Origin of the sequence: Streptomyces sp. NPDC057702, from assembly GCF_042799315.1 — a bacterium.
Lineage (GTDB): Bacteria > Actinomycetota > Actinomycetes > Streptomycetales > Streptomycetaceae > Streptomyces.
In genome coordinates, this window is record NZ_JBHVJC010000007.1 from 1 (window position 1) to 57671 (window position 57671).

Annotated in this window: 41 protein-coding genes, 3 tRNA genes and 1 CRISPR repeat array; of the genes, 23 read left to right on the forward strand and 21 right to left on the reverse strand. The window is 73.8% G+C overall.

All coding sequences use genetic code 11. The annotated features are described in order from the left end of the window. Positions 1–91 precede the first annotated feature (91 nt). Together ACFVFR_RS06760 and ACFVFR_RS06765 are read right to left on the reverse strand one after the other, a co-directional pair. Positions 92–565, reverse strand: coding sequence for a lamin tail domain-containing protein (locus ACFVFR_RS06760; protein WP_383698605.1), 474 nt, complete (start codon positions 563–565; stop codon positions 92–94). Between the two features lie 172 nt (positions 566–737). Beyond that, positions 738–1682 carry a hypothetical protein gene (locus ACFVFR_RS06765; RefSeq protein ID WP_383698606.1) on the reverse strand — a complete coding sequence of 315 codons (945 nt, stop codon included), beginning with the start codon at positions 1680–1682 and terminating at the stop codon, positions 738–740. Between the two features lie 552 nt (positions 1683–2234). On the opposite strand from ACFVFR_RS06765, the gene ACFVFR_RS06770 reads away from it, so the two are divergent. The 4 genes from ACFVFR_RS06770 (at position 2235) to ACFVFR_RS06785 (ending at position 7202) form a co-directional block, all read left to right on the forward strand. Further along, complete coding sequence (locus tag ACFVFR_RS06770) at positions 2235–2816, forward strand: D-alanyl-D-alanine carboxypeptidase (protein WP_383698779.1); 582 nt, start codon at positions 2235–2237, stop codon at positions 2814–2816. A gap of 193 nt (positions 2817–3009) precedes the next feature. After that, entirely contained in the window at positions 3010–5742 is a 2733-nt protein-coding gene (locus ACFVFR_RS06775; protein ID WP_383698607.1) for a YfhO family protein, read from the forward strand. Positions 5743–5820: 78 nt separating this feature from the next. Then, positions 5821–6771, forward strand: coding sequence for a glycosyltransferase family 2 protein (locus tag ACFVFR_RS06780; protein ID WP_383698608.1), 951 nt, complete (start codon positions 5821–5823; stop codon positions 6769–6771). After that, positions 6771–7202: a GtrA family protein gene (locus tag ACFVFR_RS06785; RefSeq protein WP_383698780.1), complete on the forward strand. Its 432-nt coding sequence runs from the start codon at positions 6771–6773 to the stop codon at positions 7200–7202. The genes ACFVFR_RS06780 and ACFVFR_RS06785 overlap by 1 nt, the downstream gene beginning before the upstream one ends. Before the next feature lie 183 nt (positions 7203–7385). On the opposite strand, the gene ACFVFR_RS06790 is transcribed toward ACFVFR_RS06785, so the two are convergent. Next, a complete protein-coding gene (locus ACFVFR_RS06790; RefSeq protein WP_383698609.1) occupies positions 7386–8021 on the reverse strand; it encodes a TetR/AcrR family transcriptional regulator in 636 nt (211 codons plus the stop codon). A gap of 88 nt (positions 8022–8109) precedes the next feature. On the opposite strand from ACFVFR_RS06790, the gene ACFVFR_RS06795 reads away from it, so the two are divergent. Beyond that, entirely contained in the window at positions 8110–9234 is a 1125-nt protein-coding gene (locus tag ACFVFR_RS06795; protein WP_383698610.1) for a Gfo/Idh/MocA family protein, read from the forward strand. A gap of 309 nt (positions 9235–9543) precedes the next feature. Here ACFVFR_RS06795 and ACFVFR_RS06800 read toward each other — a convergent pair whose 3' ends face one another. Together ACFVFR_RS06800 and ACFVFR_RS06805 are read right to left on the reverse strand one after the other, a co-directional pair. Further along, the gene (locus ACFVFR_RS06800) at positions 9544–10503 is read right to left on the reverse strand and encodes a macrolide family glycosyltransferase (protein ID WP_383698611.1); all 960 of its coding nucleotides are present in this window, start codon (positions 10501–10503) and stop codon (positions 9544–9546) included. Positions 10504–10696: 193 nt separating this feature from the next. Continuing rightward, the gene (locus ACFVFR_RS06805) at positions 10697–11593 is read right to left on the reverse strand and encodes a DUF4157 domain-containing protein (RefSeq protein WP_383698612.1); all 897 of its coding nucleotides are present in this window, start codon (positions 11591–11593) and stop codon (positions 10697–10699) included. 1016 nt (positions 11594–12609) lie between these two features. Between ACFVFR_RS06805 and ACFVFR_RS06810 the strand changes: the two genes are divergently transcribed. After that, positions 12610–12858 (forward strand): hypothetical protein, encoded by a 249-nt coding sequence (locus ACFVFR_RS06810; protein ID WP_383698613.1) that lies wholly within the window; start codon positions 12610–12612, stop codon positions 12856–12858. A 39-nt stretch (positions 12859–12897) separates the two neighbouring features. Next, positions 12898–13377 (forward strand): tyrosine-type recombinase/integrase, encoded by a 480-nt coding sequence (locus ACFVFR_RS06815; protein ID WP_383698614.1) that lies wholly within the window; start codon positions 12898–12900, stop codon positions 13375–13377. A 135-nt stretch (positions 13378–13512) separates the two neighbouring features. On the opposite strand, the gene ACFVFR_RS06820 is transcribed toward ACFVFR_RS06815, so the two are convergent. Next, a tRNA-Pro gene (locus ACFVFR_RS06820) sits at positions 13513–13586 on the reverse strand. 195 nt (positions 13587–13781) lie between these two features. Here ACFVFR_RS06820 and soxR point away from each other — a divergent pair. After that, on the forward strand, positions 13782–14357 hold the full coding sequence (gene soxR, locus ACFVFR_RS06825) for a redox-sensitive transcriptional activator SoxR (RefSeq protein WP_383698615.1): 576 nt from the start codon (positions 13782–13784) through the stop codon (positions 14355–14357). A 693-nt stretch (positions 14358–15050) separates the two neighbouring features. Here soxR and ACFVFR_RS06830 read toward each other — a convergent pair. Beyond that, the gene (locus ACFVFR_RS06830) at positions 15051–15344 is read right to left on the reverse strand and encodes a YiaA/YiaB family inner membrane protein (RefSeq protein WP_383698616.1); all 294 of its coding nucleotides are present in this window, start codon (positions 15342–15344) and stop codon (positions 15051–15053) included. A gap of 198 nt (positions 15345–15542) precedes the next feature. On the opposite strand from ACFVFR_RS06830, the gene ACFVFR_RS06835 reads away from it, so the two are divergent. After that, positions 15543–15616 (forward strand) — tRNA-Pro (locus ACFVFR_RS06835). A gap of 436 nt (positions 15617–16052) precedes the next feature. On the opposite strand, the gene ACFVFR_RS06840 is transcribed toward ACFVFR_RS06835, so the two are convergent. After that, positions 16053–16562 (reverse strand): hypothetical protein, encoded by a 510-nt coding sequence (locus ACFVFR_RS06840; protein WP_383698617.1) that lies wholly within the window; start codon positions 16560–16562, stop codon positions 16053–16055. A 23-nt stretch (positions 16563–16585) separates the two neighbouring features. Further along, entirely contained in the window at positions 16586–17638 is a 1053-nt protein-coding gene (locus ACFVFR_RS06845; RefSeq protein WP_383698781.1) for a MerR family transcriptional regulator, read from the reverse strand. A gap of 394 nt (positions 17639–18032) precedes the next feature. Here ACFVFR_RS06845 and ACFVFR_RS06850 point away from each other — a divergent pair, with 394 nt between their 5' ends. Continuing rightward, positions 18033–18575: a L,D-transpeptidase gene (locus ACFVFR_RS06850; RefSeq protein WP_383698618.1), complete on the forward strand. Its 543-nt coding sequence runs from the start codon at positions 18033–18035 to the stop codon at positions 18573–18575. A 280-nt stretch (positions 18576–18855) separates the two neighbouring features. On the opposite strand, the gene ACFVFR_RS06855 is transcribed toward ACFVFR_RS06850, so the two are convergent. Further along, positions 18856–21348, reverse strand: coding sequence for an ATP-binding protein (locus ACFVFR_RS06855; RefSeq protein ID WP_383698619.1), 2493 nt, complete (start codon positions 21346–21348; stop codon positions 18856–18858). Between the two features lie 505 nt (positions 21349–21853). On the opposite strand from ACFVFR_RS06855, the gene ACFVFR_RS06860 reads away from it, so the two are divergent. From ACFVFR_RS06860 to ACFVFR_RS06875, 4 genes are all read left to right on the forward strand, one after another. Further along, positions 21854–22348 (forward strand): hypothetical protein, encoded by a 495-nt coding sequence (locus ACFVFR_RS06860; protein ID WP_383698620.1) that lies wholly within the window; start codon positions 21854–21856, stop codon positions 22346–22348. Between the two features lie 69 nt (positions 22349–22417). After that, positions 22418–22963 (forward strand): hypothetical protein, encoded by a 546-nt coding sequence (locus tag ACFVFR_RS06865; protein WP_383698621.1) that lies wholly within the window; start codon positions 22418–22420, stop codon positions 22961–22963. Further along, entirely contained in the window at positions 22960–25791 is a 2832-nt protein-coding gene (locus ACFVFR_RS06870; RefSeq protein WP_383698622.1) for a ribosome-inactivating family protein, read from the forward strand. The genes ACFVFR_RS06865 and ACFVFR_RS06870 overlap by 4 nt, the downstream gene beginning before the upstream one ends. 200 nt (positions 25792–25991) lie before the next feature. Continuing rightward, positions 25992–26429, forward strand: coding sequence for a GNAT family N-acetyltransferase (locus ACFVFR_RS06875; protein WP_383698623.1), 438 nt, complete (start codon positions 25992–25994; stop codon positions 26427–26429). Positions 26430–26702: 273 nt separating this feature from the next. On the opposite strand, the gene ACFVFR_RS06880 is transcribed toward ACFVFR_RS06875, so the two are convergent. The 3 genes from ACFVFR_RS06880 to ACFVFR_RS06890 form a co-directional block, all read right to left on the reverse strand. Continuing rightward, positions 26703–27368 carry a nitroreductase gene (locus ACFVFR_RS06880; RefSeq protein WP_383698624.1) on the reverse strand — a complete coding sequence of 222 codons (666 nt, stop codon included), beginning with the start codon at positions 27366–27368 and terminating at the stop codon, positions 26703–26705. 99 nt (positions 27369–27467) lie between these two features. Further along, on the reverse strand, positions 27468–28127 hold the full coding sequence (locus ACFVFR_RS06885; protein WP_383698625.1) for an MSMEG_1061 family FMN-dependent PPOX-type flavoprotein: 660 nt from the start codon (positions 28125–28127) through the stop codon (positions 27468–27470). A 263-nt stretch (positions 28128–28390) separates the two neighbouring features. Beyond that, the gene (locus ACFVFR_RS06890; protein ID WP_383698626.1) at positions 28391–30241 is read right to left on the reverse strand and encodes an SIP domain-containing protein; all 1851 of its coding nucleotides are present in this window, start codon (positions 30239–30241) and stop codon (positions 28391–28393) included. Between the two features lie 239 nt (positions 30242–30480). Between ACFVFR_RS06890 and ACFVFR_RS06895 the strand changes: the two genes are divergently transcribed. Next, entirely contained in the window at positions 30481–32148 is a 1668-nt protein-coding gene (locus ACFVFR_RS06895; protein ID WP_383698627.1) for an ABC transporter ATP-binding protein, read from the forward strand. 241 nt (positions 32149–32389) lie between these two features. Further along, positions 32390–34168: an ABC transporter ATP-binding protein gene (locus ACFVFR_RS06900; RefSeq protein ID WP_383698628.1), complete on the forward strand. Its 1779-nt coding sequence runs from the start codon at positions 32390–32392 to the stop codon at positions 34166–34168. A gap of 375 nt (positions 34169–34543) precedes the next feature. Here ACFVFR_RS06900 and ACFVFR_RS06905 read toward each other — a convergent pair whose 3' ends face one another. From ACFVFR_RS06905 to ACFVFR_RS06920, 4 genes are read right to left on the reverse strand one after another with little or no spacing between them, the layout of a single operon-like run. Continuing rightward, positions 34544–35596: an ABC transporter substrate-binding protein gene (locus tag ACFVFR_RS06905; protein WP_383698629.1), complete on the reverse strand. Its 1053-nt coding sequence runs from the start codon at positions 35594–35596 to the stop codon at positions 34544–34546. Positions 35597–35604: 8 nt separating this feature from the next. Next, the gene (locus ACFVFR_RS06910; RefSeq protein ID WP_383698630.1) at positions 35605–36429 is read right to left on the reverse strand and encodes an ABC transporter ATP-binding protein; all 825 of its coding nucleotides are present in this window, start codon (positions 36427–36429) and stop codon (positions 35605–35607) included. Then, positions 36426–37571 carry a FecCD family ABC transporter permease gene (locus tag ACFVFR_RS06915; protein WP_383698631.1) on the reverse strand — a complete coding sequence of 382 codons (1146 nt, stop codon included), beginning with the start codon at positions 37569–37571 and terminating at the stop codon, positions 36426–36428. Before ACFVFR_RS06915 ends, ACFVFR_RS06910 begins: the two co-directional genes overlap by 4 nt. 5 nt (positions 37572–37576) lie before the next feature. Then, positions 37577–38623 carry a FecCD family ABC transporter permease gene (locus ACFVFR_RS06920; protein ID WP_383698632.1) on the reverse strand — a complete coding sequence of 349 codons (1047 nt, stop codon included), beginning with the start codon at positions 38621–38623 and terminating at the stop codon, positions 37577–37579. A gap of 137 nt (positions 38624–38760) precedes the next feature. Between ACFVFR_RS06920 and ACFVFR_RS06925 the strand changes: the two genes are divergently transcribed. The 3 genes from ACFVFR_RS06925 to ACFVFR_RS06935 all read left to right on the forward strand — a co-directional run bounded on the left by ACFVFR_RS06925 (position 38761) and on the right by ACFVFR_RS06935 (position 41530). Further along, the gene (locus tag ACFVFR_RS06925) at positions 38761–39546 is read left to right on the forward strand and encodes a helix-turn-helix domain-containing protein (RefSeq protein WP_383698633.1); all 786 of its coding nucleotides are present in this window, start codon (positions 38761–38763) and stop codon (positions 39544–39546) included. Positions 39547–39651: 105 nt separating this feature from the next. Further along, positions 39652–40638, forward strand: coding sequence for a DUF4232 domain-containing protein (locus ACFVFR_RS06930; RefSeq protein WP_383698634.1), 987 nt, complete (start codon positions 39652–39654; stop codon positions 40636–40638). Positions 40639–40825: 187 nt separating this feature from the next. Then, complete coding sequence (locus tag ACFVFR_RS06935; protein ID WP_383698635.1) at positions 40826–41530, forward strand: ribonuclease H; 705 nt, start codon at positions 40826–40828, stop codon at positions 41528–41530. A gap of 633 nt (positions 41531–42163) precedes the next feature. On the opposite strand, the gene ACFVFR_RS06940 is transcribed toward ACFVFR_RS06935, so the two are convergent. Further along, positions 42164–42481: a hypothetical protein gene (locus ACFVFR_RS06940; protein WP_383698636.1), complete on the reverse strand. Its 318-nt coding sequence runs from the start codon at positions 42479–42481 to the stop codon at positions 42164–42166. Positions 42482–42951: 470 nt separating this feature from the next. On the opposite strand from ACFVFR_RS06940, the gene ACFVFR_RS06945 reads away from it, so the two are divergent. Further along, complete coding sequence (locus tag ACFVFR_RS06945) at positions 42952–43119, forward strand: hypothetical protein (protein ID WP_383698637.1); 168 nt, start codon at positions 42952–42954, stop codon at positions 43117–43119. A gap of 388 nt (positions 43120–43507) precedes the next feature. Here the strand turns inward: ACFVFR_RS06945 and ACFVFR_RS06950 are convergent, their stop codons facing one another. The 3 genes from ACFVFR_RS06950 to ACFVFR_RS06960 all read right to left on the reverse strand — a co-directional run bounded on the left by ACFVFR_RS06950 (position 43508) and on the right by ACFVFR_RS06960 (position 47281). After that, entirely contained in the window at positions 43508–44041 is a 534-nt protein-coding gene (locus tag ACFVFR_RS06950) for a hypothetical protein (protein ID WP_383698638.1), read from the reverse strand. A gap of 585 nt (positions 44042–44626) precedes the next feature. Further along, positions 44627–45082: a CRISPR direct-repeat array (repeat unit 28 nt; unit sequence CTGCTCCCCGCGCACGCGGGGATGGCCC). 176 nt (positions 45083–45258) lie between these two features. Beyond that, positions 45259–45345, reverse strand: a tRNA-Ser gene (locus ACFVFR_RS06955). 121 nt (positions 45346–45466) lie between these two features. After that, positions 45467–47281 (reverse strand): S1C family serine protease, encoded by a 1815-nt coding sequence (locus ACFVFR_RS06960; protein ID WP_383698639.1) that lies wholly within the window; start codon positions 47279–47281, stop codon positions 45467–45469. A gap of 255 nt (positions 47282–47536) precedes the next feature. Here ACFVFR_RS06960 and ACFVFR_RS06965 point away from each other — a divergent pair, with 255 nt between their 5' ends. From ACFVFR_RS06965 to ACFVFR_RS06975, 3 genes are all read left to right on the forward strand, one after another. Next, positions 47537–48367 (forward strand): glycerophosphodiester phosphodiesterase, encoded by an 831-nt coding sequence (locus tag ACFVFR_RS06965; RefSeq protein ID WP_383698640.1) that lies wholly within the window; start codon positions 47537–47539, stop codon positions 48365–48367. 140 nt (positions 48368–48507) lie between these two features. Further along, the gene (locus tag ACFVFR_RS06970; RefSeq protein WP_383698641.1) at positions 48508–49131 is read left to right on the forward strand and encodes an ATP-binding protein; all 624 of its coding nucleotides are present in this window, start codon (positions 48508–48510) and stop codon (positions 49129–49131) included. A 371-nt stretch (positions 49132–49502) separates the two neighbouring features. Next, positions 49503–50492 carry a DUF5926 family protein gene (locus tag ACFVFR_RS06975; RefSeq protein WP_383698642.1) on the forward strand — a complete coding sequence of 330 codons (990 nt, stop codon included), beginning with the start codon at positions 49503–49505 and terminating at the stop codon, positions 50490–50492. Positions 50493–57671: the final 7179 nt, after the last annotated feature.

Consider the following 57671-nt stretch of genomic DNA (forward strand, 5'->3'; position numbering starts at 1 on the left):
CCGCTACGACAAGAGGGCCTACGTCTTCCACGGCACCGTCACGGTCGCGGCGATCCACCTATGGCTCCGACCGTGATCCGCCGGACAGGCCCTAGCAGTTCTTGTAGTCGTAGCGGGTGGAGTTGTACGAGCAGGTGTCCACGCGGCTACCGGAGGACTTCCGCAGCGTCGCCGTGTCCCGGTCGTTGTTCCACACGTAGGCCCGACGGTTCTGGTGCTTCGTGGACGCGCTGTCCTTGCCTCGCCCGGTGCGCACCGTGATGGTCTTGCCGGCGCCGATGGTGACCTTGCCGAAGGTGTAGGTGTGCCGGGACGCGTCGGTCAGCGTCCACCCCCGCAGGTTCACGCCACGGCTGGTCGAGTTCTTGATCTGTACGTACTCGGCGTTCAGGCTCCGAGTGGACCGGTCGTCCTTGCCGGGGCTGTCGTAGTAGATCTTCTGCAGGTGCACGGAGCCGGCCGCCTGCGCCTGGGCGGGCAGCAGCGGGACCACGACGGCCCCGGCGACGGCGGCGGCGGCACAGGCGGCGCCACGTATGGAAAGCCGAGAAGACACAGAGAACATGGAGATCCTTCACGTTCACGGCCGAGGACCCCCCTAGGTCCCCGGTGAGGAGATCACACTAAGGGCAGTTTCCGCGGAACAGGGCCACATCCGGGAAATGCGACGCGGCATGCCATCTCCGGACAATGAAGCGCCATCTCCCGACAACGCGCCGGCACAGGGAAACCCGCGCTCATCCCCGCTGGTCGGCCAGGTGCGGGCCGCGTCCGGCGCCCGGCGCGACCGGGGCGGGAACGGCCTGCCACGGGCCCCAGGGGCCGTCGGCCGAGACCTGGGTGATCTGCCAGAACAACGAGTCGGCGTTCCACTCGTGGGCCACGACCCGCAGCCGCCCGTCGTCGAGTTGGGTGACCGTGCTGGGCTGGCTGAGCCCGACGAACGGCGCCGGCACCCGGCCCATCGACTCCACCGGCCCCCACCCTCCGCTCGCGTCCTGGACCCGGGTGTTCATCGAGGAATCGGCGGCGTCGGTGGACGCGAAGGCGTGCAGGCGACCCGTCCGGTCGGCGAAGAGCGCGACCGAGCCCCAGTACGGCGGCGGGTTGAGCCCGAATTCCTCCGGCGCGCTCCAGGTACCGTCGACCGTCTCCTGCGCGGTGTGGCACTGGACGCCGTACGAGCTGAAGAAGACCTCGATCCGGCCGTCCACCCCCTCGGCCGCGCTCACCCGGGTGGGCGTCTTCGGCCCCACCGGCACGGCGCTCACCCGCCGCCACGGGCCGTACGCGCCCTCGGGCTCGGCCTGCGTGCGGTGCCAGACGAAGGGGAACGGGCTGTCCGCGGTGGCATCGGTGAAGTACTGGAACTCCTCGACCCTGCCGTCCGCGCGCTCCACCGCCAGCAGGCTGCTCGGGTGCGGGCTGCTCGGCACCCCCTGTGCCCGGGTGTCCGGCTCGCACGCCCCCGCGACCGGCGCCGGGCCACCCGCGTGCCACGCGCCCGCCGCCTGGCCGGAAGCGGTGGCCCGGGGATGACCGGCCGCCTGGCCGGGGGGAGCGGCCTGGCTCGGGCCGGCCGCCACCAGCCCGAGCCAGGCCACCAGCACGGCGAGCGCGCCGCCCCACGCCCGGTGTGCCACGCCGTGCCCTCTTCGTACGGAGTTCCGTGTGCGGATCATGATCGGGAATCCCTTCGAGTGGGTCGCCGGGCGGGAGTCCCGCCCTGGCGGTGTGCCGGGGTCGGCGCGCGCCCCGCCGGTCGCCCCGGTCGCCCGCCGGCCCCGTCAGCGCGGAGCGCGACCCGTGGGGGCGCGACCCGAGACGACGTACGCGCCAAACCGGGGACCGACGGCACGTCAGCCACGCGACGGGCGTCCCCGGCCCGCCACGCGGCCGGCCCGCCACGCGTTCGCGTGCTCCAGCCCCCACGCGTCCTGGTGCCTGGCGCGCACCCGCATCGTGCCGCCTCGGCGGCCCCGGCGGCCAGGACGCCTCTTCAGGCCACCGGCGCCGAAACCCGGCGCCCCCCTCGTGGTGCCCGCCCATCGGCCCGCCGCGCGGGATGCCGCCGTGACACTGGCCCTGTCGCGGCTGAACGCCCTGTCGGCCCGCCAACTCGTCGCCCTGCTAAGGGCCGTTCGGGACGCTCCGTGGGGTCCCCGCTGCGGCGCGAGGCGCTCCCGGTGGCCTGCGAACCCGACCGGCTGACCGGCGGCACGCCACGCTCCCGCATGTGCGGCACCCCGGCCGCCCGCCACGCCCGCGCCAAGACCGGTTCGCTGACCGGGGGGTCGGCCCTGTCCGGTTACGTCACCGACGCGGGCGGCCACGAACTGGCCCACGGCATCCCGCTCAACCACCACCTGGTCCCGTCCGTGAAGGACATCGAGGACGCCCTCGCGGTCCCCCTGGCCACCACCGACACCGGCCGCGTCACCGGCGCCCGCCCGACGCGGCGCCACCCACCGGCCGCGCCGGCCAACCCCCGGTCCGCGCCGACGACACCGCCGCCTCCCTCGGGTGCTCCTGGCGCGAACCCGTGCGCTGCTGACGGCCTCCATGCCCCGCCCCGCCGAGCGCGGCGCGCGCACGCGCCTCGCGGCGCCCCCGGCACTCGCGCCACCCCGCCCCGCGCGCCGTACGCCGTGCCCCCACGCACGCCCTCGTACTCCACGCCCCGGGAATCCAGTTCCCGAATGTCAAATGAACTCAGGTTTGAGGAGGAGTTAACTCCGAGCTCGTTTGGCAAAGGCGGGCTTTTTGTTCGAACGAGTGGGCAACCCTTCCCGTTTTTCGCTCGTCAAACCCGCTGACGAACTCGACTGCGCTGACCCGAGGGGGAACGGCATTGCACGGATTGGTGGTTCCGCGTATCCACGTGCCGCTGCCTCCGGATGATCTGTGACCGGAGTCACCGAAACGTGGCCACCTCGGTCGGACAGTAATGAGTAATGGCGCGCAATTCTCGTGCCAGGTCAGAATTCCTTTCACATTCCGAAAGAAAACATGCCTTCTCTCACCATGCCCAAAGCGGACGGAATTCCGCGACAGGACGAGGCGAAGTCCGAGTCTTTCCGGGGCATTCGTGCACGAGCCGCCGGTCTCGCGGCGCTGCTCACCCTGATCTCCCTGTGCGGTGGCGATCTCATCGCCCGCAGCTTTCCTCTGGGGTGGCGCACGCGCAGCGTCAACGACCTGGGCAACCAGTTCGTCCCCTACCACGCCCACCTCTGGGACGTGCTGCACGGCGAGGCCGACGGCGGGCTGTACGTCAACTGGCAGTCCGGCTACGGCTCCAGTTTCCTGCCCGACCTGGGTACGTACCTCTCCAGCCCGTTCGCCCTGCTCGTCGGCGTGTTCCCACGGGACGAGATCGATCTGGCCGTCTACGTCATCACCCTGCTCAAGATCGCCACGGCCGGCGCCGTCATGGCCTGGCTGCTGCGCACCGTACGCACCGGGCCTTGGTGGGCCGCCGGGGCGCTGGGCGCCTCGTACGCGCTGTGCGGCTGGACCCTGGCCAACGCGGTGTACAACCCGATGTGGCTCGACGGTCTGATCGCCCTGCCGCTGCTGTGCCTGGTCGGTGAGTGGACGCTGGCCCGCCGGCGCATGACCGTCGGCGCCCTGCTGGTCGCCCTGGTGTGGATCGCCAACTTCTACACCGCCTATATGGCCACCATCGGGGCAGCGCTGATCCTCGTCACCCGGCTGCTCATCGACCGCGCCCCGCTGCCCGTCGAGCCCACCGCCCCGCGAACCCCGGCCCCCGCCGCCGCGTCAGCGGACGACCCACCCCCCGCCGGGACCGCCGCGCGGCCCCCCACCCTGCCCCGGCTGCTCGGCGAACTCTGGCGCCCGCTGGTGACCGTCCTGCTCGGGATGGGCCTGGCCGCGCCGCTGGTCAGCGTCATCTACGCCGGCACCGGAGAGGCGTACCCGGGACGCGAGACGCAGTTCGTGGCCGAGCCGTGGACGGACGTGTTCGCCCGCCTGCTGCCCGCCGGCTACGGCTTCAACTCGCCCGCGATCTACGTCGACACCGTCGCGCTCCTGCTGGCCTTCACCCTCCCCTTCCACACCGCCGTGCCCCGCCGCGTGCGCCTGGGGTGGACCGCGCTGACCGTCGGCGTCCTGCTCTCCTTCCAGTGGAAGCCCACCCACCTGGCCTGGCACGCCTTCACCACCCCCAACGGCAGCCAGTTCCGGCAGACGTTCGTCCTGTGCGCGCTGCTCGTCATCGCGGCCTGGCTCACCCTCGCCCACGGCAGGCCCGCCTGGCGCGCCCTGCTGGGCGGCGGCGCGGTGCTGGCGGCCGTGATGCTCGCCGCGCGAAACAGCGCCCTGCTGTTCGACTGGTCCCTGCCCATCGCGCTGTTCGGCGCCGTCGCCGTCGGACTCGCCTGGCTGCTGTGGCGCGCGGCCGAGACCCACCGCAAGCCGCTGCTCGCCACCCTGGCCGTCGTGCTGCTGCTCGGCACCCAGGTCGGCCAGTCCACGGCCACCATGGCCGTCAGCGACCGCAAGCGCCTGGCCCACATGGACGACTACTCCACCTGGGGCGCGCGCCAGCGCGAGCAGCACGCCGCCATCGAGGCGGCCGACGACTGGCCCACGTACCGCACCGAACCGGGCCGCAACCAGACCACGGGCAACGACCCGCTGCTGCTGGGCGGCCAGGGCGTGGCGTACTACAGCAGCCTGACCGCCGACGTCCTCAGCCGCACCATGACGGCGCTGGGCGGCGGCTGGACCTCCGGCGGCCGGTCGGTGCAGAGCCTGGACAACCCGGTGACCGACGTCATCTTCTCCGTCGGCGCCCGGCTGCGCTCGCCGCTCGACCCGCACCAGCGGTGGAACCCGCGCCACCCCGGCCCGGTGCGCACGGTGCGCCAACAGGTGCCCCCGCTGGTGACCGTGCGCCCGCCCGCCGCGCGGCCCACGTACGGCACCTCGGCGTACCGCAACCAGGAACTGCTCCTGGGAGCCCGCGTCTACACCGTGCCGCGCCTCACGCTGCGCCTGACCGACCAGCCGCAGCTCCCGCGCACCCGCGAGGGCGGCTACCGGCTCCCCGCGCGTCACCGCGCGGCCGACCCGACGGCCCAGCTGCGCACCACCTGTCGGGCCGGCAGCTCGGTGTACCTGTGGGCGCCGCGCTACTGGGGCACGGCCGAGCTGCGGGACGGAGGCGCTCCGAAGGCCGACTTCCGGGGCGACTACCCGCCCAAGCGCAACGCGGCCATGCAGGCCCTCGGCCGCACCCCGGCCAGCGGCCAGGTGCGCGTCACACTGACCGCCGCGCGCGGCGGCTCGGTACCCCCGGGCGCGATCGGCTGCCTGGACACGGGCAGGCTGCGGGCCGCCGCCGACCGGCTGGCCGCGCGCGGGGCCACCGACGTCAGCGTCGAGGGCGCCAGCGTCCGAGCCAGCCTGCCGGCCGGCAGCCGTGGTACCGCCGTTCTCGCCATGCCGGACATCAAGGGGTGGCAGTGCGCGGCCGGCGACGGCTCCCCGCGCCCCGCCGACTCCTACCTGGGCCTGGTGTCCGTGCCGCTGGACGGCGAGGCCACCACCGTGAGCTGCACCTTCGAACCGCCCGGCCTGCGAGCCGGCGCGGCCGTGGGGGGCGCCGCCCTGCTCGTCCTCGTCTCGCTCGCCGCCTGGCGCGCCTGGCGGTCCCGACACCCCGGCCGCCCGCGCACCGGCCCCACGCCCAAGGCGGCCAGCCATGACTGACCGACCCACGCACCCCATCCCACGATCGGTTCACACCCCGAGCCGATCCACCCACCGTGAACCCGTACGGGGAGAAGCATGCTGATCTCGATAGTCGTCCCGTGCTACAACGAGGAAGCCGTCATCGAACGCTTCCACGAGCACCTGGCCCTCGAACTGCTCACCATTCGGCACGAGTTCGAGTTCGTCTACGTCAACGACGGCAGCAAGGACACCACGCTGTCGCTGCTGAAGCGACTGGCCGAAACGGACGCGCGCGTACGGTACGTCTCCTTCAGCCGGAACTTCGGCAAGGAGGCCGCGATGTTCGCCGGCCTGCGTTACGCCACCGGCGACGCCGTCATCATCATGGACGCGGACCTCCAGCACCCGCCGGAGCTGGTGGGGCGCATGGTCCAACTCCGCGAGGACGGCCACGACCAGGTCATCGCCAAGCGCACCCGGGACGGCGACCGCGTCACCCGCACCTGGCTGGCCCGTGGCTACTACCGGCTGGTCAACCGCCTGGTCGACGTGGAGCTCGTCGACGGCGTCGGCGATTTCCGGCTGCTTTCCCGACGCGCGGTGGACGCCGTACTCCAGCTCACCGAGTACAACCGCTTTTCCAAGGGACTGTTCGCCTGGGTGGGATTCCCGAGCGTCACCTTCGAATACCGTAACGCGGTCCGGGAGGAGGGTCGCAGCAAATGGACGTTCAGCCAGTTGCTCAACTACGGTGCCGATGGTGTCATCTCCTTCAACAACAAGCCGCTGCGGGCGGCGGTGTATCTGGGCCTGACGCTGCTGTCCATTGCCGTGCTCTACGCCGCGTGGATCGTCGGCACCGTGCTGATCGACGGCGTGGACACCCCCGGATATGTCACGCTGCTCGTGGTCATTACCGCGCTGGCGGGTGTTCAGATGGTCATGGTGGGGGTCATCGGCGAATACATCGGGCGGATCTACTACGAGGTCAAGCGCCGCCCGCACTACCTCGTGGAGAGCACGAACGTCACCCAGGCGGCCGACCTCAAGGACCTGGTGCGGTGATCGCCGGACAGTTCCTGCGGTTCGGCCTGGTGGGCGTCGTCAACACCGGCACCTACTACCTCAGCTACCTCGCCCTGCTGCACTGGTTGCCCTACCTCGCGGCCCACGTCGTGGCCTTCGCGCTGAGCACCGTCGGCTCGTACTTCCTGAACGTCTACGTCACCTACCGCACCCGCCCAGCCTGGCGTACCTTCCTGCTCTTCCCCCTGACCACCGTCGCCAACTTCGTGATCACCACCGGCGGTGTCTACGTCCTGGTCGACCTCGCCGGGCTGAACAGCAAGGCCGCCCCCCTGATCGCCGCGGCGGCGGCCGTCCCGATCACCTTCGTCGTCTCCCGCACCATCATGCTCGGCCCCACCCTCGGCACCCCCACGTCTCCCGAACCCGCCCCGGGCAAGGAGGAACCCCCCACCCTCCTACGCCACTGACCCCGCCAACCACCCCCGAACCGACCGACGGTCAGCCGGCCACGGGACGACAACGAGACGCGTCGACCCCGCACCGCCACCCGCCGGCGGGCGCCGGCGACGGGGGCCGGCTCGGCCGGTCGCGCGCGTCCGGGGCGGGGGCGCGCCGTGGCCCGTCCGCCGGGGTGGGTGTCAGGTCGGGGTTCAGGCCGGCGGGGTGCCCGGCAGCGGGCCCGGCTGGCGCGGGCCCAGCCCGTCGAGAACGACGCGCAGATTGCGCTCCCACTGCTGGTCGCCCGCTCGCATGCCCAGGGTCCGCTCACCCGTCGCCGCCGCCGCGAGCAGGAACGGCACGTCCTGCCAGGCGACGTCCGTGCGCAGGGCGCCGGCCGCCTGGGCGCGTTCCACCAGACGACGGACCTGGTCCCGCAGGTCCGCCAGGCGCTGGGCGAGCGGGTCGCCACACGCCCCGCCGAGCGCCTCGCTGACGCCGCAACTCTCCGCGCGCAGACGCACGTAGGTCACGGCGAACACGCGGAACCCGTTCCCGGCGTCCGGGTCCTCCAGCGCCCGATCGGCCAGGTCCGAGATCTCGTCGAGGATCTCGTCGAGCACCAGCCGCAGGAGCGCCTCAAGGGAGGGGATGCGCCGGTAGAAGGTGCCGACCCCCACCCCGGCCCGCCGGGCGATCTCGTGCGCGGAGACGCCGACTCCCGTCTCGGCGACCGCGATCCGGGCGGCCTCCACCAGACGTTCGACGTTACGCCGCGCGTCGGCGCGGGGGCGCCGACCGGAGTCGTCGACGAGCAAGCGGTCCACGGTGTCGCGCGGTTGGGTCATCTGCCGCCCCCTTCAATAACTGGACCATACCTGTCCGGTTGGCTAAGGTCGTAACCGGACAAGAGCTGTCCGGTTGAGATGGGGGGCTGTGGTGGAAGCGAAGAGGATTCGTGTCGGCGTCATCGGGGCGAGCCCCGATCGTGGTTGGGCCGCGCGCGCCCACGTCCCCGCCCTGCTGGCCCTGCCCGCGTACGACATCACCGCCGTCGGCACGAGCCGCCCCGAGAGCGCGCGGGCCGCGGCACGGGAGTTCGGCGCCGCCCACGCCTTCACCGACGCCCGTCGCCTGGCGGAACACCCCGACGTGGACCTGGTCGTCGTCACCGTGAAGGTGCCCGCGCACGCCGAACTGGTCGGGGCGGCCCTGGCGGCCGGCAAGCACGTGTACTGCGAGTGGCCGCTGGCCCGCACCACCCGGGAGGCCGAGGCCCTCGCCCGGTCGGCCCGCGACGCGGGCGCGCACCACGTGATCGGGCTACAGGCGCGGTATGCACCGGCGATCGCCTACGCCCGCGATCTGCTCGCCGACGGCCGGATAGGACGGGTGACCTCGGCGACCGTCTACGCCGCCCGGGGCAAGGGCGCGGGGGAGCGGATTCCCGCCTGGGCGGCGTACACCCTCGATCGCGACAACGGTGCCGGGACGCTTGAGGTCGCCGGTGGGCACACGCTCGACGCGGTGCGGTACGTACTCGGTGACATCGCCGACCTGTCGGCCACCCTCTCCATCCAGAGCCCGGTCCACACCATCACGGAGACCGGCGAGACGGTGGCGGTGACAAGCCCCGACCACCTCCTTCTCCACGCGACCCTGACCAGCGGTGCCGTGGTCTCCGCCCACATCCACGACGCCAAGGCCACCGACGCCCGCACCCGGCTGGAGATCTCCGGGACCCGAGGAGACCTGGCCATCACCTCCGCCGGGCCCGCCGGCCCGGCCGGCCTCCAGATCGGCGAACTGCGCCTGCATGGTCCGGACGCCGCGGGCGGCGCCTACCAGGAGCTGCCCGTGCCCGACCGGTACCGCTGGGCCCAGGGAGTCGACCCGGCGGCGGAGGGCTTCAACGTCGCCCAGATGTACGCCCGGTTGGCCCGCGACCTCCACACCGGCTCGCGCGACCTCCCCGACTTCGACACCGGCCTGGCGCTGCACCGCCTGCTCGACACGATCAGGCTCTCCGCCGCCACCGGCACCCGACAGACCCCCGGCTGACCGACCCGAGGTCGGCGTGGGCGACCTCCAGACGGCGTGGGTCGGCGGTTCGCGCGGCCGACCGAGGGCCCACGCCCGGGCCGCGCCGCATCGCGGGTAGGCGGCTGGCTGGACGACCAGATGGACCGGCTCCGCGCCGGAGACCGCTCCAGCGTCACCGTGCTCGACGACGACGGCGAGGCCGTCTGATGACCCACAGTGCGGCAGCCGGTGCGGGGACGTGTTCGTCGGGTTCAGCAGGGCGCCGAGGTGTTCGAGCACGTAGGCGCGTACGTCATCGCGGACCGCGTGCGACGCAAGAGCTCAGAGTCACACGACGTACTCACGGAGGTACTGCTCGATGACGTCGGCGCCGCGTGTGACTCCACCACTTCGCAGGATGGCTTCGCGCATTGCCGCAAGGTTGACGCGTACGGCCGAGTCTGAGGTAACCCTGCTGATCGCCGCCCGCAGTGCTTCGGCGTTCACCGCCTCGGCGTCCAAACGTTCGCCGAGTCCGAGCTCCCCCAGGCGCCGGGCACTGGCCGCCTGCTCGGGTGTTCGGGGGACGGCGACGAGGCCGACCCCGTAATACAGGGCCTCCATGACGGAGTTCATTCCGGCGTGCGATACGAAGGCGGAGGCGTGGCGGAGTACCGCCAGTTGCGGAAACCCCGATCGGACGTCCATCCGGCTGGGGACGGCGCCAAGTACGGCGGCATCCGTATCGCCCACGGTCATCGCCACCTGCCACGGCCCCTCGGCGACGGCGTCGACGCAGGCGCGGTAGAACTCCGGGTGACCACCGAAGACGGCGCCCAGCGAGGCATACAGCAGGGGCACGTCGGGGTCGGGCGGTGACCACTGCTCGGTCTGCTCGCGCCTGCCCATCGAGGGGGCGACGAAGTGAAAACGTCCGTCGAAGCTGTCAGCGGCCGGCTGGAACTCTCGGGGGACGAACACGAGGTTGAGCCCGTCCGCCATCGTCATGGTGTCGGCGACACCGAGCGGGACGCCGTACCCGGTGGAGAAGGCCTCACAGTCAGCGGTGAGCGAGGCCGTCGCCGGACTGTCGGCGTCGAGCCCTGCGGTCAACTGCCGGTCCAGTGAGTACGCCTCGTTCGAGGCGAGGTGAGGGAAGCACCGCACGGCGGGGGTCCCCAGCCTCCTGGCGATGATCCGGGCAGGCCAGTTCGTCGTGTCGTAACAGATCGCGTCTACCGGCTCCGAGGCGCAGTGTTTCCGCAGCACCGGGTAGGTCGCACTCCTTGCCGCGAAGTAGTGGCGCAACCAGCTGGCTACGGCCTCTGGGCCGATCTTTGCCGGTGGTGTGAACGACTCCAGTGGTAGGCCCGGGTGAACCTGGTCGAGCCCGCGCGGAGATGCCGTACGCGCCGGACGACGCGCACACAGGGCTCCGCGTCGACCCGCAACTCGAAGAGGCCCTGAACCACGGGCCCGGTCCGCTTCGCCTCGTCGAGGTTCAGAAGGGCGAAAGCCCTGCGGCCTTCAGCGCGCCCCGCGCCTTCTCCAGACGGCTTTTCTGATGTGGATCCGGAGCCGTCGGCACATCAAGTTTACTCCCGCCGCCGTCGCCCATGCTGGGGCCGCGGAACAAATTGGCGGGCCAGTCGGCTATGTTGACGATTTTCTCGTCCACCCAGGTGTCGAAGCTCATCCGGCTTCGCCACAGTGCTTGATCGGAGACGAATTCGTTGGGCAGAACGGGGTCGACGCTCCCCAAGCTCTTTGACACGGCGTTGAGACGATCCACGACCACATTGCGCGGCTTGAACTGGAGCCCGGTCGTCAGGGCGCCGGCGATCGCGCTGTGCGGGACGTGGTGGTTGTACACGCCCTGCTTCGAGCCGTCGTTGTAACTGTCGTGCCGGGCCTTCACCCGCGGGCTGATGCCCTCGCGCGAGTGCGTGACCGATTTGATGACCTCCTGCTGGAACGCGAGATCATTGGCCCGATCACGGTCGGCCTCGTCCGCCGTGTAGATCCGTGTCACCCGCTGGACGGCCACATCCGTGCCCGGCCCCGCGGGGGCGCCCGCACGCTGCACCGGCTCCCTCAGTTCCGGCGTCGTGGCCATGACGCGCGTGGCGTTGGCCTCCGCCTCCCGCTCGAACCGGTCGGAGGGGTCGGATATCCGCAGCCCGGACCCGTTGTCGATGCCGACGACGGGTCCCTGACGCTGCTGGATGACGTGGGTGAGTTCATGGGCGAGGGTATGCCGGTCTGCGCCGCCGTCACCGATGACCACGTGGTTGCCGCTGGTGTAGGCACGTGCGCCCACTTCAGCGGCGGACGCGCGGGCGGCGGCGTCCGTGTGAAGCCGGACGTCGGAGAAGTCCGCGCCGAGCCGGGCTTCCATCTCGGCGCGTGTGTCGTCGTCGAGGGGGCGGCCGTCGGTGCGTAGGACGTCATGGACGGCGGAGCGCTGTACGGGGCGCTGGGTCTGCCGGTGGTTGCGGTCAGCGCCATGCTGGGGTCGTTCCTGGGCCCGTGGGGCTCCGGCCCGGCGGAGCATCTGGACGACTGTCGCGTTGCCGACAGTGCTCTGCCACGCGAGGGGGCCCGGGAGCGGCGTCCGGCCCGCGGCCTGGGGTTGGCGGGCCGGTGCCCTGTCCTTCCGTGCCCTGGTCGACCTGGCCTGGTCCTCGGCATGCATGCGACCTCTCCCTCCGCGGGCAGATGACTCCCTCCCCTGCATATCTGGGGCGTGGGCGGTCGGGCCAGGCTCCCGAGGGCAGAGTGAGGGGCAACGTGCTGGGGAACATGGGCCGTTGGCGCGGGGGCTATGGCGCGCCGGGCGTGCCTCGGCCTGATGGTCACGGCGCCGCCGTCAGCCCCGCGCTGACCCGGGCTCCCCCGTGTCGATCATGTGACTTCACGGTGAGCGCCGTCACGGCAGAAGAAGCACGAGGAAGCGACGGGGCTCGGTGGCGTTCCTGACCGACGAACAGCGCCGCGACTACGGCACGTTCGCCGCCGTGCCGGACGACGGGCAGTTGGCCGGCCAAGCTCGACGCCGCTGGCTGGGGCCTGGCCACTAAACCCCGCACCGTTGGCGCTCTGCTCAGCCTCCGCAGGGGCCGCCGTGCGTCGCGGTCTCGGAAAATGGCTCCAGGGCATCATCGAGGCGGCACAGGCCGGGCCGAGTCCATCGCTGGCCACCATGAGCCCGCCGCGTACGGCGAAGAGAACAGGGCCTCGCCCTGCGCGGTCTGGAGCAGCAAACGTGGGGCCTGGCGGGATGGCGGACGCGTGTTGTCCCCGCCCTGGGCCACCCCGCCGTGCGGATGATCACCAGTGGGGTCGTCGATCGCACCGTGCGGAACCGGATCGCCGACGAGCACAGCCGCTCCACGATGAAGAACCATCGCCGTCGTGGTCCGCGTCATGGAGCAGGCGGTTCGTGACGGCATCATCAAGGTCAACCCCACCCGGGTGACCGGCTGGCAGAAGCTGTACCAGCAGACCGAGGGCCAGCTCCTCGACCCACGCGCGCTGGCCCTGCCCGGCTGGGAGGCCCTCCCCGCGCTGGCCGACGCGCTCCGGAGCCGCCTCCCGCGACCAGTGCCGTGGCTGGGGAGACGTGGTCATCTTCGCCGCCTGTACGGCCGCACGCGTCGGTGACGTGTCAGGTTGTCGCGTCGGGGACACCGACACCACCCAGTGGATCTGGACCGTGCGACGCCGGACCACACCGGCAGCCGGCGGGCTGGCCGACAGGGAAGCCAAGGGCGAACGGGCCCGCAAGATACCCGTCGTCCAGGAGATCCGCCCCTTATCGCCCAGTGCGTCCTGTCCGCCGGTTCCCATCCCGACGCCCGCCTGTTCGCCGGCCCACGGGGTGGACGCATCTCCACCGCCGTCCTCAGCGACGCGACGCACTGGGACGACGTCACCAGCCTCGGCCACGAGCACCCGCGCCGCCACGACCTCCGACACACCGGACCAACCCGGTTCGCCGACGCCGGAGTTCAACCGCACGCCCTCCCCGGTCTCGCCGGCCATGGATCGCTGACCGCCACCCAGCGCTACCCGCGCCCGGAGGCGCACAAGATCACGGCCGTCGGGGTGGCACTCTCCACACGCTTCAACGTGCTCCGCGCACCGCGCCCACCGTCAAGCCCGCTCACCAGGGCTCGCTGACCCCGGCCAAGGACGCTGGCCCCCGACCGGCCCCCAGGAATGATCGAGGGCCGCTTTCGGAGTCCTCCGAAAGCGGCCCTGACCTGCGACTCCCACGAGCCCTGCGACTCCCACGAGCCCTGCGACTCTTACGAGTCGGGACGACAGGATTTGAACCTGCGACCCCTTGACCCCCAGTCAAGTGCGCTACCAAGCTGCGCCACGTCCCGATGCTTCCCACGCCGGCCTCGCTCGCGCATTGCCGTCGTCTTCGCAGGTCAAGAGCGTACAGCATCGTCGCGCCGATCACGGCCAGGGGCGGGGGCGCGGCCCGGGTGGACAGCGTTCGGCGGCGGGGGCGTGGGAAGCGGCCCGCCATGCGGCACACTGCTCGCGGCGTGGGGCGGCGACTACGCTCGCGGGTCATGACGTCGAAGTACGACCGCCTGACGATCGGCGAACTCGCGGCCCGCAGCGGTCTGGCCACCTCCGCGCTGCGCTACTACGAGGAGCTCGGGCTCATCCACTCCGAGCGCACCGTCGGCGGCCAGCGACGCTTCGCCCGCGCCACGCTCCGCCGAGTCGCCTTCATCCGCGCCGCCCAGCAGGTCGGCCTCTCGCTGGAGGAGGCGGGGGCCGCACTCGCCCGGCTGCCGGAGGAGCGCGCTCCCAACGCCAGTCAGTGGAACTCGGTGGCCAGGGTGTGGAGTCGGCGTATCGACGCGCAGATAGCCGACCTGGAACGGCTCAAGCTGCGCCTGTCGGGGTGTATCGGCTGCGGTTGCCTGTCCCTGCGTAAGTGCGCCCTGTACAACCCGCGCGACACCGTGGCCGGTCTGGGCCCCGGCGCCCGCTACCTACTGGGCGACGCCCCCACGTCACCCGACGACTCGGCGGGTGTCCCGGGCTCCTCCGGGGCACCCGGCACCTCCGGGACAGCCGCCCGCGCGCCGCGCGCCCCCCGACCGGACACGCGACCGCCAAGCCACCCCCGCCCGTAGCCCCACCTCACCCCACCGACACCGTCCCCCACCCGGCCCGTCTCGGCCGAGCCCCCCCCGACCGACCGGCCGCGCCGCGCTCACGTGCTGCCGTCACGCTGAACCGCGCCGTCGGAGCCGTTGCCGCCGGGCCCGCCCGGTGTCATGCCCCAGCCCGCATCGCGGGCGCGCCGTGGGCCTACCCGCCGTCGCCGCACCCCCTCGGCCACGGCCCATGGCCGTCAGCCGGGGTGTGGCCACCCGCGTAGCCGACCCCGCCGCTGGTCACACCGAGCCGCACCCCGCACCCGCCGCCCGCGACTCTCGCCCCCGCCGCCTGCCCCATCCGGGCTCGCCCCCGGTCGCGCCCTGCTCCACCGGCCGTCGTGGCGCCCCGTTCGGGACCACATCAGCCACCCCCGGCTCCGCTCGCTCACCCTCGCGACACCCCACCCTCGGACCTCACCCCCGCCGCCTTCCGCGATACCCACCGAGCCCACCCCCACCCGCCAGGGCCCGCCCGCGCCGGCCCCCGCACGCCGCGCCGGCCCCCGCACCAGGCTCGGCCCCCGCACGGCGGAGCGCCGCTCCCGGTGGGGGAGCGGCGCTCTGTGGTCGGGCTCGACTCGTGGCGTCGGGCGGGGCGTCTCTTCCGCGCGGGCCGCCTGTCGGGTGAGCCACGCCACACGGCCGGTGCGGTGTGTGGCGGGGGCGTCACACATGGCCGGGCTTGTACACGTCCTGCTCGATGAGCAGCTTGTCGATGCGGGCCTTGTCGACCCGGTTGGTCACCTCCTCGACCTCCTGGCGGTCCCGCACGCACTTGGCCAGGGTGAACGCCGAGGTGACCACGAAGACGAGGCCGAGTCCGAGGAAGCCGCGTTCCCACGCGCCGACGGGCAGCTTGGTGATCCCGTAGGCGACGGCGGCGAGCGACAGGGCGAAGGAGAGTGCGGCCTGGACGAAGAACGCGGTGGTCGTGGGCCGCTGGATGGAAGGTGTCGTCATGCACGTAGCGTCGCCGGGCCGTGACCCCCGCACATGAGTAGTCCTACTCAGCCTTCCTCTGAGTGTGGCCACGGAGGGTTGCTCGCCGTGCTCTCAGGCGAAGATCAACGGCCGGGAAGGTGGCAGCGACCACTCGATGAAGTGCGGTATTGTTCTCGTACGCGCTCGGCCGGGGCCCAGCCCCAGACGAGAGAGCATCGGGACGTGGCGCAGCTTGGTAGCGCACTTGACTGGGGGTCAAGGGGTCGCAGGTTCAAATCCTGTCGTCCCGACTGGAGACAGTCGCAGATCAGGGCCGGTTTCGGAATCTTCCGAAACCGGCCCTTGATCGTTCCTGAGGACCAGCCCCCCGACCGATTCAGCGAGCCCTTACAGCCCTGACGATCGGGCTTGGCAGTGGGCGCGGTGCGCGCGGCACGCTGAAGCCCGCGGATCCGCCGCACCGGCGGCCGTGATCGTGTGCACGTCCGGGTGCGGGTAGCGCCGGGCGGCGGTCAGCGATCGGTAGCCGGCGATCCCGCGGAGGACGTGCCGTGGGACTCCGGCCTCGCACGCCAGGTTGCCCGCGAGCTCCTTTTGACGCCGCCGCGACGCGCCAAGGCAGCGCGGCCCCCGTCTCGCACCCGCTACGACGGCCCGTACGGGAACCAACACGACCGTCGGTGTGGAGGCGTCGCGCGGGGGCCATCGCGCCTCGTTCGCCGTGCGTCACGCGGGGGAACCAGGCGCGGAAGCGCGCCGTGACCGATCCCGTCTGACGATGGCCTCGGCGACCTCCTGGATGGCGCCACGCACCAGGTCACCGTAGGGGTTTCGAGGCAGGCCGGGGGCGTGCGCCGTGGCCGCGTCGATGTGCTCGGTGGCTGCTTCGAAGGAGCCGAGTCGACGGTAGTTGTCGGCGAGGTTGAGGTGCAGGGAGGGGTAGAAGCCTGCGATGTGGAGTCCGGCGTGGTGTTCCTGGAGGCGCCGCTCCGTCACGGCGTCGGCGGCGTCCAGGGCCCGGATGTCCCAGGCGAGGGCCTGGGCGGCGTCGTCGTTGAGATCGGCCAGGTGGTGCGCGAGGGAACAGCGGTGCAGCGGGTCGCCGGTGACGCCGATCGTGGACCACAGGTCCAGCAGTCTCCGGCGGGCAAAGGCGGTGTTTCCGGCTCGTCCCTCGGCGACGGCGTGGCCGATGGCTTCCATGGTCGGGTCGGGGCTGGCGGGTGTGGTGGTCACGGAGTGTTTCCTCGTTGTCCTTCTCAGGCGGCGTGGTCGGACGCGACGGGCATGGCCAGGGTGGTGAGGTCGCCACGGTCGGCGGAGCGGATCGTGACGGGCTGGTCGTGCCCTCGTAGGTCGAGCAGTACGTCAGGGCCGATCGCGGTGCTCACGGCCGGATAGAGCGTGGTCAGCTCGAACCGGATCCGCAGGGCCCGGCCCTCGGTGGTGGCCGCGAGTGTGATGTCAGGGTGGTCGTCGTCCGCTGACACGACGTTCACCGTCTGGTCGGCGACGCGCAGCCCGACGTGCGCGCCGGGGTGTTCTTCCAGGGCGCGCAGGAGCAGGTTCTTCGAGACTGTCGCACGCGTGGTGACCGTGCCCAGGGACGCGAGCGTCAGCCGGTGGTCGGGGAACGCCTCGGGCAGCAACCGACAGTGCCGGTCCTCCCGGTCGGCCACGCGGAACCAGATCCCGTTCGGGACGGCTTCCAGCCGCACCAGCGGGCTGCGACGGATCTCGGTGGCCACGGCTCGGAGCTCGTCACCGTCCACCGTGCCGGCCCACGCCTGGCTCGCCGCCTCGGCCGGCACCAGTGTTCTCATGGAGAGCCGGTATCGGTCCGTCGCCGTCAAAGTGACCGCCCCGTGACACGCCTCGACGCGCAGACCGGCGAGTACCGGCATCCCGCGCTCACGCGCGGTCGCGGTCAGGACCTGCTCGACCGCTTCCGCCAGCACCGGCCCCTTCACCGCCCCGATCGCGAGAGCCGGCACGTTACCGAGCGCGGACCTGAGGACAGCGGCCTTCTCCCGCACGGCCGCGGCGTCCGAGACGACCTTCTCGACGTGCTCGTCGAGCAGCCGGGACGCCTCGTCGGCTCCGGAACCCAGCACGGCCTCGACAGCGGCCAGGGGCATGGCGAGCTCGCGCAGCCGCCGCAGCGCGGTCGCCCGAGCCACCTGGGCACCGCTGTAGTAGCGGTAGCCGGAGACCGGGTCGACCTCGGCGGGGGGCAGCAGCCCGGAGTCGGCGTAGAAGCGCAACGCGCTGGCGGTCAGACCACTGCGATGGGCGAAGGCCCCGATCGGCATCAACTCGTCATCTGGCACCACGTCATCATCGAGCTTCGACCAACGTGAAGGTCAACACCGACCAGGACCAGCACCCACGTCACGGCCAGGCACCCGGGCCCTGGGTCCCGGTCCTGGGTACGCCGCCCCGGGCGGCCCGCGAGGGCTCACGCGCCGATGTCGTGATGACGCGAGGACCGCTACGGCGAGCACGGGAGCTTAGCCAACCCGGCGGCGCACCTTTGATCCGCACCGCGAGGCCGGGCGACACGATTGTTTGGTCACCGGAACCCTCCTGCTGAAAAACGCGCCAACCGGTGAAATCGGTACCGCACCACTTCACAGGCCCTCACGGTCAACGGGGGCCGCGTCGCCACGGGCCCGCGGGCGCACGTGGCCGAAGGAGAGGCACAGCGTGAAAGCGCGTACACGAAACCTGTCACTCGCCGTCGGGATCGCGGTGGCGGCCGGGCTCACCGCCGCCACCGGAACTCCCGCCCAGGCCGCCGGCAGTTACGACTACCTGGTCTTCGAGAAGAACTCCGGCGACCAGACCCACTCCAAGCTCACCCTGTACCGCCACGAGCAGAACGGCCGGACGGTCACGCTCGACTCGTGGCGAGCGGGCTCCGGCACCACGACGAACTCCTGCACCCGCAACGCGGGCTGGCTGCCCAACGGGACCTACCAGATCCCGTGGAGGGACGAGGACTACGACGGCAGCAAGATCAAGGGGTACGTGGTGCGGCTGTCCGACAAGAAGTGCGCCAACGGCACCCAGCGCGACGATCTCTTCATCCACAGCGAGATGACGCGCACCGGCGGCCAGGGATCCGCCGAGCCGTGGCGCTGGGACGGCGACTCGGACTACAAGTCGAACGGGTGCGTCAAGCTGCGCCCCGCCGACATCAAGGATCTCTTCCGCTACCCCAAGCCCGTCAAGCTGATCGTCAAGTGATCCCTCCGGTGTGACGTCGGGGGCCGACCTCGGCTCCGTCGGCCGGCTGTGCGGAGCGCGGGCGTTCCCCGCAGCCGGCCGACGCGCGGCGCCACGGCCAGGCGCTGTCGGCCATCGCGGGCCGCGCCGGCGAGGCGTCGCCGGCGAAACCGCGGTGGCTGATCGGCCATCAGCGCCGGCGCGCGGTAGCCGTACGCCGCCACCCGCGCCTCGCGCCGTTCACACCCCGCACCGCCTTCCCACCCGTTCCGCCTCCGCCACCCGGACAGGCGTCGCGTGGTCAGTTCGGCAGCAGGGTGTCGAGCACCCGGAGCTCCGCCCTGGCCTCGGCCTGGCGGGGGCTGCGGTGGGCGGTGAGGGTGGCCAGCGCGGCGCGTACGGCCGTGCGGGCCTCCGCGAGCTTGCCGACGTGGCGCAGCACGGTGCCCAGTTCGAGGGAGACGGGCCCGCTCCAGGCCGGCATGTCGGAGCTCTCGAAGGCGGCGAGGGCGCTGCGTAGCGGCCCCTCGGCACGCTGCCACTGGCCCAGTGCCGCGTGGTCGTTGCCGACGTGTTGCGCGGTGGCCGCCTGGTAGAGCGCGAGCAGGTCGGGGCAGAGCCCGGGGATGCCGGCGCGGCAGATCTCCGCGCCGCGCAGATGGATGTCCAGGGCCTGCTGGGCGTGCCCCTGTTCGCGTAGGACCTCCCCGAGGAAGTTGAGGGTGGTCAGCTCCGCGAGCCTGCCCTCGGGCGTCGCGTTGCGCTGGTGACAGGCCACCGCCTCGCGCAGGCCGGCCACCGCCTCGTCCAGCAGGCCCAGCCGGCGCAGAGCCCCCGCCTGGTAACCCAGCGCCCACCCCGTCTGGAGCTGGTCACCGCTGTCCCGGGCGGTGTCGTACGCGGCCCGGGCGGTGGCCAACGCGGCGTGGTGGTCGTAGACGCACAGGTTGTACGCCCAGGCCAGGTAGTTGAGGTGGGTGGCCTCCTCACGGCCGGAGCCCAGCGCGCGGGCCGCGTTCGCGGCGTGCCGGAAGACCTCCACCCACAGCTCCCAGTGTTGGGTGAGGTCGGAGAACCAGTGCATCGCCTCGGCCGCGTCCACCACCGACCGGTGCCAGCCCGCCTCGGCCGCGTGCCGCAGGGCCGCGAGCCACTGGGCCCGCTCGGCCTCCAGCCAGCGCCGTGCCGCGCCCCGGGTGGCGGGCGTGGTGGCCGGGTCGGGGTCGCCGGTGGTCGGCTCGCCCGGATCGGCGCTCGGGCCGCCGTGCGAGGCGTCGGCGGTCTCGTCAGGTGCGGCGGGCCGCTGGGCGTCGAAGCGGAGTCCGGCCGCCGTCGCGCGCGCCAGCATCCAGCGCGCGGTCCGGTCCCGGGCGGCGCGTTCCGTGGCGGGGCCGTCCTCGGTGGCCACCAGCTCGGTGGCGAACAGCCGTAGCAGGTCGTGGAACCGGTAGCGCTCGGCCACGGCGTCGGCCTGGAGCAGTCCGCGGTCGGCCAGCTCGTCCAACCCCAGCTCCGCCTCGGGCACGGACACGCCGGCCAGCAGCGCGGCGGTCTCGGGGCTCACATCCGGTCCCGAGGCCAGCGCGGAGCGGCGCAACAGGGTCTGGGAGGCCGGGGAGAGCTGCTCGTAGGACAGCCCGAAGGCGGCTCGTACGCGCAGGTCGCCGGCGTTCAGCAGATCCAGCCTGCGCTCCTCGCTGGCCAGTTGGGCCGCGAGCTTGGCCAGCCGCTCCCGTGGGCGGCCCGCCAGCCGCTGGCCGACGATGCGGATGGCCAGCGGAAGGTGTCCGCACAGGTCCGTCAGATCGCGTGCCGCCTGCGCCTCCTGGCCCACCCGCGTGGGGCCGACGACACGGGTCAGCAGCTCCACGGACTCCTCGCGGCGCAGCAGGGGCAGGGCGATCCGGTGCACTCCCTCCAACCCGGTCAGGCCGTTCCGGCTGGTGATCACCGTCAGCGAGCCACCGAGGGCCGGCAGCAGGGGGCGTACCTGGGCCTCGTGGGCGGCGTTGTCGAGCACCAGGAGCAGCCGCCGGGGGGCGAGCAGCGAGCGCAGCAACCCCGAGCGCCCCGCCAGGTCGTGCGGGATGGCGTGCTCGGCCACCTCCAGCGCCCGCAACAGGGTGGCCAGCGCATCCCGTGGGTCGGTCGGTTCCTCGTCCATGCCCCGCAGGTTGACGAAGAGTTGCCCGTCGGTGAAGCGGGGCGCCAGGGTGTGGGCGACGCGGACACCGAACGCCGTCTTGCCGAGCCCCGGTTGACCCGTGACGACGAGGACGGGCGGGTGGTCCGCGTCCGCGCGCTCGACCAGCGCGCGCACCTCGTCCAGGGCCTGCTCGCGCGCGGTGAAGTCCCGGGTGTCCCGGGGCAGTGACAACGCCAGGGCGGCGTGTGGCGGGCTCGCGGGACGGTCCGCGCCGCTCGTCGCGCCCGCGCCCTCCGTCGCGCTCAGTTCGTCCGCCGTGCTCGGGCCGCCCGACGGGCTCGGGCCGGGCGCCGGACCTACGTCGTCTGCCGTGTTCGCGCCGGCGGGGTCGACCGGGGTGCGCAGGCGCCCGGGAGCCGCGGCGGCCTCCAGGGCGCGAGCCTCGCCGGCATCGAGGGCCAGCCCGCTGGCCAGGGCTTCGACGGTGCGGCGCTGGGGCCCCCGGGTACGGCCCCGCTCCAGGTCGGCCAGGGCCCGTACGCTCACGTCCGCCGCGTGGGCGAGCTGCTCCTGGCTGAGCCCCGCGCGCCGGCGCAGCTCGCGTAGGAGTGGCCCGAACGCGCGCGACGGGGGTGTGGTGCTGCTCACGGGGCCGACCTTCCTCTGTGGTGCCACGATCGGCACTTCCGGCAGAAGTATCCCTGAACCGCACTTTTGCCGGTGATTCCGCCTGGTGTCGGGCGCCCCGCCTTGCTGGGATGGGCACCGGGAGATCGTCGGCCCACAGGCCCAACGGACCCGTACGCCAGTACGTCCGCACGCCGAACACACCGTCACATCGGCACGCCGCACACACCGGCACGTCCGCACACCGGTGCATCCGTGCGTCGCCAGGCCCACGGGCCCGCGCGCGCGGGTCCGCACCCGTCCGGGCCCGGTACGGGTGGCTGACGCGTACGGCCGGGCGCCGACGCACTCCCGTCACAGCTCCGACGGCCGACAGGTCCGCTCGGTCCGGCACGTTCACGCGGTCCACAGGGGCCGGAGAAAGGCAGGAACGCCATGGGTGGGGGGTCGCGCTATGCGCTTCTCTAGGCGTGGAACAGGCCACGCGCGGGACACCGAGAGGCGGCGGGGGCGTTTCCTTCCCGCGGTGTTGGCGGTCGTCTGCTCGGTGGCGGTGGCCCTGGGCGCACACACCCTGGGCTCGCGTGTGGGCGAGAGTGAGGGCCCGGTGCGGCTGGAGAACGCCGGCCCGGCGGGTCAGGGCACGCGGGAGGGGGAGTTCGTGTTGTACGAACCCGTCTGGACCACCGCGCACATCTTCCAGAAGGGCCTCAACGACCCGCCCTACGACACGGGACTGGTGGTCTCGTACGTCACGCCGCTCGGCCGCAACCCCGGCAAGCAGGGTGACTGGGTCGGCATCTACGAGAAGGGCCAGCTCGACAAGGCTCACCGCAAGGACTGGGACTGGGTGTGCCCCAACGAGCACGAGCGTTGCAAGTCGTTCGGCTCCGCCATCGTGCCCGCCGGAAACGACGGCCTGGAGTCGGGCAAGACGTACACCGTGGCGTACTGGACCGACGACGCCAGCGAGTCCAGCGGCAGGCCCGCCGTGACCATCGACTACGTCGTGCCCTGGTAGCACGCGCCACCGTCGGCCGCACGGCCCGACGGTTCACCGCATCCGACTCTCCTCAAGGGGGCTTTTCACATGCGTCCGAGCACGCGCGGAGACGGTAGGCGACGTCGCTTCCTGCCCGCCGCCATCACCGTCCTCTGCTCCGCCCTGGCCGTCGCGGGGACCCAGTTCCTGCTGCCGGACCGGGCCAGCGGCACCAGCTTCCAGCAGTCCCAGCGGGTCGGCCTCGCCGCGGACTCGCACGGCTCCACCCACTTCGACATCCTGGACGCGACCTGGACCACCGCCCACATCAACCAGAAGGGCATCCACCTCAACCCCAAGGACACCGGCCTGGTGGTGACCTACCTGGCTCCGGTCGGCCGCAACCCGGGCGAGCGGGGTGACTGGGTCGGCATCTACGAGAAGGGGCGGATCGACAAGGCCCACCGCAAGGACTGGGACTGGGTGTGTCCCAACGAGCACGCGCGCTGCATGGACTACGGCGCGGCCGTGATCCCGGCCGGCGACGACGGTCTGTTGTCGGCCGCGACCTACACCGTGGCGTACTGGGCCGGTGGCACCAGCGAGTCCAACGGAACCCCCGCCGCGACCATCGACTACGTGGTGCCGTGGTGAACCGATCCCCCGTCGGCGCGCACGGCCGACGCCTCCGCGAGACCACCCTGTCCGGTTGCCTCGCCTTCCTCCTCGCCCTCGTCTCCACCCTCACGGTCCTCGGCACCCCGGCCGCGGCCCAGCCGGCGGAGCAGAACCGCGACGTGGCCACCAACTACCTGCACATCGTCCAGCAGATCGTGGAAGCGGCCAGGAACGCGGAGCGGCCGGTCGCCGGGCCGTCCACCGGACACCGCCGGGGACACCGGGCCACCACCGGAGCCGGCCCGGCCCGCGCCAACCCCACCGACCTGGCCCGCCCGATCGGTGGCCACCCGCGTGAGGGCTTCGCCCTCATCCCCCTCGACTCCCTGAACTGGCGCACCGACATGCCCTCCATCAGCCTGGTGATCCGCCTGGACACCATGTACGTGATGGGCTTCTACCAGCGGACCCTCAGCCGCACCTTCTTCCGCTTCAACGAGGCGAGCCTGGGCCAGGCGCCGCCCGAGCTCTTCCCGGGCGAGGGCCCGCTGAACACCGTGACCCTGCCCTTCACCAGCCGCTACGGCGAGGGCGGCATGGGTGGGCCGGACGTGTGGACCCGGACCGTCACGGGCGACAACCTGCGGGACGCGGTCCGCGACCTGGGTCGGGTCACCGTCCAGAACATGAACGAGGCATGGGTGGGGCCCTCCCTCGCCCGCCTGGTCATGACCCTGGTGGAGGGCGCGCGGTTCAACAACGTCCGGGACGCCGTGCACACCGCGCTGAGCGGTGAGCAAAGCTGGCCGGCGGCCGAGTACCAGCCGTACATCACCAACTGGGCCACCCTCTCCCAGGCCGCCCGCAACGGCGACTACACCACCACGCTGAGCGCCGGAGCCCTCATCCTGTTCATCACCTGGGTACGCGCCAACGTCAACATCCTCCAGATGCCCCAGGGCAGCAAGCCCCCTCGGCTGTGCTCGGGCACCGGGGCCGACACGACACCCTGCGCGTCGGCCCTGACCTCCGAGGACCGGCTCGAACCCGTCGACGGCCTGCCGGACTGGAGCGAGGCCGGCTACCGGGGCGGCGAGGCCCTGCCCGACCACCAGCAGTACAGCGTCGAGCCCGCCTGCCGGATCACGCCGACCAAGCTGGCCGACACCTACGGCGTCAAGGCGGACGACGGCAAGGACGACTCGGCGGGTCTGCAACGCGCCATCGACGACATCCGCACCCGATGCGCCGGCGACGCCAACTTCGACCAGCTCTCGCTGATCACGCTGCCCAGCGGCCAGGTCGACATCTCGCGCCAGATCTCCGTGGACGCCGACTACCTGGTCATCCGAGGCCAGGGCAGCGACCCGGGCGACGAGCGGCGCACCCGCGTCGTCTTCCGCCCGGACGCCGACACGCGGTACGACACCCTCAGCAAGGACGGCAGCCGCTGGGACCCGGACTCGATGACGTACGAGGCCGGCGCCGACACCGCCAAGGGGGGTTGGATCTGGCCGGGTCGCGGGCTGTTCCGGGTGCAGACCCGGGAGGTCGCCACCCGCTACGCCGACGAGTGGGCCGCCGCCCCGGCCAACCGCAAGGACCTCTACGAGGGCTCGGTCAACCAGCACTGGGCCTCGGGCGTCAAGCTGCGCGCGGCGGCCGACGCGCCCGGCTACGCGGCCCGGGAGGGCGGTCGGGTCATCCACCTCGACGCCAAGGCGAACATGTCCCGCTTCCGGCCCGGCGGACACCTGTGGGTGGGCGCCGCCAACAGCCGTAAGTTCTACGAGCTACAGGGAGCCACGGACGAGACGCGCTTCGACGACCTGCACATGCGTCAGCAGGTCTTCCGGATCGCCGCCGTGGACGCCGACGGTCGCACCGTGACCATCGACAAGCCACTGGAGTTCGACGTGCCCGTCGACTCCTCCTCGGACGGCTCCACACCGATCGGCACCACCGCGTACGCCAGCAAGGTGACCCCGCTGAAGATGGTGGTGGGTGTCGGGTTCGAGAACTTCGCCTTCACCCAGGACATGCCGAAGCTGGACGCGAAGCAGGCGAAGAACAACTACGGCAACCTGGCACCCGAGTCCGCGATGCACGGCCTGGTCTTCAAGTGGGCCGCCGACTCCTGGGCCCGTGGCGTACGCGCCGAGATGACCGGCTCCCACCCGATCGTCACCGAGGTCGCCAAGAACCTCCAGTTCGAGAGCAACCACCTGGAGGGCGCCTGGAACAAGGGCAAGGGCGGCAACGGCTACCTCCGAGGCAGCCGTGTCTGGGACTCCCTGTACGCCTACAACACCACCCGCGACCTGCGGCACTTCACCCTCCAGTGGTCCGCGTCGGGCAACGTCGTCTACGCCAACGACTTCGACTCCGACCTGAACCTGCACGGTGGTTGGGAGCGCCGCAACCTGTTCGAGAACAACACCGTACGCGTGCCGTACGAGCACTACTCGGGCAACTGCACCGCCCGCTGTGGCGGCGAGGGCGGCGACGTGGAGGCCGGCACCTGGTACCCGATCTGGTGGGCGGCCGGTGAGAAGGCCGTGAAGTGGGCCGGGTCCTCCGGACCGCAGAACGTCTTCCACAACAACGTCCTCACCAAGCAGCTCACCAAGGGCGGCCCCTACGTGGAGTTCCGGCCGTACAGCAGGTCGGGAGCGGACAAGCAGCCGATCCACCAGTTCGGTTCGGCCGCCGACGACCCCGCCCGCTTCCAGCACCTGACCAAGGACGGTGCGCCGATCCCGGACTGGAACGGACACGAGAGCGCGGACTACGGCGGCGGCGGGGGCGTACACAGCTCCCGCACCGCCCCGGGCGCCTCGCTCTTCCTCCAGTCCCCCCGCTAGCGACACCCCCACAGACCCCGACGCCCAGGCGTCGGGGTCTGTGACGTCCCCCCGCGCACGGCCCCCCGTCACCTCCGCTCGTCGTACCGGGCACCGTCCCCGGTCAGGCACCCTTCTCCCACCCCCAGCGATGAGGTCCCGGGGGCCGGGGGGGGGAGGGGCCGTTCCCGCCGTCCGGGTGGGCGAGGCAGGATGAGGCGGTGATCACGCAGATATCGCGGGACAACCTGCCGCTGCTGGAGAGCGCGGTCCGCCGCTTCCGGGGAGCCGGGGACGTCGAGGACGCGCGGGCGTTCGCTGGCGCGCCTGCCGCGCTCGCCTTTGTGGCGAGTGAGGGGGCGGCGGTCCTCGGGTGGTGCTGGGGTCACCACCTCGCGCGCCCGGACTCGGCTCCGATGCTCTACCTCCACCACCTGGAGGTGGCCGAAGCCCATCGCCGGCGAGGCGTGGGGCGGGAGCTTGTCCGTGCCTTCATGGCGGCCGGCGCCAAGGGCGGGGCCACCAAGATGTTCCTGACCACCGGGGTGGCGAACGCAGCGGCCCGCGCGCTCTACGAGTCCCTCGGCGGCGGGCTCGCTGAGCAGGGACGCACGGAGAACTACTGGTTTCTCCTCGATCCCTGGCAGGGCCGCGCGTAGCCGTCTGCCACCGCCGGCCCCCCGCCGAGGGGCGTGTGTGGGCGTAGTGGTGACCAGGATGCGTGCCGCACGGCTGAGTGCCGGCAGGCGCGGAGCGGGGCGATACGGGCCGGCCCCGGGCCGAGGGCTCGGCGCGCCGCGCACGCGCGCCTTGGCGGCGGCCGGGGCGCGGTGCGTGGTGGTATGCCGGAGGGGGCTCCGCCGCGCCAGCGGCGCACCCACGGGAGTGGCGGGTCGTGACGAGCGGGGCGCACGACCGGTCGACGTGGACGGTCACGTTCCGATGAAACTGACGGTCTCCGTCACGTCGGCCCGCCCGGTGCGCAGCCGTGGCACACCCTCCTGCTCGAATCCCACCGCCATGCCGCAGAACAGCACGAGCCCGTCACCGGCTCCGACGATCTGGCTGACGGTCTCGCGGTACACCGTCCACATCACCTGGGGGCAGCTGTGCAACCCTTCCGCCCTCAGGAGCAGCATGACCGTCTGCAGGTGCATCCCCGCGTCCGCCCACTGACCGGGCCCCATCGTCTGGTCGAGGTAGCAGAACAGAACGGCCGGGGCCCCGAACGCCGCCGCGTTCAGGGCGGCGATGCGCACGGGCCGGTCGGGGTCGTCGCGTTCGATTCCCAGCGCCGCGTACCGTTGGGTCGCGGCGGCGACGAAGCGGTCCACGTACGGCGAGGCCAGCTCGGCCGGGTACATCGGGTACTCCCGCTCGTCACCCGGGTCTCCCGCCAGCGCCCTGGCCGTCGCGCGCCGCTTCAGCTCGGCCAGGGGTTCGCCGGTCACGACGTACACGTGCCACGGCTGGAGGTTGCCGCTCGACGGGGCCCGCGCCGCCGCGGTCAGCACGCGTTCGAGTACCTCCCTCGGCACCGGCTCGTCGCTGAACGCCCGCACGGCCCGACGGCTTTCCACGGCCTCGTACACGTCCACGGCTGCTCTTCCTCTCGTACGCGGGCCGCCCGGGTGCGCTCGCGGGGCGGGCCGACAGGGTGTGGTGGGAGGGTGGTTCGGCGCTCGCGGGTTGGCCGGTCACTCGTACCGGTACGTGAGCGAGTCCGCCTCCGCCTGCTCGATGTCGGCGATCGTCAGCTCCGGCATCCGCAGTTGAGCCAGCGTCACCTCGGCCGAGGTCGGCTGCGCGTCCGCCGGCAGCCACTGCTCCGGCTTCCAGGCGCCGCTGCGCAGCAGCGACTTGGGGCAGTGCGGGTAGACCTCCTCGATTCCCACCACCAGGGCGCTGGCGGGCGGCTTGCCCACGGCGGTCAGCTGCGAGAGCAGCTCCGGGCGGGTGGAGACGCAGGCCCGGCCGTTGACCCTGAGGGTCGTGGTGCGCCCGGGGACGACGAACAGCAGCCCGGCCCGGCCGGTGGCGATGACGTTGCGCAGGGTGTCCAGACGCCTGTTGCCGGTCGCGTCCGGTATCGCTACCGTCCGTGAGTCCAGGACGGCGACGAATCCGGCGGGGCCGCCGCGCGGGGAGACGTCACAGTTGCCCTCGGCGTCCGCGCTGGCCACCAGGACCAGTGCCGAGCATCCGATCAACCGCCGTGTCTGGTCCGTGAGTTCGGTCATCTGCTTGCGTACGGCCGCGTCGCTGGGGAGTGCGTAGGCCTGGCGCAGCGCCTCCTGGTCGGACACGGCGTCGAGGCGGAGCGAGTCGAAGGCACTGCCGGTGAGGAGTGGTGTCATGCCCCCGACCCTAATCCGGCCGCTCGCGAGCGAGACCGCCAGGTCGCCCGCCGTGGCGGGCCACCGCCGAGCCGCCCGGCCGAGTGGTGGTGCGTGGTAAGGGGGTTGGCCGTATCGGGTGGGCTGTCGGCATGGCGCCGGGTCAGTCAACCCGCATCCCGGCACGACAGGCTTCCAGGAAGCGCCCGCTGACAACTCCCAGGCGTGCGGCGGTGGCGCGAAGGTGTGCGGCCAACTCCGGGTGGGGCGAGACCGCGGGGCTGTTACCGGGTCGGTGACAGGGCCCACAGGCGGTGGTCCCAGCCGATGTCGTGGCAGGCTGTCGTCCGGAGGCCCGCGTGGGTGGCCAGGGTGGTCAGCTCCCGCTCGGTGCGTACTCCGGAGCCGAAGGACGCGGTCAGGCGCAGATGGTGCAGCGCGTCGTCCAGGTCGTCGGGGTCGGCCGCCACCACTCGCTCGATCAGCACCAGACGTCCGCCGTCCGCGAGCCCGGTCGCGGCCTCCCGCAGGGTGAGCACGGCATCCTCGGCGGGCAGCCGCTCCAGGTGACGGCAGAGCAGCAGCGTCCGCGCGCCCGGCGGTACGGCGGCCGTGTGCGCGACCAGTTCCACGCGCGGCAGCACGTCCGCGTCCAGGACGCGCTCGGCGAGCACGGCCAGCTCCGAGGGGAGCGCGCCGATGCGTACGCGTAGCGTGGGGAACGCCTTGACCAGGGCGTTCACCACCGTGCCCGCGCCCGGCCCGGCGGCGGTCAGCGGCTCCGCCGACGACCAGTCGTACGCCCCGACCGCGCCCGAGGCGATCCACCGGGCCTCCTCCTCCACCGCCCGACGCGCCGTGCCGCCGACTGCGACGTCCGTGCGCAGCGCATCGGCCAGCGGCTCGCCCCCGGGGGTGCGCGCCACGGGCGCGCCGCCGCGCACCGCGTGCGCGAGTCCCGCGAGCGAGAGGTCGAACGCCGCCTGCGCGCCCCGCAGGTCGTACTCCTGGAGGGAGTGGTCGTCCTCGACGAGTTCCTCGCCCACGGCGGCCAGCCGGTAGCCGTCGGCCTCCCGCGCGCACACGTCCAGGGCGGTGAGGTAGTCGAGGAGGGCGGTGAGTGTGCGCGGGCTCGCGCCGGTGCGGCGCGCCAACTCCGCGACCTCGCCCACGCCCTGGTAGAGGAGGTCGACCAGGCCCAGGGTGACGGCGGCGCGGATGGCCAGGCCCGGTGCCAGGTCGGTCAGCTCGTGCAGCCGCGCGTGGGCGTCCTCCTCCTCGGTCGCGGGCTGGCCGTCCGAGCGGGGGGCGGCGTCGGGGGTGGGCTCGGCGCGGCGCCAGTAGCCGGTGATGTGGGTGTGTTCGCGGGGAACCTGGCGGTCCACGGCCAGGTGACGGCGGATGCCCTTGAGGGTCGTGGCCTCGCCGGCCGCCCAGACGAAGACCGAACCGGCCGGCCACTCCATCGCGCGCACGGCCCGCTCCAACAGGTCCGTACCGCCCGCCGGGGCCCCGTCCCGCACCAGCCAGGTGATCTCGGCCTCCGCCGAGGTCGGCAGCTCCTGGCGGTGGCTCGCCTCGCCGACCTCGACGAACACCCGGGCGCGGGTGCCGGCCGGCATCTCGGCGAGCCAGCGCGCGATCGCCGGCAGCGCCGTCTCGTCGCCGATGACCAACAGCCAGTCAGTGCCCTCGGGCGCGCTGTGCGACATCTTCGGCCCGGCGATCCAGGTGACGTCGCCGGGCGCGACGCGCCGCGACCACGCCGAGGCGACGCCGCCGGCATGGCGTACGAAGTCGAAGTCGATCTCGCCGGCCACCGGGTCGAACCGCACCGGCGTGTAGTCCTTGGCCAGCGGTCGGGCATCGGTCGGCCAGTCGAGGCTGCTCACGTTCTGCCGGGGCAGCACCGGGGCGAGGCCGTCCCGCTCGGCGAAGAAGAACTTGACATGGTCGTCGAAGCCCTCGGTACGCAGCGGCGGCAGGTCCAGCCCGTCCCGGTGGAAGGCCCGTAGCTGCGGGCCGCCGAGGGTCACCCGCCGCATGCCCGGCGTGACGTCCGCGACGCGCAAGACGGTCAGTTCCCGCAAGACGATGGGGAAGGTGACGACGGAGCGGGGGCTGCGGACGGACATCTTCGGGTCTCCTTCGGTCGGCCGGGCCCCGCCAGGCTAGGGACGAACGTCGCCACCGCATCCAACCGACGGACCAGGTAGGCCACACTGCGCGCCCCGGCCCCCCTGCACCGGTCCCGCCACGTCGCGGGCGCCGACGCGCGCCGTGGGACCCGGGCCGCGCGATCCGGCCGCCGGGTTCGACGATCCCGCCCGCCCGCTTCGACACCGGCGTGCCCGGCGGGCCTACGGTCACCACGGTGTCCACCCGATCTCCCGCCGCCGCGCGGCTGCTGCGCCAGTGCCTGACCACCGCGCGCCCCGAGCTCACGCGCTCCGTGAGCTGGGCGACGCTGCGCCAACTCGCCTTCCTCTCCCTGCCCTGGCTGCTGGGCCGCGCCGTCGACCACGGCGTACGACACGGGGACACCGCCACCGCCACTGCGTACGCCGTGGTGTTCCTGCTCGCCGCGACGGCCGAGTACGCCGGCATGCGCGGGTGGCAGCGGTGGAGCAACCTCGCCGAGGCGCGCGCCGGGGCCCGGCTGCGGACCGGGCTGTCGCGCGCCGTGCTGGCCGTCGACGCCGACACCCTGGAGCGCGGCGGCGACCTGGCGGTGCGCGCCACCCGCGACGTGGACGTCATCCTGGCGTGGGTGCACGGTCTGACCACCTGGGTCGTCATCGGACTGACCGGACTCCTGCTGGGGCCCGCGCTCTTCGGGCTCAACCCGTCGCTGCTGCTCGTCGCGGCCGGCACGGTGCCCGTCCTGCTCGTCGTCAACCGCGTCTTCCCCCCACGGTTCGCCCGCCGCGCCGAGCGGCTCGCCCGCGCCCACGGCCGGCGCGGGGGCACCGTCGAGGAGCTGCTGGCCGCGCTGCTGCCGCTGCGCGGCGTGGGCGCCGAGCACCTGCTGGTCGAGCGTCACCACCGGCACAGCGCCCAGATCACCCGCCGCACCCTGCGACTGGCCGCGATCGGCGCGACGTGGGAGGCCATCGCGTTCGTGGTGCCGCTGCTGGCGGTGGTGGCGGGACTGCTGGTGGGAGGGCACGCCGCCGTCGAGGGCCGGATCACCGTCGGCCAGCTCACCACGTTCGCGCTGTGGATGGGCACCGTCTCCGTCGCCGTGAACGTCGCCGTCGACCGGCTCGGCGACCGGGCCGAGGCCCTGGTCGCCGCCCACCGCGTCGCCGAGGTGCTCGACCTGCCCCGGCCCGCCGCCGACCCGGCGGCCACCCTGCCAGGCGGGGGCGAACTGGCCCTCGCCGGGCTCACCGTGCGCCGGCCCGGCCGGGCGCCGATCGGCCCGCTCGACCTGACGGCGCGCCCCGGCGAGTGGGTCGTGCTGACCGGGCCCACCGGCTGTGGCAAGAGCACCCTGTTGCGGGCCGCCGCCCGGCTCGTGTCCGCCGAGGGCACGGTGTGCCTCGGCGGGCGCGAGGTGGCCGACGTCCACCCCGACACGCGGTACGCGCGGTTGGGGTACGTCCCCGAACACCCGCTGCTCCTGGACGGCACCATCGCCGACAACCTGCTGCTCGGCGGCGACCGCGACGCCGCCGAGCTGGCCGAGGCCAGCGCGGCGGCCGGGCTCGATCTCGTCCTCGCGGGCCTGCCGGCCGGGCTGGGGACACCGGTCGGCGAGCGGGGCGTGGGCCTGTCCGGCGGCCAACGTCAACTCGTCGCGCTGGCGATGGTGTTGCTACGGGACACCCCGGTGCTGCTCCTCGATGACGTGACCTCGGCGTTGGACGCCGCGACCGAGGCGCGGGTGCTGGCCCGGCTGCGGCGGGCCACCGCCGACCGGGTGGTGGTCATCGCCTCGCATTCGCCCGCCGTCCGCGCCCTGGCCGACCACGAAGTGGCCGTCGGGGCCGGCGTGACCACCGACCGACCCCCCGCCCCGGAGGCCCGCCATGACTGACCCGTCCGACACGCGAGCCGGCCACGCCCCAGCGGCGACACCGGCATCCCCCGAGCCACTTCCCACCGGTGGCTGCGTCCCAGGTCCCGCATCCCACGCGGCAGGTCCCACACCCCACGCGGCGCCCCGCCGGGAACCGCCCTCAGGCGCGCGCTCGCCGTCCGGCGCCCCGCCGCGTGAGGCCCCGGCCGCCGCCCCGTACGTCCCCACCCTGCTGGCCGAACTGCCGGACCAGCGCGCGGTGTTCCGCCGTGCCTTGCCCTTCCTCGCGGGGCACCGGGCCGCCCTCGCGCTCACCGGCGCCCTCAACCTGGCCGCCGCCGGCCTGGTCGTCGCGGTCACCGCGTGCGTGGGGCGGACCATCGACGCGGCGGGCGCGGGGGAGCGGGGCGCCCTGTCGCGCTGGGTGCTCGTCCTGCTGGCGTGCGTGGTGCTCAGCGGTGGTACGGCGTGGGCCTCGCGCTACTGCCTGGTCCGCGTCGGCGAGCTGGTGCTGGCCCGACTGCGGGAGCGGGCCACGGCGGCGGTGGGTGCCGCGCCGCTGCGCTTCCTGGAGGCCCATCGGGACGGGGACCTGCTGCGCCGGCTGACGGGTGAGGTCGCGGGGCTGGCCTCGTTCGTCGGCGGCACGCTGCCCGACCTGGTGACGGCGGTGGCCGTACTGGGCCTGACGGGGGCCGTACTGGCCGCCTACTCCTGGCCGCTCGCGCTGCTGCTGGCGCTCGCGTTCCTGCCCGCCGCGTACGTGATCACGCGCGGCTTCCACGCGAGTGCCGGCCCCGCCTACGCGGCCGTCGCGGCGGCCGAGGCGACGGTCGCCGCCCGCTTCAGCGAGTCCCTGCCGGCGCAGGAGCAACTGCGGACCTCCGGCGCGGTGCCGCGCTGGCTGGCCCGGTTCGCGGCGGACAACGACCGGCTGCTGCGCGCCCGCGAACGGCAGGTGGACGCCGAACTGCGGCTGAACCGGCTCGCGTTGCTCCAGGCCGGATGCGTGGCCCTGCTGCTGGTGGCCAGCGCGGCGCTGGTCGGCCACGGGCTGCTGAGCGTGGGCACGGCGGTGGTGTTCGTCCTCGCCACCCGGGACGTACTGCACCGCTTCGAGGACCTGGCCGGCTCGATCGGCGACGCCCGCGAGGCACACGTACGCCTGGCACGGCTGCTCGACCTGATCGCGGCGACCGCGCCGTACGGAGCGGCCCGCCCCTGCGCGGCGTCGTCTCGGCCCGGCGACACGAACCGTGACGTGCACCAGGGCGCGCGCGGCACCGCGTACCCGCAAGCGCGTGGGGCCGCGTACGGCGGCGTACGGGATGACGGCGCCGGACCCGTGCTGCCCAGGCGGGGGGAGCTGGTCGCCAGCGGTCTGCGCTTCTCCCACCGCCCGGGGCAGCCTCTCCTGGACGGGCTCTCGGTGACCGTCCGGCGCGGGGACCGGCTGGTCATCGCGGGGGAGACGGGCTCGGGCAAGTCCACCCTGGGCAAGCTGCTGGCCGGGTTGTACGAGCCGGACGGGGGCTCGGTGCGGTACGCGGGCCACGACCTGGCCACCATCGGTGAGGCGGGGCGTCGCGCGCGGATCGTGCTGGTCCCGCAGGAGGTCGTCCTGCTGCGCGCGACCCTCGCGCGGAATCTCGCCCTGACCGGGGGCCGCCCGGACCGGGCCCGGGTCGCACACGTCCTGGAACAGCTCGGGCTCACCGCGTGGGTGGCCTCGCTGCCCGCCGGGCTCGACACGCCGGTCGGGCCGCGCGCCCTGTCGGCGGGGGAGCGCCAGCTGGTCGCGATCGCACGGGCCGCGCTCACCGACCCGGCGGTGCTGATCCTGGACGAGGCGACGGCCGGCGTGGACCGGGCCACCGCCACCCGGATCGAGGAGGCCCTGGCGGCCATGGCCCCGGACCGTGCCCTGGTGGTGATCGCGCACCGCGCGGACACCATCGGACGCGGCCACCGACTGCTGACCCTGCCCGAAGGCCGCGTCAGCCATCTCACCTCGGAGCCGGGCCCGCGCCCACGGTGACCGGCCCACGGGCTCACCGGACGGTGGGCTCGCCCGCGCGCGGACCGGACCACCCTGGTCACCCTGCCCGCGGGGCACACCCACGGCCAACCAGTCACACCCACCCGCGTACCAGCCAACCCGCCACTCGACCAACCTGCCAGCCGACCAACACGCTCGCCCGCCCATCGGTCGACAGTCTCCCACCCGTCGGCCACGCCAGCCAGCCAATCAACCAACCTGACAGCCAGCAACCCGTCAACCCGATCCCCAGTCACCCAACGCGCCACCCCCGTAGGGGGAGTCCGGTGGTGTCGGCGGGCGGTGTGGGTGTCGGCGACGACGCGTGCGGGCCCGCCTCCGGAGAGGCGGGCCCGTCACGTGGGTACCGGGAGGTCAGTGGCCCGCGACCGCCTTGGCGAGGATGGGGGCGAGCTGTTCGGTGACCCACGGGGCGCTCAGCGCGTCGGGGTACGCGATGGAGGTGGCCAGCGAGTTGCCGGAGGGGATGACGGCGAAGTGCTTGTTCCTGACGGCTCCCAGCGAGCGGAAGAGCTTGTTGGTCTCCAGCTCCTTCGGGCTCAGCACACCCTTGTCGCCGAAGGGGTAGGTGACCAGCAGGACGTCGGCGTCGAGCTGGTCGACGTTCTCCAGGCTGACACCGTTGCGGTCCGGGCCGTAGTCGCCCGCCTTGTCGGTCTTGGTGAAGCCGAACCGCTCGAAGACGCCCGGGTCCTGGTCGGCGTAGGACATGAAGCTGATCTGCTCCGGGTGCACGACCGCGTACGTGTACGTCCTGCCCTTGAACTCGGGGTGCTTGGCCGCCGCGTCCTTCGTCACCTTCTCGTTCTCGGCGATCACCTTCTCCGCCTCGGCGGTGCGCCCGAGCGCCTTGGCCGCGGTGCGCAGCCGCTCCTGCCAGGTGAGGGTGTCCGCGTGCTTCTTGTCGGTGAAGGTGACCACGGGGGCGATGGGGGTGAGCTTGGCGTAGTCGGCCTGCATGGACCAGGAGTTCATGCCGAGAATGACGTCGGGTTGCTCGGCCGCGATGTCCTCGTACGCGGTGCCGTCGGTGTCGTCGAAGGTCTTGAGCTTGCCGGCGCCGAGCTTGTCGATGGCGCGCTGCTTGAACTCGGCGACGTCGCCGCCGTCCTCCACGTCCGGCGTGATCACCGGGACGATGCCCAGCGCGAGGGCGATCGCCGTGTCGCCGTCGGAGACGGTGGCCACCTTGACGGGCTTCTTCTCGACCTTCGTGCTGCCCCACGCGTTGGGCAGCTTCACGGGGAAGCCCGGGGTGGCCGCGCCGTCGGCGGCCGTGGTGTCACCGCCCCTGGCGTCCTTCCCGGTGTCCTGGCCGCAGGCGGTGAGCAGGCCCAGGCAGGCGGCGAGCGCGGTGGCCACGGTCAGGGTGCGGGCCGGACGGTGGGCGGGAATCGGGTGGTGCATCGGTTCTCCTACGCGAGATGGCGGCGGCCCAGCGGGAAGATCTGGGGCCGGTCGGAACGGGGATGGGGGACGACCAGGCACTCCAGGCCGAAGACCTCGGCCACGGTCTCCTCGGTCAGTACGGCCTCGGGCGGGCCCTGACGCACGATCCGCCCGTCGCGCATGGCGACGATCGTCGTGGCGTAGAGCGCGGCCTGGTTGAGGTCGTGCGAGACGAGCACGATGGTCTTGCCGGTGTCCTCGTTGAGGTCGGCGAGCAGGTCCAGCACCTCGATCTGGTGCGCGATGTCGAGGTAGGTGGTCGGCTCGTCCAGGAGCAGTACGGGGGTGTCCTGGGCCAGCGCGAGGGCGATCCACACCCGTTGCCGTTGGCCGCCCGAGAGCTGGTCGACCGGCCGGTCGACCAGGTCGGCCGTGCCGGTGGACAGCAGCGCCGCCGCGACGACCTCGTCGTCGGCCTCGGTGCGGCGCTGCCCGAACTGGCGATGCGGGTGGCGCCCGCGCCACACCAGGTCGCCGACGGTGATGCCCTCGGGCGCGACCGGCGACTGCGGCAGGATGCCCAGGCGGCGGGCCACCTCACGGGTGGGCAGCGCGTGGATGTCCCGGCCCGCCAGCAGCACCGACCCGGCCGCGAGCGGCAGCAGCCGGGCGATCGACTTGAGCAGGGTCGACTTGCCACAGGCGTTGGGCCCCACCAGGGCGGTGATCCGGCCCGGCTCGATGGCCAGCGACAGCCCCCGGACGACCGGCGTGGTGCCGTATCCGGCGCTGATCTCCAGGGCCTCCAGCCGGTCCTGGTCGGTGGCCGGGTCGGTGGGCGAGGTCTTCACGAGGGGGCTCCTGGGGTTCCCTGGGGTCCGCGCGGGCGGCGGAGGATGAGCCAGACGAAGTAGGGCGCGCCGATGAGGGCGGTGAGCACGCCGGTGGGCACCGGGCTGATCAGCGGCGCGTGTTGGGCCAGCACGTCAGCGCCGAGCACGATGACCGCGCCCGTGGGGACGGCCACCGCGACGGCCCGGTCGGCGCCCACCAGCCGCACCGCGAGGGGCCCGCTGATCAGGGACACGAATCCGATCGGCCCGGTGACGCTGGTGGCCAGCGCGGCGGCGGCAGCGCCCAGCAGCAGGGTCGCCGTGCGGGTGGCCGCCACGCGCGTGCCGAGCCCGGCGGCCAACTGGTCGCCCAGCGCCAGGCCGTTCAGCGGGCGGCCGAGCAGCGCGGCGCACAGGCCGCAGGCGGCGAGCGCGTAACCCAGGGTGTGCACACCCTCCCAGGTGGCGTCGTTGGTGCTGCCGACGAGCCAGCGCATCACCTGCGCGATGCTCTGCTGGCCGGCGACGGTGAACAGGTAGTTGACGTACGCCACGCACACCGCGCTCATGCCGATGCCGACCAGCACCAGCCGGTAGGTGTCGACGGCGCCGCCGCTGCGGCTGAGCAGGAGTACGAGCGTCACCAGGGCGAAGGCTCCGCCGACGGCGGCGGCCTGCACGCCGTAGGCGAAGGCCGGGGCGAACAGCAGGACCGTGGCGGCCCCGGCGCCGGCGCCCGCGGAGATGCCGACGATGTCGGGGGTGGCGAGCGGGTTGCGGATCAGGCGCTGGTAGAGGGCGCCGGACAGCCCGAACAGGCCGCCGGCCAGCAGCGCGGTGAGCGCCCGGGGCACGCGGACGCGGTGGATGACGTAGTCGGCGAGCCCCTCGCGCAGACCGAACGCGGCGGGCAGGACCTGCGCGGGCGCGACGCGGCCACCCAGGTCCAGCAGGAGCGAGGCCGCCAGCAGCGCGGCGAGCAGCGCGACCAGGACGACGGTGACCAGCAGGCCGCGCCGGCCACCGGCCCGGCGGGTGGCGCGCAGCCGGGCGGCGACGGCCCGCCGGGCGTCGGCCACCTCGGCCGAGACGCCGGTGGGCGGTGTGGCGCGCGGCGCGGTACGGGAGGCGGCGCGGGGCAGGGTCGGGTGCGGGGCCATGGGACTCACACCCGCACCAGGTCGCGGCGGCGGGCCAGCCAGACGAAGAACGGCGTACCCACCACGGCGGTCATCACCGACACCTGGATCTCGCCGTGGTCGATGACCAGCCGGCCCGCGGTGTCCGCGCCGACGAGCAGCACCGCCCCGCACACCATGGCCAGCGGCAGTGACCAGCGGTGGTCGGCTCCGACCAGCAGCCGCGCGCAGTGCGCGGCGACCAGGCCGACGAAGGCCACCGGACCGACGGCCGCGGTCGCCGCCGCGCACAGCAACACGGCGACGGCCGCGCACCGCAACCGGGCCCGGGTGACCCGCACCCCGAGACCCAGGGCCGCCTCCTCACCGAGGCCGAGCACGTTCAGCGTGCGGCCCAACGGCAGCGCGAGCAGCAGCCCGACGACCGCGAACGGGGCCGCCTCACCCAACACCCCGGCTCGGCCGGTGAGTTGACCCACCGACCAGAAGCGCAGATGGGCGTAGACGGCCTCGTCGCGGACGACGAGCAGGGTGATGACCGACGACATCACCGCGGCCACCGCGACGCCGGCCAGTACGAGTCCGATGGTGGAGCCGCCCGCGCCGCCGCGGGTGCCGACGAGGTAGACCAGCGCGGCGGTCACCGCGGCCCCCACCAGCGCCAGCCAGAAGTAGCCGCCGACGCCCGAGACGTCGAGGAAGAGGATGCCGAGGACGACGAAGAGGGCCGCGCCCTGCTCGATGCCGAGGATGCCCGGGTCGGAGAGCGGGTTCATCGTCAGCGCCTGCATGATGAGGCCGGACGCGCCGAGGGAGGCGCCGACGGCGAGGCCGAGGACGGTGCGTGGGATGCGCTCGGTCCACAGGACGTCGCTGTCGTAACCACCCCCGCCGGGGTGCAGCAGGATCCTGAGCACCTCGGGCGGTGCGATGTCGCGGGCACCGAGACCGATGCTCGCGATCACCAGGGCGATCAGTGTGACGCCGGCCAGCACCGCGATCGACAGGCCGCGCGAGGACGTCGTCCTGGCGGGTGTCGAGGGCGGCGGGGCGGGGCGGGCGGTCTGCGTCATGGGTGTCTCTGGGCTCCTCACCTGGGCAAGCGCAAAAGTTAGGCTAGCCTTACCTGTGTGGGTTCGGTCCAAGGTGGGAGGCGAACCGTTCACAACCAGGGGTCAGATGTCCAGGCTGGCCCGAGCGGAGGACAGCTGTGACCGAGGTGGCGTCGCACCGGGTGCGCGAGGACGAGACGGCGGTACGCGTCGTGCCCCTCGCCGACGACGACTACATCGCCGCGGGCGGCCACCCGCCGCACGTCCACGACTTCCACCAGTTCCTCTACGCGCCGGTGGGCCGCATCGTCGTCGCGGCCCAGGGCCACGAGCACGAACTGTCGGCGTCGGTCGCGCTGTGGATACCGGCGGGCGTGTGGCACAGCGCCCGCTTCGACGGCGACTCGCTCGTGGTCACCGAGTCCTTCGACGCGGACCGCTTCGCCCTGCCCCACACCGGCGCCGCCACGCTGAACGTCACCGACGCCCAACGCCGACTCCTGCTGGCCCGGATGCGCGCCACCCAGGCCCCGCAGGACGACGCGCGGGTCTTCGCCGCCCTGCGCGCCGGACACCCGGCCACCCTCCCGCTGCCCCAGCCGACCAGCCCCGCCGCGGCCACGGTGGCCAGGGAGCTGGCCCGGACGCCCAGCGACGCGCGCACCGCCGTCCAGTGGGCCGCCGACCTCTACACCAGCTCCACCAGCCTGCGGCGCGCCTTCCGCGCGGAGACCGGCATGGCCTTCTCGGAGTGGCGCACCCGGCTGCGGCTCAACCACTCACTGGAACTGCTGGCCCAGGGCCAACTCGTCGGCGCCGTCGCCGCCCGGGTCGGCTTCGTCAGCGCCAACGGCTACATCCTGGCCTTCCGCCGGTACTTCGGTCAGACACCCGGCGCCTTCGTCCGGGACGCCACCCCGGACGCCTCGCGGACGGCGGGCTGATGCCCGTACTTCACCCACCCCGCCCCGCTTTCCCGTGACACGTCTGTGACGGGAAATGTGGCGCCCGTCACCGCCGCGCACGCACCCACCCTGTTCGACTGAGGGATGCGCGCTGCCTCGTTCACCCACCCTCTCGCCGTCGCCGGGCTCCTGCTGCTCACCGCCTGCGGAACCGACACGCACGCTGAGGGCTCCTCGCCCCGCGCGGCGGACGCCACGGACCCGCCCCGCGCGACCCCCTGCGCCACCGGGCGCGGCGACGCCCCGGCCGCGTCCCGGGCCTCGGCCTCCCCGGGGCGGGTGGCCGACGCGGCCGACGGCGGTGTCCGGGTCGTCACGCGACACGAAGGGGCCACCTCCTGTGCCGAGTTCGAGGTGACCAACCGGGCGGCCGAACCCCTCACCTACACGATCTCCTTCACCGCCCAGTCGCCCTCCGGCGAGGCGCTGGACGGCGCGGAACAGACCGTCGCGTCCGTGCCACCGGGTCGCACCGTGCGCCGCGCCGTCGTCACCCGGGACCTGCCCACGACCCCGACCGACCCCACGAGTGTGCGGATCACCAAGGTCAGAAGCGTCCCCACCCGCGAGACCCCCAGCCGGCAAGGCCCCTGCCCCACCTCGGGCGTACGCCTGTACGCCGACGAGGGCAGCGCCGCGATGGGGCTGCGCGCCGTGAGTCTGCACGTGGAGAACTGCGGCACCCGCGTCACCCGGCTGAACGGCTACCCACGGCTCCAACTCCTCGACGAGGGACGCGATCCGCTCCGAGGCGTGCGCGTCCTGCGCGGCGGCTCCGCCATCGCCACCGGTACCGGAGCCGACGGCCAGCCCCGACCGCTGGCACTGCGACCCGGCGAGCGCGCCTACGCCGTCCTGGTCTGGCGCAACACCGCCGACACCGTCGGCGAGCCCGCACACGCCCCGTACGTCCGGGTGTGGCGAGAGCCCGGCGCCACCCCGGTGACGGTGACCCCGGAACTCGACCTCGGCACGACGGGCCGGGTTGGCATCGGGCCGTGGAAGAAGAGCGACGAGCACCCGGCCGGCGCCCCCACCACCGACCACCCGCCGGCCCGCCCCACGTCCTGACCCCACGCCCCGCCGTACACGGTGGGACACGCGCGGCACGCCCCGCCGCGTACGGCCTCCGTCACGGACCAGTAGCGCCGCGCGCCCGCCCCGTACCCCCGCCCCGCGCGCGTGCGGCCGACCCCGCCCCGTCCCGCGAGCGGGGTGACGGTTCGGTCCGATGCGACGGGTAAGGCATGATCGGGGGATGTCTGATCGCATCATCGCCGCCTGTGACGGGGCGGCCAAGGGGAACCCCGGACCGGCCGGCTGGGCGTGGGTGGTCGCCGACGCGGAGGGCCGCCCCGAACGCTGGGAGTCCGGGCCGCTGGGTCGCGCCACCAACAACGTGGGCGAACTCACCGCACTGCGGCGCCTGTTGGAGTCGGTGGACGCCGACGTGCGGCTGGAGGTGCGGATGGACTCCCAGTACGCCATGAAGGCCGTCACCCAGTGGCTGCCGAGCTGGAAGCGCAACGGGTGGAAGACGGCGGCCGGCAAACCCGTCGCCAACCAGGACCTCGTCCAGGCCATCGACGCGCTGCTGGCCGACCGCGACGTGCAGTTCCAGTACGTGCCGGCCCACCAGGTGGACGGCGACCCGCTGAACGCGATCGCCGACCAGGCCGCGAGCGACGCGGCCCTCACCCAGGAGGCCGCCGGCACCGCGTACGGCGCCACGCGCATGCCGGAACCCGCGCCCCAGCGCGCCACCCCGACCCGCGCCCGATCCGGCGGTGCGGCCAAGCGGCCGGCCCGAGCGGCCGCCGGCGGCGGCTCGCGCACCATCAAGGCCAAGTTCCCCGGCACCTGCCCGTGCGGCACCTCCTACGCCGCCGGCGAGTCGATCGCCAAGCTCGGCACCCGGTGGGGCCACCCCGCGTGCCGCGCCACCGTCGCGGAGGGCGCGTAGCCCTGAACCGCGCGGTCCGGGTTCCCGGACCCGGCCCCGGGCCGAGCCCGAACCGGGGCGCGCGCCGCCCGCGCGAGCACCCCCGACGCCGACGCGCCGGGGGTGCTCGCGCGGGTGAGCCCGATCCTCCAGGAGATCCGGCGCGTCGCGGCGTCGTGCCGGGAACCCGTCGCCGCCCCAGCCCCCCGACGGGGGCGACCAGCAGGGCCCGGCCGCGACCCCGCCCCTGACTCTTCACCGCGCCGCTCACGCCCCACTAACGCTTCGCTGTCCCGCCCGGCCCGGGGTCGCTCCGCGCGGCGGATTGGCACCTTGCGATAACGAGCCCGCGCTCGCGCCCGCGCGCGAAAAGCACCGCCATTACGCCGGTCGCACCTCCGATCGGCCCCGGGAGATCGCAAGAGTCAAGCCAACTCTTGCCCGGACCGTCCCGGCCGCCAGTCGGCCCAACTCCGCGACGCGGCACGCCAGTCGAACCCACCGACCCCGGACCCGCACCGGCTCGGGTGGGGCGCTCGTCCCCGTGCCGCCGACGCCGGTCCGGGCGGTGCCGGCGTCGACGACCCTCGCGCGCGCGGCGCCCCGGCGGGCCGCCCCCCCCGCGACCGCTCACCTCACCCCGGCCTCATCGCCTCACCACAGGGGGCCGAAGCTGACGTTGGTGTTGTGCTGGCTGATCGGGGTCACACCCGATCCGACGACGCTCGCGTTGTTGTTGTTGTTCGTGGCCCCCGAGCCGTTGGCGTTCTGTTGTGTCGTGGTGGAGTTCCCGAGGTTCAACCCCGCGACCCCGCTACCGATCAGCGCGGCGTCGCCGTCATTCGACTCGGCCTTCGCGAGTCCGGCCGCGAGCGCACCACTGTCCGCCTGGGCCACCCCGCCCATCAGGAAAATGGCCAGTGGAAGCGCGGCGACGGCGGCCAGAACGCGAGCGGTGCGAGTGCTTGCCATGTCAATTCCTCCTGGAATCACGGGAGTTGAGCCATGCGTCGAGGCGGTGGGCCCACCGCCTCGACGCCGTGTCGACGTCGCGAGACCAGAGTTGCCCACCGGCCCCGCGAGGAACGCGGCGCGGCCCGCGATTCCCCCGCAAGCATGAGAGGCCGCCGGTAAACCCGCGCGCCCCAACCGGCCCTACCCGACACCCCGTTCGACCCCGGTCGGGTCGCACGCCCCGCGCCACGTCCCGGCCTCCTCCGGCACCAAACCGTTCCTGCGCCCGACCCGCCGCCACTCACCCCACCCGGCGCACGCCGGGCGTGCCCCCCACACCCCCGATGCCCGCGGACCACCCGACCCGGCCCCGAACAGGGAGTCGTCCCCCTCCCTCGTACGGGTAGTGCCGGGGGCGTCCGCGACCCGGCCCCGCTCCCCGCCCAGCACCATGGTCGGCGGCCAGGACCGCACCCCAGGAGGCCCACGTGAGCACCGTGCAGAAGCCCCCGCAGTGCCCCGCCTGCGGCACCCGCCCGCTGTGGAAGGACACCAGCGCGATCAGATCGGGCAGGGAGGACCGCTGGCTCTGGTACTGCACGACCTGCCTGCGCACCTACCACCCCACCGGCGACCACAAGCGCCGATACGCCTGACCCCGCGCCCCCTCGAGCCGCCCCACCCACCACCCACACGCCGGCGCTGGCCACGCGCCCCCGAGAGGCCAGGAACGCACACCCCGGGTGGAGCCGGAGGCCGCGCCCGGGGTGGGCCTCGGACACCAGGGGGAGGAGGACCGAAGAACTAGGGGCCGCCCCCAGGGGATGACAGGCACCACGCGCGAGAACGCCAGCCCCACCCCGAGGCAGGGGAGGCGCCCCCACCCCGGGGCGGAGCCCACCCGGAGCCGTACCCGGAGCCGTACTCAGGGCCGTACCCGAAGCGGGCGGCCGCGCCCGGGAGGGGCGGCGCCCGCCCAGGGGAAACGAGCGAAGAGCCAGAGGAGACGAGGGAGGGGAAGGCCCGCCCCGGGGAGCAGGCGCCTCAGTCGGGCCACATCGTGGCCCGTATGGCGTCGGCGAGCAGCGAACGCGCCACCGTCACCCGCAGCCGCGCCTCCTCCCAGCGTTGCCACGCCGCCTCCCGGACGGCGTCCGGCGCGTCCGGCTGGCGCCTCAGGGCACGCAGGCTCTCGGCGGCCTCCTTCACCGCCAGGCAGGCCGCGTCCGCCAGTTCCGTGATGGCGACGGGGCTGCACTCGCGCACGGTGTACGTCGTCTGCAACGCCACCGCGAGCGCGCCCCGGACAACGGAGTCCTCCTCGTCCACGGGCCGGCCCGCGCGCACGGCCGCCTCGCACGCGTCCACGGCGATCACCGCGGCCGACAGGTGCTCGTGGAACGCCCCGTACGCCGCCCGCCGCCACTCCTCAAGCCGCCGCTCCCGGTCCAACTCACCGGAGTCCACCTGCTGGGACCGCGCCGAGCGCCCGCCGAGGAAGGCGCCGAGCCCCGCGGCCGCCACGGTCGCGAACCCCGCCAGCCCGGCCGCCCACACCGCAGCCTCCCCCTGATCCATACACCGATACTGCCGCTCGCCCCCACCTCACCGACACCCACAGCCCACCAGAACCACGGGCACAACACCGGTGACGCCACCCGGGCTTGCCCTACCCGCGGCCCCACGGACAGCCGTCCGGAGCGCGACCTGGTCCACAGCTGGTCCACACGTGCTGGCCAACACTGGGACAGCCGCGAACCGAAGTGAGACACCCCCAACGCCGAAGGGGCGCCCCGCACTTCGGGGCGCCCCTGGTGACCAGCTAAAACGCTGAACTGGGCGGAGGCTGAGGGATTTGAACCCTCGGTGACGTCGCCGCCACGACGGTTTTCAAGACCGAAGCGGCGGCGAGGTGGGCAGGCCCCTGACCTGCACGTTGGTGCTGGTTGAGTACAAGTGGTGGTGCAGTGGCCCGCGTAGGGCTCACGAGTACGGGTGATGAGTCCTTGATCTTGAGTCTCGGACAGTGGGCGATAGCCTCGTACGAATTGAGCTAACGAGAAGGGCGTCATGGCCGCTTTAAGGAGATTGCGCGATAGGTCGCGATCGATGAAAGTTGCAAAAAACCGGTCCCTTGCCAGGTAAACCCGCAGGTCAATTACTCTGCTCCCCGCGCACGCGGGGATGGACCGCCCTGCAACAGCCGGTGGCCCTCCGACGCCGCCTGCTCCCCGCGCACGCGGGGATGGCCCCAGGATGCGCATTCAGGCGATGGAAGACCAGATCTGCTCCCCGCGCACGCGGGGATGGCCCCGGGAGAACGTGGTTCCGCGGTGTCCTGGGAGAACTGCTCCCCGCGCACGCGGGGATGGCCCTCTGTCGGGTGCTGGGGTGTCCGAGGGCGAGGACTGCTCCCCGCGCACGCGGGGATGGCCCTTCCTGGCACCACGCACAGTCGGCCGCTCGTAACTGCTCCCCGCGCACGCGGGGATGGCCCGTGACCTCGGAAGCCGAGCATGTGTGCCCAGGCCTGCTCCCCGCGCACGCGGGGATGGCCCCCGGTGCGGTCTCGCTGGCGTGCTCCGCAGAGCCTGCTCCCCGCGCACGCGGGGATGCCCCCAGCTCATCGCCAAGGGCCTGATCAAGGACTGAGCCGTCCTACGTTGGCCCGCGCCCGACCCGGACAACCTGTTCAACACTGGGACGCGGCCGAGCTGAAGTGAGACACCCCAACGCCGAAGGGGCGCCCCGCACTTCGGGGCGCCCCTGGTGACCAGCCAAAACGCTGAACTGGGCGGAGGCTGAGGGATTTGAACCCTCGGTGACGTCGCCGCCACGACGGTTTTCAAGACCGTTCCCTTAGGCCGCTCGGGCAAGCCTCCCTTGCCCCGCCGACCTGCCGCGAGGCGTCTACAGCCTAGCGGCTCCGTGGGGGCGGTCGCCGCCCCGGTCCGGTGGTGGGGCCGGGGCGGGTGGGGGGTGGTCGTGGTGGTAGGGGGCGGGTCAGCTGTCGCCTTCGCGCTGGCCCAGGGTCACCTGGACCTTCTTCTCGTCGCCGCCTCGGGTGAAGGTGACGACGACCTTGTCGCCGGGGCGGTGCGTCCAGATCTCGCTGATCAGCGTGGGGCCGCTGTCGATCATCGTGTCGTCCAGCTTGGTGATCACGTCGCCGGGGCGCAGGCCCGCCTTGTCGGCGGGGCCGCCGGGGGTGACGGGTTCGGCCGCGCCCTGGCCCTGGCGGGAGATGGCGGCGCCGGCGCCGGAGTCCTTCATGTTCACCGTGGCCTCGATCACCGGGTACACCGGCTTCCCCGTCCTGATCAGTTGGTCGGCGACCTGCTTGGCCTGGTTGACCGGGATGGCGAAGCCCAGGCCGATGCTGCCGGACTGCTGGCCTTGGCCGCCGAAGCCGCCGCCGCCACCGCCCGCCGGTTGGATCGCGGAGTTGACCCCGATGACCGCGCCGGACTCGTCGAGCAGGGGCCCGCCGGAGTTGCCCGGGTTTATCGACGCGTCGGTCTGGAGCGCGCTCATGTACGACGCCTTGCTGCCGCCGCCGTCGCTGGAGGCCACCGGCCGCTTCTTGGCGCTGACGATGCCGGTCGTGACGGTGCCCGAGAGGCCGAACGGCGCGCCGATGGCCACCGTCCCGTCGCCGACCTCGACCTTGTCGGAGTCGGCCAGCGGCAGCGGGGTCAGGTGCCGGGGCGCGTTCTTCAGCTTCAGGACGGCGATGTCGTACCCCTCGGCCCGGCCGACGACCTCGGCCCGGTACTTCTTACCGTCGGAGAACGTGACCCGCAGTTCGCCGCTGTCGGCGGCCGAGGCCACCACGTGGTTGTTGGTGAGCAGATGGCCCTGCTTGTCGTAGACGAAGCCGGTGCCGGTGCCGCCCTCGCCGGAGGTGCTCTGCGCCTCGATGGTCACCACGCTCGGCAGCGTCCGGTCCGCGATCGTCGCCACCGAACCCGGGGCGCGGCCCTTGATCTTGGCGTCCTGGCTGGCGGAGACGGTGGTCGAGCCGGTGTCGTCGTCCCGCTCGGCGGCCCAGAACCCGATGCCGCCGCCGATACCGCCCGCGACCAGGACGGCGACCAGGACACCCGCCACGAGCCCGCCGCGCTTACGCCACGCGGGCTCCGGCTTGGCCGCGCCCATGAGCCACTCCCCGCCGGGTCCGTGACCGCCGGGGCCCTGTCCGCCGGGGCCCTGACCGCCGCCGTACGCCGCGCCGCCGCCGGCCGGGCCGCCGCCCGCCCACCAGCCGCCCCCTCCGGGGCCACCCGCGCCACCCGGGGGCGGGCCGCCCGCCGTCCCGTGTGCCGTCGGGACCGGCGGCGTCGGGGCTTGTGCCGTCGGGACCTGTGCCGTCGGGGCTTGCGGCGCCGCGTGTCCGGGAGTGGTGGGGGCCTGCGCGGCGGGGGCCGTGCCGGTGGGGGCCGGCCCGGCGGGCGGTGCCGGTGTCGGTTCGGCGGGCTGTCCGGTGCCGTGGACCGCGTCCGGCGTGGCCTGGTGGGCGGCCGTGTCCAACGTCCTGAGCTGGGCCGTCGGGGCCGCCCCGGGCGGGCCGGCCACCGTCTCGCCCTCGGCCGGCGGCGCGGTGGGAGCGGGCGGCGCCGTGGGAGCGGGGGGCGCGGCGGGCCCGTCGGACGCGCCGGTGGGCGCCGCGTCCCGGGGTTCGGGGGTGGGCGGGGTCGGCGGGGCCAGGCCGTAGTCGGGGGTGGGGTGCTCGGCGCCGGGCGCGGTGTTCGACGCTGGAGGCGCCGTGCGCGGCTCGGTCTCGGGCGGAACGGCGGCGCCTTCGTTTTCCGTGCTCACAGCTCACTCCTCAGATGCACGACGTTTCGGTCAGGTGGCGGGCGGCCATCGCGTACGAAGGTCTGCCGCCAGCCTTTCCCACGGCTTGTCAGGCTGCCGTAAGGAGCGGCGGGCCGCCGCGCGTGGCGACGGACCACCGTGGACCTCACCCGGTGCCCCTCGTTCGACCGGGATGTGACGGACGAAACGGGCGGACCTCCGCGCGGGGCGGCGGGCGCCGAGGCGGTGCGCGCCGGGCGGTGGCACCATAACGCGGTGACCTATGCGCGCCAGGCCCGGGACGCTCGCCGCGGCCCGCACAGCCCGTTCGTCGTCGCCCACCGCGGCGCCTCCGACGCGGAACCCGAGCACACCCTGGTCGCGTACCAGCGCGCCATCGAGGAAGGTGCCGACGCCCTCGAGTGCGACGTGCGGCTGACCGCCGACGGGCACCTGGTGTGCGTGCACGACCGGCGTGTGAACCGTACGTCCAACGGCCGTGGCGCCGTCTCCAGCCTTGAGCTCTCCGACCTGGCCGCCCTTGACTTCGGTTCTTGGAAGGGGCAGTCCGCCGACGCCGAACTGCCGGACCGGGACACCGCCTCCGTGCTCACCCTGGAGCGACTGCTGGAACTCGTCGCCGACGCGGGCCGCCCGGTGGGTCTGGCCATCGAGACCAAGCACCCCACGCGCTGGGCGGGCCAGGTCGAGGAACGGCTGCTGGCGCTGCTGCGCCGGTTCGGCCTCGACGGCGGCCCGAGCACGGCGGACGAGCCGGCCCCGGTGCGGGTGATGAGCTTCTCGGCGCGTTCCCTGCACCGGGTGCGCGCCGGGGCTCCCGGACTGCCCACCGTCTACCTCACCCAGTTCCTCTCGCCCCGGCTGCGGGACGGCCGACTGCCGGCGGGCGTGAGCATCGCGGGCCCCAGTGTGCGGATCGTGCGCAACCACCCCGGGTTCGTCGCGCGGCTGCACCGGGCGGGGCACCGGGTACACGTATGGACCGTGAACGAACCGGACGAGGTCGAGCTGTGCCTCCGGCTCGGGGTCGAGGCGATCATCACCAACCGCCCGAAGCAGGTGCTGTCCCAACTTGGGCGCACATAGCACCCGGGACGCGGGGTGCACCGGCGCATTCAGTACGTATGCGATCGCAACGAGTACGTCACCCGATCGCAGTTGGCCGGTTTCCGATCCACTTCCTCCGGGCATCCATCCCCTGGCATGGGGCAAAGGAGGTCTCGGGGGTGGCGTTGGTGGTGGCACAGGAAGTGCCGACGTCGTCGATGATGTCCGTTCCCCATGGCCCCGCGGGCGTGGGTGAGGCGCGGCACCGGATGCGCGGGGAGCTTCGCTCCAGCGGGGTGCCGGAATCGGTCATAGACGACGCCGTACTGATCCTTTCCGAACTGCTCGGAAACGCGTGTCGGTACGGCCGACCGCTGGCCGCCGGCGACGGCGACACCCTCGATGACGGCGCGGCCAACCCCGGCGCGACCGGCGCGATGCGCGCGGCCTGGCGCGTGGACGCGCGGGGCCGACTCACGGTCGAGGCGACCGACGGCGGCGGCCCGACAAGACCACTTCCAGCCACCCCGTCGATCACCGCACGCGGCGGCCGGGGCCTGCACATCATCGCGGCACTCGCCGAAGAGTGGGGCGTACGGGACGGTCACGGCGAAGTCACCGTATGGGCCATCTTGTCCACACATGACGCGTCGTACGAGCCGCCCGCGCGCGTCCTCCTCGGACCCGAACTCCGCTACGTGGCGCCGCGTCCCGAGGCCCGGGGCGCGTACGGCGACGGCCTGGACGGCCTTGAAGAGTTGAACGGACTCGACGGCCTGGGCGAGCTCGGCGGCACCGCCTGAGCCGACCGACCCGCCCCGGCGCACGCCCCGGGCCACCTCTCCCCCGCGCTCCGCGTCACCCGGTCTGACCAGCCCGACCGGGCCCGATCGGCTGCTACGGGGCGTAGTGGGCTCCTGGCTCGGCCCACCGGCCCGCGCTCGCCGCGACGAGCGGGGCGCGCCCGACCCCGTCTCTTCTCCCGCCCGACCACCCGCCGCGCGGGGCCCGTTCCGGCGCCACGGCCGCGTGCGGGGTCGCGCCGCCCGGTTCCGCTTTCCCGTGTCGGCCCGCCACGCGGCGGCCGACTGTCACGTGCGCTGGCCGAGGGGTGGGCCGGAAGAGCTAGGCTCGCGATGCGTACGAGCCGTACCGATCGGGAGACAGCCACGCCATGGCCAAGAAGCGCCGCCCCCAGCCGAAGACCACGCCCCAGGGCGCGGCCTCCGATGCCGCCTACCCCGTGGTCGGCGCCCGCGAGCCCTGCCCCTGCGGCTCGGGCCGGCGGTACAAGGCGTGCCACGGCAGGGCCGCCGCGCACGCGGTGACCGAGCTCGTGCAGCGCCCGTTCGAGGGGCTGCCCGGCGAGGCGGACTGGGTGGCGCTGCGCGAACTGGTGCCCGCGGCGACCGTCGAGCTGCACCTGAAGGACGGGCTGCCGGAGGGCGTCCCGTCGATCACCCTTGCGACGGTGCTGCCCATGGCCTGGCCCGCGCTGCGCCGCGACAACGGTGCCGTCCTGCTGGGCCTGCAGAACGACACCACCTCGGGTGACCTCAGCCGCGACCTGGCGAGCACGCTGCGGCGCGCGCTGGCCGCCGAGCCGGGTACGCCCGTCGCGGCGGGCGACGCGCAGGGCGCCGGCCGGGCGCCGGGCGAGGGGCCACGGCTGCAGGACCTTCTCGACGCGGACCGCCCCTTCGAGCCGGTGGTGCACGACGGGTTCGCGTTCTGGATCGAGGACGCGCAGAACGCGAGCGGCGAGGTCGCCGCGTCCCTGGAGCGGGCGAACGAGGCCGCCATCCCGACCGCCCGGCTGACCGGCGTCGCGTCGGCGTACTGGTGCGAGACGCCGGACAAGAACCACCTGCGCTGGGTGATGACCCACCCGGAGGAGAAGCTCCTCGACGCACTCGCCCGGCTGCACGCGGCCGGCGCCTCCTCGCTCGGCGAGGGCACGCGGCTGGTCGGCTCGTTCCGCGCGCACGGGCTGACCGTGCCGGTGTGGGACCTGCCGACCGCGATGCGCGCGGACGACGTGGAGAAGCCCGCCGCGGAGTTCGCGGAGCGGCTGGCCGGCGCGCTCGCGGACGACACGCCGCTGTCGGCCGACGAGCGCCGCGCCCGCAGCGGTCTCACCAACCGTCAGGTCACCCTGAGCTGACCCCCACCACCGCACCACCCCGGGGCGCCCCGCACCGCTCGCCACCCCGCGACCGGGCCGGGCGCCCCGCGCCGTTCCCACCCCCGGCAGACCCCCACTCCCCCGAGCACCAGCCCCCGACCCGACCCCGATTCCGCCCCTGACACCGACACCGGCCCTGAGTCCGGCGCCAGGACCCCGACAGCTGGCCCCCGGCGCGGGGCGCCCCGGCATCCGACCGCGCGGTCCGGCCCGCCAGTCGGCGAGCGGCGGCGGGTTGGCGAGGTGGCGGTGGTGAGGGCGCTGCCCGCGCCGGGGTGTGGCGTACGGCGGGCCCGCGCGGGGCGGCGGGCGCTGACCGGCGTACGACGCGGGCGCGGGGGTGTCGCGGGAGAGCGCGACCGTGGCGTACGGGGACGGGGCGGGGCTGACGCGGAGGCGGTGGCGGTGGCGGCGTACGCGGTGGTGTCCGGCGCGGAGCGCTGGGCGCGCGGGCGCGCGGGGCCCGTAGTGGGGCCGGGCCCGGAGGGCGGCCGGGCCCGGAGGGGTTGGGCTTACCCGAGTGGAGGCCAGACCCGGAAGGGTCGGGCTTACCCGTAAGGGGGCCGAGACCCGGAGGAGCCGGCTCGCCCCTCAGGGGGAGGCCAGGCCCGGAAGGGGGGTCAGGCCCGCAAGGGTCGGGCTTCCCCGGAAGAGAATCGGGACCCGGAGGGGTCGGCTCACCCCTCAGGGAGAGGCCGGACCCGCAAGGGGGGCCAGACCCGCAAGGGGGGCCAGGCCCGGAAGGGGCGGGCTTACCGCGAGTGGGGGCCAGCCCCGGAGGGGGGCCGGACCCGGAGGGGTTGCGCTTGCCCCGGAAGGGTCGGGCGGATGGTGTGGCGGGGTGGGGGTGGGCCGGTCTGGGGTGGTGGGCTCGTTCCGGGGGGGCGGGGGTGGAACGGGTGGGGTGCCCGGGGCTGGCGGGGGAGGCGGCGAGGTGGGGTGCGTGGGGGCCGTGTCGGCCGGCGTGGTGGGTTGGGCTAGTGGTGGGGGACCGTGTGCCGGGGCTGGCCGGGTGCCGTTTTCGGAATATCGTATTCCGCATATGCCGTGGCCTCCGGCTCCGTTTCCTCGTCAATGACGCGTGCGCCCGGCTGACCGTTTGCCCGATTCTTTGAGCGGCCGGGGCGAGGGCGTTCGCGGGGCGCCGGGTGATCGATTCGGGCGTTGACGGATGGGGTGCGCCGAATGGGGCCTCGTAGCCGACGGCAAGGTCGCACGACTTCCACGGGTTCCGTTCTTCGCCGCCCCCGGGGCGGGGCGGGGATATCGCAGCGTCTTTGCGGAACGTGTTCGTTCGTACGGTACGGACAAATCTTTCGTACGGTCCGCACAATGCGGCACACGTTCCGCACGCGGCGGACACTGGCGTACCCATCCGCCCCGGCATCCGGCGTCGCATACTGCACCGCTCTGGATGCGAATGTCGAACTGCGAGTGGCAGCGAAGACGCGACCGTCGCAGACGCGCGTCGGCACACCCGTGAATTGACTCCCCTCCCGCTCCCGGGCCGCGCCGCGACGTCGTTCGCTCGGCCGGCGGGAGGCGCGGACACGGGGCCGTCGCGGGCCCCGTCGAGGCCGCACACCCCCGGCCCCACCAGCGCGAAAGCCCGCGTGACGACCTCGCGAGCCGGCCCTACCCCGCCGCCGGGCCCTCGGCGGGGCCGGGCCGCCGCACCGGGCCGTACAGACGCCCGGCGGGCCGTGGCCGGGCCCGTCGGGCGGGTACGGGACCTGGCGGGTCGGCACCGTGTGTCCACGTGCTTCGACAAAGGAGTTCCCGGTCGATTCCCGGGAGTTTGCGGAGGCTCCCCGTGTTTAAGTCCGGGGTTTCCCGAGGCGCCGGTTCGGGTCGTGGGGCGTTCCGGGAGGCGGCGCGCACCCGGGGCGGTCGCGTACGGCGTCCCCGTACGGCCAGCGGAGCTCCGCTGTCGCGTACGTGACCCGGGGATAGCCGCGATTGCTCGGGGATAGCGGAGTTAGCCCGGGCCGCGCGCGGCGAGAGGTGGGGCGATCACAGCGCGTCTCCGACGGGCCGACCACGGATGATCTCCAGACGATCCAGATGCGTGACCCTGGTCACAACTCCCGGTATTAGCCAGGAAATACGCGTCTTGAAATCCGCGATCGAATTTGCGAACCGCCGATCTCTTGTTACCGTTCTAGGAGCCCGGTCGCTGGTGCATCCCCCGTCGCCAGCGACCGGGCGCTTCCATGCCCGGCCGACGTCGCCGGCAGCGCGGAGGAGCGCGTGGCCCCCGGCCCGCTCATCCCGCCCCGGGCGACCCGCAGTTGCCGCCCCGAGCCTTGCGTGGCCGCCACGCCCGAGGAACCCATCACGGTACGCGGCCCGAGGCCGCACACCGTATCCGCACCCCGCGTCCCGGGCCCCACGCCCCGGACAGCCGCCGCCTTCTGGCTGCCCGTCAGCCGCGCCACCATCCGCCGGCCCCGCCGCAGCGCCTCGCGGGGCTGCGCCTCGCGGCGGGACCACGGCCGTTCGGGTCCTTGCTCGCCGGACCGGCCCCCGCCACGGGCCGCCCCCGGGCCGAGCACGCCCAGCCGAGCACGCCAGCTGCGCCCCGCCACGACGGGCTCCACGACGGGCCGCGCCCCACTCGGACCGCAGCACGGGCCACTTCCCCGACCGACCACGCCCAGGCCGCCGCCGTGGCCCGCCCCCGGCTCTCCGTCGGCTCGCGGCTCCGGTCCCGGCTCGGGCGTGCCGTCGCGGGCGCCGAGGTCGCCGCGTACACCCGCGACGGGGCGTTCCACGGGACCGTACGCGGCCTCCGACGGCACGCCCGGCGGGCTGGGCCGTGCGTACCGCCCGCGGCGCCCTCGCGGCGAACGCGGCACGCCCCGCCACCGCCCACGCCGGGCCGGCCCCCGCCCCGGCGGTCCTGGCGCTCCCCGGCACACCCCTCACGCCGCCCGCGGCATCGGCGCCCGCACCGCGCCGGCCCCTCGATCGCGTCCGGCCCCGTGCGCTGGGCGCCAGCCCCGATACGTCGGACCCCGCCCACGGCGCCGCTGCTCGTGGCACCCGCACCGGCCCACGTCGCACCGCCGCGCCGGCTGCCCGGCCACTGCCGTCCGGCGTCCACCGGTCCTCCGGACCCGTGCCGTTCGGACGTCGCCGGGCCCCGGGGCCTGCACCTGGGCCCCGGCCCCACGTACCCCACAGCCGTTCGTCGCCGGCGCACCCGTGGGTCGCCGCGCCTCGCCACCGCCGCGCTTCGCCACCGCTGCGCCGGGCCGGCCGGTATCGCGCCGGGCGCGGCCGACGGCGGTGGCTGGCTCGGGCCGGGGGTGGCCGGCGGTTCCGGTGAACGGGTGGGTTGGTGCCGGGTGGACCGGCGAGCACCGTGCACTGCGGCTACGGCCCCATCGATACGTGTCGCCGCCGGGTGCGGGGCCCGACCTGGGGCTGGGGCACGTCCGGCCGCCGCCGTGCCATGTCCTGCCGGATGCTTTCCCGCCGGATGCTGAGCCGACCCTGATGGGGTTGGGCCGAGCCCCGCCGAGTCGAGTTGAGCCGGGTCGGGCGAGGCGGGGTCGATCGAGCTGGGGCGGGGGCGGCGTTCGGCTGGGCGGGCCGGTTTTCCTGGGGCACGTCGGGGTCGGGCGGGACGGGGGCGAGCTCAGCCGTGTCGAACCGTATCGAGGCAGGTCAGGGAGGGCGCTGGGTTGGTCGCGGTGGGGTAGGGCCACGTCTGGTCGGGCCAGAGGCGGTCGGGCGGGGCGAGCTCAGCCGTGTCGGGCCAGGTCGGGGTGGGCGCCGGGTTCGTCGCGGCGGGACGGGGTCACGTCCGGTCGAGCCGGGCCGGGCCGGGGTGGGTGCCGGGTCGGTCCCGGCGGGACGGGGTCACGTCGTGTCGGGCCAGAGTCGGTCGGGTCGGAGCGAGCTCGGCCGTATCGGGCTGGGTCGGGGTGCGTGCCGGGTTCGTCGCGGCGGGACGGGGCCACGTCCGGTCGGGCCGGGGGCAGTCGGAGCGGGGCGAGCTCGGCCGTATCGGGCCGGGTCGGGGTGCGTGCCGGGTCGGTCCCGGCGGGACGGGGTCACGTCCGGTCGGGCCGGGGGCAGTCGGAGCGGGGCGAGCTCGGCCGTATCGGGCTGGGTCGGGGTGCGTGCCGGGTTCGTCGCGGTGGGACGGGGTCACGTCCGGTCGGGCCGGGGGCAGTCGGAGCGGGGCCACGTCGGGGTCAGTCGAGGCGTAGCGGGGCGAGCTTGACCGTGTTGCACCGTATCGAGGCAGGTCAGAGGGCTGTACCCAGTCGAGCCGGGGCGGGGCGGTCGAGGCGGGCCCGGTCGGAGTGGGCGCCGGGTCGGTCACGTCAGGTCGGGGCGAGGCCACGTCGGGGCGGGCGAGCTTGACCGCATCGAACTGTGTCGGGGTGGGGCGAGCTCGGCCGTGTCGGGCCGGGTCGGGGTGCGTGCCGGGTCGGTCGCGGCGGGATGAGATGACGTCCGGTCGGGCCGAGGCCAGTCGGGGTGTAGCGGGGCGAGTTCGGCCAGGTCGAACCGTGTCGGGCCAGGTCAGGGTGGGCGCTGGTTGGTCGCGGTGGGGTAGTGCCACGTCCGGTCGGGCCAGAGTCGGTCGGGTCGGGGCGAGCTCGGCCGTGTCGGGCTGGGTCGGGGTGCGTGCCGGGTTCGTCGCGGTGGGACGGGGTCACGTCCGGTCGGGGCGAGGCCAGTCGGAGCGGGGCCACGTCGGGGTCAGTCGCGGCGGGGTGAGGTCACGACCGGTCAAGCCGGGGGCGGTCGGGGCGGGGCCACTTCGGGGCGTAGCGGGGCGAGCTCAGCCGTGTCGAGTGGATGTCGTGTCGGTCGTGGCAGGCCGGGGTTACGTCAGGTCGGGGCGGTCGAGGCGGGCCCGGTCGGAGTGGGCGCCAGTTCGGTCACGTCAGGTCGGGGCGAGGCCGCGTCGAGGCGGGGCGGGGCGGGGCGGCCGAGCTTGATCGCGTCGAACTGTGTCGGGGCGGGGTGAGCTCGGCCAGGTCGAACCGTGTCGGGGCAGGTCAGGGTGGGTTCCAGGTCAGTCACAGTGGGGCAGGGGGCGTGCCAGGTCGGGCCGGAGTCGGTCGAGGCGCGGTCGCGTCAGGCCGGTTGGGTCGGATCGGGGCGGGGTCACGTCAGGCCGGTCGGGGCGGGGTGGGTTCCAGGTCGGCGACGCGTACGCACGTGCCGTGAGGCGACCAGCCACCTCCTTGGCGAGGCGCGAGCCGGTGACGGCCGGGGCCAGCGATGGACGTGGGATCTGTGGTGCTCCGCACCGGGGCGCTGCGAGGCGGACCGGGGTGGAGGGCTGGCGCCGGTTGGGCCAGGCCGAGCCGGGGCGGAGCCGGGCCCGGCCGAAGCAGGGCGCGAGACGGGACGCGCCAGGTCAGACGGGGTACTGGGCTCAGCCGAGCCAGGGCAGAGTCAGAGCGGGGCTGGCCCGGCCGTGGCAGGGCCCGGGGCAGGGCCAGTCGAGCCGGGCGGGCCCGCGAACGGGGCAGGGCCCGGGCCGAGGCGAGGTCGGGGACAGCCGAGGAGGGGCGGGCTGAAGCCGGCCCGGCCGGTCGGCGGTTGACGGGCGACTCGGGTGGCCCACCGGTCGCCGGCCCGACGGTGTGCGCGGGCCCGCCGTCACCCCGGGCCTCATCGGGTTCGGGGGACGCTCGTGCCCTACCGCGCGGTCGTTGCCGCCCTCCGAGCCGCCGAGCACCCACCGCACTGAGGGCGCACCCACCGCACGGAGGCCGCACCCGGCCGCAGCTCAGGGCACCTCGCCGGTGGACTCGCCCTCGCCGGGCCCGCCTCCCTCGCCCCGTCGAGGTCGCGACAGCTCGCCGTCCCACCCCCGATCGCGACCGCCAGGCGGCCCCGCGACGCCCGCACCTGGGAACACGTACCGCCACGACGCCCCCAGGGCGCTACGGCACGGACCTCACCCCCGCCCGGCCCGCACACCACCTCGTGGCCACGCCACCCTCGCGGCCACGCCACCCCGCCGCCACGCGCCGCCAAAAAGGCCGCAGCCGCGAGGCGGCCCGCCCGCACCAACGACCCGCACCACCGCCCACGCCACCCCGCCACCCCGCCACCCCGCCGCCCCGCCGCCCCGGCACCCCGGCACCCCGGCACCCCGGCACCCACAAGGCGATACGGCGACGCGCCCGGCCGCGCCCGGTCTGGCGGCGACTCCCCGACGCGGCACACGCACCCCATCGGAGTCGCCGAAGCTCACCGCCCCCCCCGGTCGCCACCACTGGACGGCCCGTGTTCGAACCACCGGCCCACACCACCGCGACGCCCCCTCCACAGCACCACGACAACGGCCTCGCCTCGGCCCAACGCGCGCGCCCCGTCGAAGTCGCCGCAGGCCACCGCCCTACCCCCAGGTCGCAATCGCGGGCGGCCCGCGCCCGCACCGAGGAACGCGTACCACCGCGACACCGCCCAGGCGCTACGGCACCGGCCTCGCCCCCGCCCCAGCCCGCACACCCCCTCGCGGGCACGCCCCCCGCCGCCACGCGCCGCCAGACCACGACTGCGGCGCGGGCCACCCGCGCCACCGGTCCACACCACCACGCGCTACCGCGACGCCCCTCAGCGACGCAACGGCAACGGCCTCGACCCCGGCCCGGCCCGGCCCGCCCACGCCGTCGGAGTCACCGCAGCTCACCACCCCACCGCCCGACCACCCCCTGGGCGGCCCGCATCCCCGTACGCCACCGCGGCAACCCCACCAGCCGATACGGCGCCACGCCCGGCCTCGCCCACCCGTTCCCTCTGGCCCGCCACCGACCCCGTCGCGGCAGCTCACGACCCCACTCACCGATCACGAACGCCGAGTGGCCCACGTCCGCACCACCGCTCCACACCACCACTCACTCCAGCGACGGCGGCCCCCTGGGCACCAGTACACCGGCCTTGACCCGACGCGACGCCCCCGGCCCGGCCCGGCATAGGTGCCTCACCTGAGCTCGATCGTTGGGTCGGTCGACCCCGGTGTGTACGCGTCTTCTGGGGCCCACGCGCCTTCTGGGGCCAACGGGCCTGACGGGGCGTACCGATCAGCGGTTTCCACGGCCGTCGGGCAGCCGGTCGTCGCCTCGCCCGGCCGTCACCTGGGCCGGGTGTCGCGGCGGGCCGCCAGGCGCCGGCCGCCCG

What these genes read in the sequence shown, in the direction of transcription:
- ACFVFR_RS06930 (WP_383698634.1), top strand. Translation starts at nt 39,652, where the DNA reads ATGCGCGCTGCCTCGTTCACCCACCCTCTCGCCGTCGCCGGGCTCCTG.
- ACFVFR_RS06845 (WP_383698781.1), bottom strand. Translation starts at nt 17,638, where the DNA reads ATGCCGATCGGGGCCTTCGCCCATCGCAGTGGTCTGACCGCCAGCGCG.
- ACFVFR_RS06770 (WP_383698779.1), top strand. Translation starts at nt 2,235, where the DNA reads ATGTGCGGCACCCCGGCCGCCCGCCACGCCCGCGCCAAGACCGGTTCG.
- ACFVFR_RS06790 (WP_383698609.1), bottom strand. Translation starts at nt 8,021, where the DNA reads ATGACCCAACCGCGCGACACCGTGGACCGCTTGCTCGTCGACGACTCC.
- ACFVFR_RS06760 (WP_383698605.1), bottom strand. Translation starts at nt 565, where the DNA reads ATGTTCTCTGTGTCTTCTCGGCTTTCCATACGTGGCGCCGCCTGTGCC.
- ACFVFR_RS06765 (WP_383698606.1), bottom strand. Translation starts at nt 1,682, where the DNA reads ATGATCCGCACACGGAACTCCGTACGAAGAGGGCACGGCGTGGCACAC.
- ACFVFR_RS06920 (WP_383698632.1), bottom strand. Translation starts at nt 38,623, where the DNA reads ATGACGCAGACCGCCCGCCCCGCCCCGCCGCCCTCGACACCCGCCAGG.
- ACFVFR_RS06890 (WP_383698626.1), bottom strand. Translation starts at nt 30,241, where the DNA reads ATGTCCGTCCGCAGCCCCCGCTCCGTCGTCACCTTCCCCATCGTCTTG.
- ACFVFR_RS06780 (WP_383698608.1), top strand. Translation starts at nt 5,821, where the DNA reads ATGCTGATCTCGATAGTCGTCCCGTGCTACAACGAGGAAGCCGTCATC.
- ACFVFR_RS06775 (WP_383698607.1), top strand. Translation starts at nt 3,010, where the DNA reads ATGCCTTCTCTCACCATGCCCAAAGCGGACGGAATTCCGCGACAGGAC.
- ACFVFR_RS06975 (WP_383698642.1), top strand. Translation starts at nt 49,503, where the DNA reads ATGGCCAAGAAGCGCCGCCCCCAGCCGAAGACCACGCCCCAGGGCGCG.
- ACFVFR_RS06805 (WP_383698612.1), bottom strand. Translation starts at nt 11,593, where the DNA reads ATGGAAGCCCGGCTCGGCGCGGACTTCTCCGACGTCCGGCTTCACACG.
- ACFVFR_RS06915 (WP_383698631.1), bottom strand. Translation starts at nt 37,571, where the DNA reads ATGGCCCCGCACCCGACCCTGCCCCGCGCCGCCTCCCGTACCGCGCCG.
- ACFVFR_RS06905 (WP_383698629.1), bottom strand. Translation starts at nt 35,596, where the DNA reads ATGCACCACCCGATTCCCGCCCACCGTCCGGCCCGCACCCTGACCGTG.
- ACFVFR_RS06830 (WP_383698616.1), bottom strand. Translation starts at nt 15,344, where the DNA reads ATGACGACACCTTCCATCCAGCGGCCCACGACCACCGCGTTCTTCGTC.
- ACFVFR_RS06935 (WP_383698635.1), top strand. Translation starts at nt 40,826, where the DNA reads ATGTCTGATCGCATCATCGCCGCCTGTGACGGGGCGGCCAAGGGGAAC.
- ACFVFR_RS06865 (WP_383698621.1), top strand. Translation starts at nt 22,418, where the DNA reads ATGCGTCCGAGCACGCGCGGAGACGGTAGGCGACGTCGCTTCCTGCCC.
- soxR (WP_383698615.1), top strand. Translation starts at nt 13,782, where the DNA reads ATGACGTCGAAGTACGACCGCCTGACGATCGGCGAACTCGCGGCCCGC.
- ACFVFR_RS06885 (WP_383698625.1), bottom strand. Translation starts at nt 28,127, where the DNA reads ATGACACCACTCCTCACCGGCAGTGCCTTCGACTCGCTCCGCCTCGAC.
- ACFVFR_RS06940 (WP_383698636.1), bottom strand. Translation starts at nt 42,481, where the DNA reads ATGGCAAGCACTCGCACCGCTCGCGTTCTGGCCGCCGTCGCCGCGCTT.
- ACFVFR_RS06950 (WP_383698638.1), bottom strand. Translation starts at nt 44,041, where the DNA reads ATGGATCAGGGGGAGGCTGCGGTGTGGGCGGCCGGGCTGGCGGGGTTC.